This is a genomic window from Pseudomonas entomophila (genome assembly GCF_029193575.1).
In the GTDB taxonomy this organism is placed as follows: Bacteria; Pseudomonadota; Gammaproteobacteria; order Pseudomonadales; family Pseudomonadaceae; genus Aquipseudomonas; species Aquipseudomonas entomophila_G.
Genome location: NZ_JARGCS010000056.1, coordinates 564,295 through 620,181, shown reverse-complemented (window position 1 = coordinate 620,181; position 55,887 = coordinate 564,295). Strand labels below are relative to the sequence as shown.

51 protein-coding genes (2 of these 51 cut by a window edge) are annotated in these 55,887 nt (G+C 67.2%); 32 read left to right on the top strand and 19 right to left on the bottom strand.

Annotated features, from left to right (window positions below; translation table 11 throughout):
* The coding region annotated (locus tag P0Y43_RS26565; RefSeq protein ID WP_275640217.1) for a retention module-containing protein crosses the window boundary (this coding region is incomplete at its 3' end): on the bottom strand, positions 1–1,436 show 1,436 of its 4,236 nt. 2,800 nt of the annotated region lie to the left of the window's left edge.
* A 663-nt stretch (positions 1,437–2,099) separates the two neighbouring features.
* Between P0Y43_RS26565 and P0Y43_RS26560 the strand changes: the two genes are divergently transcribed.
* From P0Y43_RS26560 to P0Y43_RS26490, 15 genes are all read left to right on the top strand, one after another.
* Positions 2,100–4,256 (top strand): type I secretion system permease/ATPase, encoded by a 2,157-nt coding sequence (locus tag P0Y43_RS26560; protein ID WP_275640216.1) that lies wholly within the window; start codon positions 2,100–2,102, stop codon positions 4,254–4,256.
* Positions 4,246–5,622, top strand: coding sequence for an HlyD family type I secretion periplasmic adaptor subunit (locus tag P0Y43_RS26555; protein ID WP_275640215.1), 1,377 nt, complete (start codon positions 4,246–4,248; stop codon positions 5,620–5,622). The genes P0Y43_RS26560 and P0Y43_RS26555 overlap by 11 nt, the downstream gene beginning before the upstream one ends.
* Before the next feature lie 419 nt (positions 5,623–6,041).
* Positions 6,042–7,172 carry a cellulose biosynthesis protein BcsQ gene (gene bcsQ, locus P0Y43_RS26550; protein ID WP_275640214.1) on the top strand — a complete coding sequence of 377 codons (1,131 nt, stop codon included), beginning with the start codon at positions 6,042–6,044 and terminating at the stop codon, positions 7,170–7,172.
* A 39-nt stretch (positions 7,173–7,211) separates the two neighbouring features.
* Positions 7,212–9,338 (top strand): UDP-forming cellulose synthase catalytic subunit, encoded by a 2,127-nt coding sequence (gene bcsA, locus P0Y43_RS26545; protein WP_275640213.1) that lies wholly within the window; start codon positions 7,212–7,214, stop codon positions 9,336–9,338.
* Positions 9,335–11,563: a cellulose biosynthesis cyclic di-GMP-binding regulatory protein BcsB gene (bcsB, locus tag P0Y43_RS26540; protein ID WP_275640212.1), complete on the top strand. Its 2,229-nt coding sequence runs from the start codon at positions 9,335–9,337 to the stop codon at positions 11,561–11,563. Before bcsA ends, bcsB begins: the two co-directional genes overlap by 4 nt.
* Positions 11,564–11,566: 3 nt before the next feature.
* Positions 11,567–12,745 carry a cellulose synthase complex periplasmic endoglucanase BcsZ gene (gene bcsZ, locus P0Y43_RS26535; RefSeq protein ID WP_275640211.1) on the top strand — a complete coding sequence of 393 codons (1,179 nt, stop codon included), beginning with the start codon at positions 11,567–11,569 and terminating at the stop codon, positions 12,743–12,745.
* Positions 12,724–16,512 carry a cellulose biosynthesis protein BcsC gene (locus P0Y43_RS26530; protein WP_275640210.1) on the top strand — a complete coding sequence of 1,263 codons (3,789 nt, stop codon included), beginning with the start codon at positions 12,724–12,726 and terminating at the stop codon, positions 16,510–16,512. The genes bcsZ and P0Y43_RS26530 overlap by 22 nt, the downstream gene beginning before the upstream one ends.
* 21 nt (positions 16,513–16,533) lie before the next feature.
* A complete protein-coding gene (locus P0Y43_RS26525; RefSeq protein ID WP_275640209.1) occupies positions 16,534–17,193 on the top strand; it encodes an SGNH/GDSL hydrolase family protein in 660 nt (219 codons plus the stop codon).
* Positions 17,193–17,849 (top strand): alginate O-acetyltransferase AlgF, encoded by a 657-nt coding sequence (locus P0Y43_RS26520; protein ID WP_275640208.1) that lies wholly within the window; start codon positions 17,193–17,195, stop codon positions 17,847–17,849. The genes P0Y43_RS26525 and P0Y43_RS26520 overlap by 1 nt, the downstream gene beginning before the upstream one ends.
* A 9-nt stretch (positions 17,850–17,858) precedes the next feature.
* Positions 17,859–19,274 (top strand): MBOAT family O-acyltransferase, encoded by a 1,416-nt coding sequence (locus tag P0Y43_RS26515; protein WP_275640207.1) that lies wholly within the window; start codon positions 17,859–17,861, stop codon positions 19,272–19,274.
* Between the two features lie 9 nt (positions 19,275–19,283).
* Positions 19,284–20,420 carry an alginate O-acetyltransferase AlgX-related protein gene (locus P0Y43_RS26510; protein ID WP_275640206.1) on the top strand — a complete coding sequence of 379 codons (1,137 nt, stop codon included), beginning with the start codon at positions 19,284–19,286 and terminating at the stop codon, positions 20,418–20,420.
* Positions 20,421–20,696: 276 nt separating this feature from the next.
* Positions 20,697–21,596, top strand: coding sequence for a TauD/TfdA dioxygenase family protein (locus P0Y43_RS26505; RefSeq protein WP_275640205.1), 900 nt, complete (start codon positions 20,697–20,699; stop codon positions 21,594–21,596).
* An 18-nt stretch (positions 21,597–21,614) separates the two neighbouring features.
* Positions 21,615–22,634: an ABC transporter substrate-binding protein gene (locus P0Y43_RS26500; protein WP_275640204.1), complete on the top strand. Its 1,020-nt coding sequence runs from the start codon at positions 21,615–21,617 to the stop codon at positions 22,632–22,634.
* Between the two features lie 6 nt (positions 22,635–22,640).
* Positions 22,641–23,504, top strand: a complete 864-nt coding sequence (locus tag P0Y43_RS26495; RefSeq protein WP_275640203.1) for an ABC transporter ATP-binding protein — start codon at positions 22,641–22,643, stop codon at positions 23,502–23,504.
* A 12-nt stretch (positions 23,505–23,516) separates the two neighbouring features.
* On the top strand, positions 23,517–24,380 hold the full coding sequence (locus tag P0Y43_RS26490; RefSeq protein WP_275640202.1) for an ABC transporter permease: 864 nt from the start codon (positions 23,517–23,519) through the stop codon (positions 24,378–24,380).
* A gap of 52 nt (positions 24,381–24,432) precedes the next feature.
* Here the strand turns inward: P0Y43_RS26490 and P0Y43_RS26485 are convergent, their stop codons facing one another.
* A complete protein-coding gene (locus P0Y43_RS26485) occupies positions 24,433–24,987 on the bottom strand; it encodes a WYL domain-containing protein (RefSeq protein ID WP_275640201.1) in 555 nt (184 codons plus the stop codon).
* A 206-nt stretch (positions 24,988–25,193) separates the two neighbouring features.
* On the opposite strand from P0Y43_RS26485, the gene P0Y43_RS26480 reads away from it, so the two are divergent.
* The 6 genes from P0Y43_RS26480 to P0Y43_RS26455 all read left to right on the top strand — a co-directional run bounded on the left by P0Y43_RS26480 (position 25,194) and on the right by P0Y43_RS26455 (position 31,180).
* A complete protein-coding gene (locus P0Y43_RS26480; protein ID WP_275640200.1) occupies positions 25,194–26,006 on the top strand; it encodes a tetratricopeptide repeat protein in 813 nt (270 codons plus the stop codon).
* A 153-nt stretch (positions 26,007–26,159) separates the two neighbouring features.
* Entirely contained in the window at positions 26,160–26,597 is a 438-nt protein-coding gene (locus P0Y43_RS26475; RefSeq protein WP_275640199.1) for a MarR family winged helix-turn-helix transcriptional regulator, read from the top strand.
* On the top strand, positions 26,594–28,681 hold the full coding sequence (locus P0Y43_RS26470; protein WP_275640198.1) for an FUSC family protein: 2,088 nt from the start codon (positions 26,594–26,596) through the stop codon (positions 28,679–28,681). The genes P0Y43_RS26475 and P0Y43_RS26470 overlap by 4 nt, the downstream gene beginning before the upstream one ends.
* Positions 28,678–28,890 (top strand): DUF1656 domain-containing protein, encoded by a 213-nt coding sequence (locus P0Y43_RS26465; RefSeq protein WP_054902446.1) that lies wholly within the window; start codon positions 28,678–28,680, stop codon positions 28,888–28,890. The genes P0Y43_RS26470 and P0Y43_RS26465 overlap by 4 nt, the downstream gene beginning before the upstream one ends.
* Positions 28,887–29,762, top strand: coding sequence for an efflux RND transporter periplasmic adaptor subunit (locus P0Y43_RS26460; RefSeq protein ID WP_275640197.1), 876 nt, complete (start codon positions 28,887–28,889; stop codon positions 29,760–29,762). Before P0Y43_RS26465 ends, P0Y43_RS26460 begins: the two co-directional genes overlap by 4 nt.
* Positions 29,759–31,180, top strand: coding sequence for an efflux transporter outer membrane subunit (locus P0Y43_RS26455; RefSeq protein WP_275640196.1), 1,422 nt, complete (start codon positions 29,759–29,761; stop codon positions 31,178–31,180). Before P0Y43_RS26460 ends, P0Y43_RS26455 begins: the two co-directional genes overlap by 4 nt.
* Positions 31,181–31,215: 35 nt before the next feature.
* Here P0Y43_RS26455 and P0Y43_RS26450 read toward each other — a convergent pair whose 3' ends face one another.
* The 7 genes from P0Y43_RS26450 to P0Y43_RS26420 form a co-directional block, all read right to left on the bottom strand.
* On the bottom strand, positions 31,216–33,003 hold the full coding sequence (locus tag P0Y43_RS26450; RefSeq protein WP_275640195.1) for a monovalent cation:proton antiporter-2 (CPA2) family protein: 1,788 nt from the start codon (positions 33,001–33,003) through the stop codon (positions 31,216–31,218).
* Positions 33,004–33,107: 104 nt separating this feature from the next.
* A complete protein-coding gene (locus tag P0Y43_RS26445; RefSeq protein ID WP_275640194.1) occupies positions 33,108–34,124 on the bottom strand; it encodes an alpha/beta hydrolase in 1,017 nt (338 codons plus the stop codon).
* Positions 34,125–34,155: 31 nt separating this feature from the next.
* Complete coding sequence (locus P0Y43_RS26440; protein ID WP_275640193.1) at positions 34,156–34,413, bottom strand: DUF2790 domain-containing protein; 258 nt, start codon at positions 34,411–34,413, stop codon at positions 34,156–34,158.
* Between the two features lie 171 nt (positions 34,414–34,584).
* A complete protein-coding gene (locus P0Y43_RS26435; RefSeq protein ID WP_275640192.1) occupies positions 34,585–36,072 on the bottom strand; it encodes a YifB family Mg chelatase-like AAA ATPase in 1,488 nt (495 codons plus the stop codon).
* Between the two features lie 95 nt (positions 36,073–36,167).
* The gene (locus P0Y43_RS26430; protein ID WP_275640191.1) at positions 36,168–36,350 is read right to left on the bottom strand and encodes a biotin/lipoyl-binding protein; all 183 of its coding nucleotides are present in this window, start codon (positions 36,348–36,350) and stop codon (positions 36,168–36,170) included.
* 134 nt (positions 36,351–36,484) lie between these two features.
* A complete protein-coding gene (locus P0Y43_RS26425) occupies positions 36,485–36,913 on the bottom strand; it encodes a TOBE domain-containing protein (protein ID WP_275640190.1) in 429 nt (142 codons plus the stop codon).
* An 18-nt stretch (positions 36,914–36,931) separates the two neighbouring features.
* Positions 36,932–37,201 (bottom strand): accessory factor UbiK family protein, encoded by a 270-nt coding sequence (locus tag P0Y43_RS26420; protein WP_275640189.1) that lies wholly within the window; start codon positions 37,199–37,201, stop codon positions 36,932–36,934.
* Between the two features lie 420 nt (positions 37,202–37,621).
* Between P0Y43_RS26420 and glnK the strand changes: the two genes are divergently transcribed.
* The 3 genes from glnK (at position 37,622) to sutA (ending at position 40,150) form a co-directional block, all read left to right on the top strand.
* Positions 37,622–37,960, top strand: coding sequence for a P-II family nitrogen regulator (gene glnK, locus P0Y43_RS26415; RefSeq protein WP_002555808.1), 339 nt, complete (start codon positions 37,622–37,624; stop codon positions 37,958–37,960).
* 44 nt (positions 37,961–38,004) lie between these two features.
* On the top strand, positions 38,005–39,339 hold the full coding sequence (locus P0Y43_RS26410) for an ammonium transporter (protein WP_275640188.1): 1,335 nt from the start codon (positions 38,005–38,007) through the stop codon (positions 39,337–39,339).
* A 481-nt stretch (positions 39,340–39,820) separates the two neighbouring features.
* Positions 39,821–40,150: a transcriptional regulator SutA gene (gene sutA, locus P0Y43_RS26405; protein ID WP_275640187.1), complete on the top strand. Its 330-nt coding sequence runs from the start codon at positions 39,821–39,823 to the stop codon at positions 40,148–40,150.
* A gap of 153 nt (positions 40,151–40,303) precedes the next feature.
* Here the strand turns inward: sutA and P0Y43_RS26400 are convergent, their stop codons facing one another.
* Genes P0Y43_RS26400 through lptM form a run of 6 tightly spaced genes read right to left on the bottom strand, consistent with a single transcriptional unit; the run spans position 40,304 to position 44,917 of the window.
* Positions 40,304–40,999, bottom strand: a complete 696-nt coding sequence (locus P0Y43_RS26400) for an HAD family hydrolase (protein ID WP_275640186.1) — start codon at positions 40,997–40,999, stop codon at positions 40,304–40,306.
* On the bottom strand, positions 40,996–41,895 hold the full coding sequence (gene xerC, locus P0Y43_RS26395; protein WP_275640185.1) for a tyrosine recombinase XerC: 900 nt from the start codon (positions 41,893–41,895) through the stop codon (positions 40,996–40,998). The genes P0Y43_RS26400 and xerC overlap by 4 nt, the downstream gene beginning before the upstream one ends.
* A complete protein-coding gene (locus P0Y43_RS26390; protein ID WP_275640184.1) occupies positions 41,895–42,602 on the bottom strand; it encodes a DUF484 family protein in 708 nt (235 codons plus the stop codon). The genes xerC and P0Y43_RS26390 overlap by 1 nt, the downstream gene beginning before the upstream one ends.
* Positions 42,603–42,615: 13 nt before the next feature.
* A complete protein-coding gene (dapF, locus tag P0Y43_RS26385) occupies positions 42,616–43,446 on the bottom strand; it encodes a diaminopimelate epimerase (RefSeq protein ID WP_275640183.1) in 831 nt (276 codons plus the stop codon).
* Between the two features lie 4 nt (positions 43,447–43,450).
* The gene (gene lysA / locus P0Y43_RS26380) at positions 43,451–44,698 is read right to left on the bottom strand and encodes a diaminopimelate decarboxylase (protein WP_275640182.1); all 1,248 of its coding nucleotides are present in this window, start codon (positions 44,696–44,698) and stop codon (positions 43,451–43,453) included.
* A 9-nt stretch (positions 44,699–44,707) separates the two neighbouring features.
* Positions 44,708–44,917 carry an LPS translocon maturation chaperone LptM gene (lptM, locus tag P0Y43_RS26375; protein ID WP_275640181.1) on the bottom strand — a complete coding sequence of 70 codons (210 nt, stop codon included), beginning with the start codon at positions 44,915–44,917 and terminating at the stop codon, positions 44,708–44,710.
* 310 nt (positions 44,918–45,227) lie between these two features.
* On the opposite strand from lptM, the gene cyaY reads away from it, so the two are divergent.
* The 3 genes from cyaY to rnk all read left to right on the top strand — a co-directional run bounded on the left by cyaY (position 45,228) and on the right by rnk (position 46,323).
* A complete protein-coding gene (gene cyaY / locus P0Y43_RS26370; RefSeq protein ID WP_275640180.1) occupies positions 45,228–45,560 on the top strand; it encodes an iron donor protein CyaY in 333 nt (110 codons plus the stop codon).
* 1 nt (position 45,561) lies between these two features.
* A complete protein-coding gene (locus P0Y43_RS26365) occupies positions 45,562–45,783 on the top strand; it encodes a DUF1289 domain-containing protein (protein ID WP_275640179.1) in 222 nt (73 codons plus the stop codon).
* A gap of 129 nt (positions 45,784–45,912) precedes the next feature.
* On the top strand, positions 45,913–46,323 hold the full coding sequence (gene rnk, locus P0Y43_RS26360) for a nucleoside diphosphate kinase regulator (protein ID WP_275640178.1): 411 nt from the start codon (positions 45,913–45,915) through the stop codon (positions 46,321–46,323).
* Positions 46,324–46,452: 129 nt separating this feature from the next.
* Here the strand turns inward: rnk and P0Y43_RS26355 are convergent, their stop codons facing one another.
* The 3 genes from P0Y43_RS26355 to P0Y43_RS26345 all read right to left on the bottom strand — a co-directional run bounded on the left by P0Y43_RS26355 (position 46,453) and on the right by P0Y43_RS26345 (position 50,133).
* Entirely contained in the window at positions 46,453–49,317 is a 2,865-nt protein-coding gene (locus P0Y43_RS26355; protein WP_275640177.1) for a class I adenylate cyclase, read from the bottom strand.
* A gap of 216 nt (positions 49,318–49,533) precedes the next feature.
* Complete coding sequence (locus P0Y43_RS26350; RefSeq protein WP_275640176.1) at positions 49,534–49,779, bottom strand: TIGR02647 family protein; 246 nt, start codon at positions 49,777–49,779, stop codon at positions 49,534–49,536.
* A gap of 45 nt (positions 49,780–49,824) precedes the next feature.
* Entirely contained in the window at positions 49,825–50,133 is a 309-nt protein-coding gene (locus P0Y43_RS26345; RefSeq protein ID WP_275640175.1) for a hypothetical protein, read from the bottom strand.
* 146 nt (positions 50,134–50,279) lie between these two features.
* Here P0Y43_RS26345 and P0Y43_RS26340 point away from each other — a divergent pair, with 146 nt between their 5' ends.
* Positions 50,280–50,942, top strand: coding sequence for a glutathione S-transferase family protein (locus tag P0Y43_RS26340; RefSeq protein ID WP_275640174.1), 663 nt, complete (start codon positions 50,280–50,282; stop codon positions 50,940–50,942).
* Between the two features lie 117 nt (positions 50,943–51,059).
* Here P0Y43_RS26340 and argH read toward each other — a convergent pair whose 3' ends face one another.
* Positions 51,060–52,454 (bottom strand): argininosuccinate lyase, encoded by a 1,395-nt coding sequence (gene argH, locus P0Y43_RS26335; RefSeq protein ID WP_275640173.1) that lies wholly within the window; start codon positions 52,452–52,454, stop codon positions 51,060–51,062.
* Positions 52,455–52,763: 309 nt separating this feature from the next.
* Between argH and P0Y43_RS26330 the strand changes: the two genes are divergently transcribed.
* From P0Y43_RS26330 to P0Y43_RS26315, 4 genes are all read left to right on the top strand, one after another.
* Positions 52,764–53,501: a LytR/AlgR family response regulator transcription factor gene (locus P0Y43_RS26330; protein ID WP_275640172.1), complete on the top strand. Its 738-nt coding sequence runs from the start codon at positions 52,764–52,766 to the stop codon at positions 53,499–53,501.
* 81 nt (positions 53,502–53,582) lie between these two features.
* A complete protein-coding gene (gene hemC, locus P0Y43_RS26325; RefSeq protein WP_275640171.1) occupies positions 53,583–54,524 on the top strand; it encodes a hydroxymethylbilane synthase in 942 nt (313 codons plus the stop codon).
* The gene (locus tag P0Y43_RS26320; protein WP_275640170.1) at positions 54,521–55,288 is read left to right on the top strand and encodes a uroporphyrinogen-III synthase; all 768 of its coding nucleotides are present in this window, start codon (positions 54,521–54,523) and stop codon (positions 55,286–55,288) included. The genes hemC and P0Y43_RS26320 overlap by 4 nt, the downstream gene beginning before the upstream one ends.
* Before the next feature lie 43 nt (positions 55,289–55,331).
* A protein-coding gene (locus P0Y43_RS26315; RefSeq protein WP_275640169.1) for a uroporphyrinogen-III C-methyltransferase crosses the window boundary here: on the top strand, positions 55,332–55,887 show its beginning. 560 nt of this gene lie beyond the right edge of the window; the window shows 556 of its 1,116 coding nt (coding positions 1–556); the start codon lies at positions 55,332–55,334; its stop codon lies beyond the right edge, outside the window.

Sequence of the window (55,887 nt, the reverse complement as noted above, 5' to 3'; positions counted from 1 at the left end):
TCGCTGGTGGTGTCGCTGATCTGTACGGTGGCCGCGCCGCCCAGGACCAGATGCTCGAAGGCCTCGCCCTCGACCGACGCGTCGGTCACCCCGACGGTGACCTGCCTGGGGTCCTTGAACACGTCGTCGCCCTGAGCGGGCAGGCTGTAGGTGACCTGCGTCTGGCCTGCGGCAATGGTGACCTGGTCGCCGTTGCTCAGGGTGACGGTGAGGTCATGGTCGAGTTTCTGGCTGACGGCGACGGTGAAGGTGGGCTGCTGGGCCTCGCTGACGTCGCCATTGCTGATGATGCTGACGGTAACGGTGTCGATGCTGTCGCTGATCAGGGTGGCTGCGGGCGACGGGTTTGTGACCAGATGTTCGAAGTTGCCGCCCGTTGCCCCCGTGATCGTCGTGGTTACGCTGCTGCCGTTTTGGTAGACGTCATTCGCCGGCGTTTGGAAATCGATGCTGCCGGACGTCTTTCCCGCGTCGACGGTAACGGTCTGTCCGTTCGACAGGGTCACGGTCACCGGCGTCTGCGCGGGGTTGGTGAGGGTCACGGTGTAGGTGATGACCCCGCCCTCGGTCACACTCGGGGTCGCGGTGAGGCTCGCGGTGGTGGTATCGACCGTGTCGGTGATCTGCGTCACTGCCGGCGCCGGGTTCGGGGTGATGATCAGCCCGTTGCCGCCGGTGGTGCCGGTGATGGTGGTGGAGACCTGCCCACCCTCCACGTACACCGTGTCATTGGCGGGAATCGTGACATTCACGCTGCCGCTGGTTTGTCCGGCGGGAATGACGATCACCGCGCCATTGGACAAGGTGATGGTGAGGTCGCTCAGCGGTGCTTGGCCCAGCGTCGCGGTATAGACGATCACCCCGCCCGCTTCGCTTATCGATGGCGTCGCGCTCAGGCTCAGACCAGTGTTCACCGGCGCCGCGTCGTTGTTCGCGCTCGCATCGTTGCTGGCATCCAGCCCGCCCACCTCGCGGTTGGCCAGGCTGATGGCGAAGCTCAGTGGGTCGGTCGGGAAGCCCACGGTCGGGTCGACACGGCCAGCGGTTTCCTCCAGCAGCACGAAACTGTGACCACCACCGGCGTTGCCGCCACCTGCAGCGGCCAGGCCAGCGGCTGGGGCCTCCAGGGTGGTGGTCGGGTCGGCGCCGGCGGCGATCGCCTGTTGCAGCTCCTGCACCGATGGCGCGGCCTGGGCGGTCGCCTGGTTCAGGTCGGCGCTGCTTTCGGGCGCATCGGCGCTCCACTGGGTGTCGCGCCCCAGGTCGAGCAGACGCCCGTCGGCCAGTTCCAGGGTGACCGCACCCCCCGCCCCGGTCAGCACCTGTTCACCGGCGAACAGCCGATCCCCTTCGATGAGTACCCGCCGGATCCCCTCCGGCGATAGGGCGATGACCTGGCCAACAACGCTTTTGACGATGGCTACGACAGTGCTCATGAGGATCTCCGGTAAACCCGATCGATTGCTTCCGTGCTCCCGCCGCGGTGATTGGCCGTGCAGGTGGAGTGTTCGAAGTCAGTTGGAATGCCAACTTGCAAGTGTTGGCCGCCCGTCTCCGCCGACTTTGGCTGGTGTGCGTCACGAATCACCGGGACGCACCTCACCCAATGTCACATCGGGAGTTACGCAGTTGCCAATTCTTACTTTCGTATTAGTCAGGGCTATATATGAATGATTCCCTGAAAGATGCCACGGTAATATCACGGCAATTACCCGTGACATCTTGGGCGACGGCTCAAGCATGGCGGCTGGGTGGAATTCGCAACAACGCCTTGCATCGGCACGGCGAAGGTTTAGTCTTGGCAGGTGTTGCAAGGGAAATAACAGCCGACTGATGGCACTTTGTTATAGCCTGCTCCTCAACGAGTGTGCGAAAGAGCATGAAACCTTCCGCCCTCGCTGTCGTCTGGTTGAGAAACAAGAGCAAGTCCAAGTTTGCTCGGTAGTGAAGTGACACGGCCATGGCGCCCTGAGCGTCGTAACGATGGGTGATGGCTTATTGCCAAAGCATTGCCCCTCAAGGCCGGCCAGCAGGTGGCGCCTACCCGGTAAAGGGCGCGCTCACCCGTCCATCTACTGCAAGGATGAAGAGAGCGCCGCGTGGAATCTGAAGTCAGTCGAGTTCAACTCAGTCACGACCCCCGCAGTCAGCATGACGATCCTTTGCTGGACAGCCTGCTGACCCTGTGCGTCCTGCACCAGAAGCCCGCCAGCCGGGCCATGCTCACCACCGGCCTGCCTTTGCCGGCCCAGCGCCTGAGCCCCGAGCTGTTGCCGCGCGCCGCCGCCCGCGCCGGCCTGCAAGGGCGCCTGTTGCAGCGCCGACTGGAGCAGATCCCGAGCATCGCCATGCCGGCCATGCTGCTGCTCAAGGAAGGCCGCAGCGCCGTGCTGCTGGGCTGGGAAAACGCCGACACCGCGCGCCTGCTGCTCAGCGAGAGCGATGGTGGCGAGGTGATGGTCAGCCGCGAGTCGCTGCTCAGCGACTACAGCGGCAAGGTGTTCTTCGCCCAGCCGCAGCACAAGTTCGACGTCAACCACGGCAACCTCATCCCGCGCGCGCGCTCCTGGTTCCGCGACACCCTGATGCGCAGCAAATGGCTGTACATCGATGCCATCGCCGCCAGCCTGGTGATCAACCTGATCGCCCTGGCCGCGCCGCTGTTCGTGATGAACGTGTACGACCGCGTGGTGCCCAACCAGGCCACCGCCACCCTCTGGGTGCTCGCCGTGGGCATCGCCGGCGCCTATGCCTTCGACCTGATCCTCAAGAGCCTGCGCAGCCTGTGCCTGGACCTGGCGGGCAAGAAGACCGACCTGATCATCTCGGCGACGCTGTTCGAACGTATCGTCGGCATGTCGATGAAATACCGCCCGGCACGGGTCGGCAGCTTTGCCCAGAACATCCACGAGTTCCAGGGGCTGCGCGACTTCCTCGCCTCGCTGACCCTCACCAGCCTGATCGACCTGCCTTTCACCCTGTTGATCCTCATGGTCATCGCCATCATCGGCGGCCACCTGGTGTGGATCCCGATCATCGCCTTCCCCCTGGCCCTGGGCATCGGCTACGCGCTGCAAAAGCCGCTGATGTCGACCATGGAGCGCACCATGGCGCTGGCCTCCGAGCGCCAGTCGAGCCTGATCGAGACCCTCGCCGGCCTCGACGCGGTCAAGGTCAACAATGCCGAGAGCGAGCGCCAGTACATGTGGGAGCAGACCCTCGGCACCCTCAGCCGCCTGGAACTGCGGGTCAAGGTGCTGTCGGGCCTGGCCATGAACATCACCCTGCTGATCCAGCAACTGGCCGGGGTGGCGATGATCTGCGTCGGCGTGTACCTGATCATCGATGGCAATCTGAGCATGGGCGGGTTGGTGGCCTGCTACATGCTCAGTGGCCGCGCCCTCGGCCCGCTCGGCCAGCTCAACGGGCTGCTGGCGCGCTACCAGCAGGCCAAGGTGACCATGACCGCCACCGACCAGATGATGGAGCTGCCCCAGGAGCGCAACTTCGAGGAGCGTCCGCTCAGCCGCCAGGTGCTGCAGGGTGCGGTCGAGTTCCGCAGCGTCGACTTCACCTACCCGAACCAGCAGAACCTCGCCCTCAGGGGCATCAACCTGAGCATCAAGCCGGGTGAGAAGGTTGGCATCATCGGCCGCAGCGGCTCCGGCAAGAGCTCGCTGGCCAAGCTGATCGTCGGCCTGTACGAGGCCGATGGCGGCTCGTTGCTGGTCGATGGCGTGGACATCCGCCAGATCGACGTCAGCGAGCTGCGCCACAACATCGGCTACGTGCCCCAGGACATCCAGCTGTTGGCCGGCACCCTGCGCGACAACCTGGTCAGCGGCGCGCGCTACATCGAGGACGAGATGATCCTCCAAGCCGCCGAGCTGGCCGGTGTGCACGAATTCGCCCGGCTGCACCCGGACGGCTACGAGCTGCAGGTCGGCGAGCGTGGGCAGAACCTCTCCGGCGGGCAGCGGCAGAACGTCGCGCTGGGCCGCGCGCTGTTGCTCAACCCGCAGATCCTGCTGCTCGACGAGCCCACCAGCGCCATGGACAACACCGGCGAGGAGCGCTTGAAGCAGCGCTTGCAGGCGATCATCGAAAACAAGACCGTGCTGCTGGTCACCCACCGCGCCTCGCTGCTGTCGCTGGTCGACCGGCTGATCGTCATCGACCGTGGGCAGATCGTCGCGGATGGCCCGAAGGCCGCCGTCATGGAAGCGCTGAAGAAGGGGCAGATCAGTGTTGCATAAGCTTGATGTGGGCCGCTTCAAGGACAACCTGCGCCGCTACTTCAAGGGCTCCGAATCGCTCAGCGGGCAGCCGTTGCCGGAGGTCAACAAGGCGCTGATCGAGGATGCCCCGCGCATCGTGCGTCTGACCATCTGGGGCGTCATCGCGTTCTTCCTGTTTCTGATCGTCTGGGCCAGCGTCGCGCCCATCGACGAGGTCACCCGCGGCGAGGGCAAGGCCATCCCGTCGTCCAAAGTGCAGAAGATCCAGAACCTCGAGGGCGGCATCGTCGCGCAGATCTTCGCCAAGGAAGGGGAGATCGTTGAAGTCGGCCAGCCGCTGCTGCGCCTGGACGAAACGCGCTTCGCCTCCAACGTCGGTGAAACCGAGGCCGAGCGCCTGGCCATGGCCCTGCGCGTCGAGCGCCTGAGCGCTGAGGTCGAGGGGCGCCCATTGACGATCGACGAAGCGCTGCGCAAGGCCGCGCCCAGCCAGGCGGCCAGCGAAGAGTCGCTGTACCTGAGCCGGCGCCAGCAACTGCAGGATGAGATCGGTGGCCTGGAGCAGCAACTGGTGCAGCGCCAGCAGGAGCTGCGCGAGTTCAACGCCAAGCGCGCCCAGTACGCCAACAGTCTGCAGTTGCTCCGCCAGGAGATCGCCATGTCCGAGCCGCTGGTGGGCAAGGGCGCGATTTCCCAGGTGGAAATCCTGCGCCTGCGCCGTGCCGAGGTGGAGAACCGTGGCCAGATGGACGCCACCGCCCTGGCCATTCCCCGTGCCGAGGCGGCGATCAAGGAAATCCAGAGCAAGGTCGAGGAAACCCGCGGCAAGTTCCGCAGCGAGGCGCTGACCCAGCTCAACGAGGCGCGTACCGAGCTGAGCAAGGCCACCGCCACCAGCAAAGCGCTGGACGACCGGGTCAACCGCACCCTGGTCACCTCGCCGGTGCGGGGCATCGTCAAGCAGTTGCTGGTCAATACCATCGGCGGGGTGATCCAGCCGGGCAGCGACATCATCGAGATCGTGCCGCTGGACGACACCCTGGTGATCGAGGCGAAGATCCTGCCCAAGGACATTGCCTTCCTGCACCCAGGGCAGGAGGCCACGGTGAAGTTCACCGCCTACGACTACACCATCTATGGCGGGCTCAAGGCCAAGCTGGAGCAGATCGGCGCCGACACCGTCACCGACGAGGACAAGAAGACCACCTACTACCTGATCAAGCTGCGCACGGAAAAGAGCCACCTGGGTACCGACGAGAAGCCGCTGCTGATCATTCCGGGCATGGTGGCGACGGTGGATATCCTCACCGGCAAGAAAACCATCATGAGCTACCTGCTCAAGCCGATCTTCAAGGCGCGCTCGGAGGCACTGCGCGAGCGTTGAGGGCTGGTTTCGTCCCTTAGGGCCCTAATCGCGGGTTTGCCCCGCGACAGTCCGGCACCCTCAACACACATCCTGAGCCCTCCCTCCCGCCGGGCGGCCGTTCCCTATGGCCCGTTTTTTGCCTAAAATTTGACCAGTGTTACCCGCCATCATCGTTATGAAACCGTAAAGGTTAATCAGCGATTGGCCGATACATCGTTGCGCGCAGGGAATGCTCGAAGGGATGCGCCTGGCAGAGAAATGTCCTTTGTAGAGTCCATTGTCATCGATCACGAGTTTGGATATGTCACCTTGACATCGCTCGTCAAGAGCGTTGTAAAATTGACGTGTCTGGATGGCACTCTACAAAATGATGGAATATTGACGCTTTTCTCCGCCCAAAAACGCCTGAACTTTGACTAACCTACAGTGCTTAGAATATGAGTGCCTCGAACGATATCCGTAGTTTGTTCAAGCAGTTTGGCGGTCATCCGGAGCAGTACCAGGAATTCAGGAAAGACGACTCTGGCCGTGGTTCGGTGCAGCGTTGGCCCCTGTTTTCCGGCCCTGCGGCGGTAGAGCCGCAGGTCAGCATGCTGGCCCCCGAGCCCGAGCCTGAGCCCGTTGTGGCGCAGGAAAGCGTCGCCGCGTCCAAGGCCCCCGAAGCCTCGACCTCCGATTGGTCGCCGGCTGGCCTGCGCAACCTGTTGGCCAAGCTCGCTCAGCCTGAAACCCCCGAGCCGGTGCGCGAAGAAGCCCCTCAGCCGCAAGCGCGGCCCGACCTCTCGCACCTGCGCGTCATCACTGTCGTTTCCGCCAAGGGCGGCGTCGGCAAGACCACCATGGCCGCCAACCTCGCCACTGCGCTGCGCAAGGCCGGGCACCCGGTGATCGCCATCGACCTCGACCCGCAGAACGCGCTTTACCATCACTTCCTGCCTGCCGACGAACAGCCGGTGGATGCCGAGCGCGGGGTCGCCCACCAGGGCGACGACTGGCAGGTCATCGGCATGGCCAGCAGCGACGGCGTGTACGTGCTGCCCTACGGCCAGGTCGATGAAGACAGCCGCCTGGGCTTCGAGCGCACCTTGCGCAACGACCCGCTGTGGCTGGCGCGCCAGCTCGAGGCCTTGCAGATCAACGAGGGTGCGGTCGTGGTGATCGACACCCCGCCCGGCCCCTCGGCCTACCTGCGCCAGGCGCTGGCAGTGGCCAACCTGGCTCTGGTGGTCAGCCTGGCCGACGCGGCGTCCTACACCTCGTTGCCGCAGATCGAGGCGCTGGTCGAGACCTACACCGCCGGGCGCAAGGATTTCGTCGGTGCCTCGTACCTGATCAACCAGGTCGACTATTCGCGTCAGTTGAACAAGGACATCACCCAGATCCTGCGTGGCCTGCTCGGCCCGAAGATGATCGGCGTGGTGCACCGCGACCAGTCGATCAGCGAAGCCCTGGCCTACAACCGCAATGTTCTGGGCTACGACCCGAACGGACGCGGCTGCCAAGACATCCTCGAATGCGCCCAGGCGCTGACCGAGCGTCTGGCGACCCTCGCAGTCGACGAGCAGTAACCCGTGCGTCTTGCGGGCCTGCGCAAGGCAGGTGAGGGCGTGCGTGCGCACAAGGGCTGGAGCCTGCTGCTGGGGCTGCTGGCCCTGACGATGCTGATGGTGGTGGTCATCGTGCCGTTCGAGCTCGAAGACCAACTGCTGTTCAGCGTCGTCTGCATGGGCGCCACCCTGGTGCTGCGCAAACGCGCCCACCGCCTGGCCGTGCTGGCGATGATCGTGATGTCGTCGATCGCCTCGCTGCGCTACCTGTATTGGCGTTTGACCTCGTCGCTGGGCTTCGAGAGCCCGCTGGACATGTTCTTCGGCTACGGCCTGGTGGCTGCCGAGCTGTATGCCCTGCTGGTGCTGTTGCTTGGCTACATGCAGACCGCCTGGCCACTGCAACGCAAGCCGCACCCGCTGCCGCCCGACGCCACGCTGTGGCCGTCGGTGGACGTGTACATCCCCACCTACAACGAACCGCTGGAAATCATCCGCCGCACCACCCTGGCGGCGCTGGCGATCGACTGGCCGCACGAAAAGCTCAACGTCTATGTCCTCGACGACGGCCGTCGTGAGGAGTTCCGTGACTTCTGCGCCACCGCCGGGGTGGGCTACATCACCCGTAACGACAACAAGCACGCCAAGGCCGGCAACCTCAACAACGCCCTGCGCCAGACCAGCGGCGACTACATCGCCATCTTCGACGCCGACCACGTGCCCACCCGCTCGTTCCTCCAGGTGTGCATGGGCTGGTTCCTCAAGGACCCGAAGCTGTCGCTGCTGCAAACCCCGCACTTCTTCTTCTCGCCCGACCCGTTCGAGAAGAACCTCGAGACCTTCCGCGCCGTGCCCAACGAGGGCGAGTTGTTCTACGGCCTGATCCAGGACGGCAACGACCTGTGGAACGCCACCTTCTTCTGCGGCTCGTGCGCGGTGATCAAGCGCGGCCCGCTGGAGGAAGTCGGCGGCATCGCCGTCGAGACCGTGACCGAAGATGCCCACACGGCGCTCAAGCTCAACCGCCGTGGCTACAACACCGCCTACCTGCCGCTGCCCCAGGCCGCGGGCCTGGCCACCGAAAGCCTGTCGGGCCACATCGGCCAGCGCATTCGCTGGGCGCGGGGCATGGCGCAGATCTTCCGCACCGACAACCCGCTGCTGGGCAAGGGCCTGGCCCTCGGCCAACGGCTGTGCTACCTCAACGCCATGCTGCACTTCTTCTATGGCCTGCCGCGCCTGGTGTTCCTCACCGCGCCACTGGCCTACCTGGTGTTCGAGGCCCAGGTGTTCCAGGCGCCGGCCCTGCTGATCATGGCTTACGCGCTGCCGCACATCATGATCGCCAGCGTGACCAACTCGACCATCCAGGGGCGCTTCCGCCACTCGTTCTGGAACGAGGTCTACGAGACCGTGCTGGCTTGGTACATCATGCGCCCGGTGATGCTGGCGATGATCAACCCCAAGTCCGGCGGCTTCAACGTGACCGCCAAGGGCGGCATGATCGAAGAAGGCTACTTCGACTGGAAGCTGGCACGCCCCTACATCGCTGTGCTGCTGCTCAACCTCGCGGGCGCCGCCATTGGCCTGTACAAGCTCGGCTTCAACCCTGACGTCAGCGGCACCACCATCCTGATCAACCTCGGCTGGACGGTGTACAACATCATCATCAGCGCCGCTGCCGTGGCGGTGGCCAGTGAAACCCGACAGATCCGCGCCGAGCCGCGCGTGTACGCCAAGCTGCCGGCCACCGTCAGCCTGGCCGACGGCAAGACCGTCGCCTGCACCACCAACGACTTCTCCCAGCGCGGCGTCGGCCTGACCTTGCCCGAGGGCGCGGTGGTCGCCAAGGGCGAGCGGGTGCAGATCTCGCTGTTCCTCGACGAACAGGAATGCGTGCTGCCCGCCCAGGTGGTGTTCAGCCGTGGCACCGTGCTCGGCCTGACCTTCCTCGAGCTGGACCTGCACCAACAATTCGAACTTACCCGCCTGACCTTCGCGCGCGCCGACACCTGGGCCAACGCCTGGGGGCAGGGCGCCGACACGCCGCTGTCGGCCTTGGCGGAAGTCTCACGCATCGGCTGGCGCGGAGTGCGCCAGCTCGCTCGGGCAAGTGTGGTGGTCGCGGCGCAGCGTGTGCGCCCGGCTGCCGCCTCGCCTGGCACCGAACCCCAGAGGACTCCATGACCCCGACCTTCCTGCGCGTCTTCGCCGTGCCGCTGTCCCTGCTGCTGCTTGCCGCTTCGCCGACGCACGCCCAAGAGCAGGCGCCGGAAGGCGGCGTGGCCGGTCAAAGCGCCACGCTCAAGCAACTGGGCGCGAGCTACACCCTGAACCTGCGCGGCATCGAGGGCAGCGACAGCGTCAACTTCGACGTGCGCACCGACCGCGTGGTGACCGGCGCCAAGCTGAACCTGGAGTACAGCTACTCGCCTGCGTTGATCCCCGACATGTCGCAACTCAACGTGCTGATCAACGACCAGGTCGCCGCGAGCATCCCGCTGCCCAAGGAAGCCGCGGGCGCCCCGCAGAAGCAGGTGGTGGAGATCCCGCCTTACCTGATCACCGACTTCAACCGCCTGACCCTGCAGTTGATCGGCCACTACACCATGCAGTGCGAAGACCCGCAGCATTCCAGCCTGTGGGCCAAGGTCAGCAACGCCAGCCAGCTCGACCTGCAACTGACGCCGCTGCAACTGCCCAACGACCTGGCGCTGCTGCCCACGCCGTTCTTCGACCGTCGCGACGCGCGCGTGCTGGAGCTGCCGTTCGTGTTCGCCGACACCCCGGGCACCAGCGACCTCGAAGCCGCGGGCGCGGTGGCCTCGTGGTTCGGCGGCCTGGCCAGCTACCGGGGCGCGCGCTTCCCGGTGCTGCTGGGCCAACTGCCGGCGCAGGGCAACGCCATCGTGTTGATCAGCGGCCAGCAAGCCCCGGCGGGCCTGGGTGCGCAAGCGAGCAACAAGCCGACGCTGCGCATCGTCACCAACCCCAACGACCCCAATGGCAAGCTGCTGCTGATCGCGGGCGCCGATGCCCAACAACTCAAGCAGGCGGCGCTCGCGCTGGTCAGCGGCAGCCAAGTGATGAAAGGCGAGCAGGCCAGCATCAACGGCGTTACCCAGCTACGCCCGCGAAAGCCCTATGACGCGCCGAACTGGCTGCCGAGCGATCGCCCGGTCAAGCTCGGTGAGTTGCTCGAGGCCAAGCGCCTGAGCGTCTCCGGCTATGACCCAGGCACCATCAGCCTGCCCATGCGTCTGCCGCCGGACCTCTTCACCTGGCGTGAGAAGGGCGTGCCGCTGAACCTCAAGTACCGCTACACGCCGCAGCCGGTGTCGACCAACTCGTCGCTGCTGGTCAGCATCAGCGGCCGCTTCATCAAGTCGCTGCCGCTGCCGTCGCAGGAAGCGCTCAAGGGCGACCAGTCGCTGATCGCCCGCCTCAAGCAGGACGAAAGCCTGCTGCGCGAGGCCCAGATCACCGTGCCACTGGCCAGCTTCCCGCTGCAATCGGCCTTGCAGCTGCGCTTCATGTACGACTACATCAAGCAGGGCGAATGCCGCGACATCATCATCGACAACATGCGCGGTGCCATCGAGCCGGATTCGACCCTCGACCTCAGCGACTACCGCCACTTCATCGCCATGCCCAACCTGGGCGTGTTCCGTGACAGCGGCTTCCCCTTCACGCGCCTGGCCGACCTGTCCGAAACCGCCGTGGTGATGCCCGACGGCTATGGCGCCGAAGAAGTCTCCGCGCTGCTCGACGTGCTCGGCCGCTTTGGCGACTCCACAGGCCTGCCCGCCACCGGCGTGCGCGTGGTCGCTGCGGGCGACGACGCCGCCCTGCGTGGCAAGGACCTGCTGGTGATCGCCTCCGGCGCCAACCAGCCGCTGCTGCAACGCTGGGAAAGCCACCTGCCGGTGAGCCTGAGCGGCAATTCGCAGTTCGAGCTGTCGGACCTGGTGTACCGCGTGCGTGACTGGGTCAGCGGCGACGACCGCGTCGACCAGCGTCCTTCGCGCAGCAGCCTGGCCCTGGAGACCGGTGCGGTGAGCAACTACCTCACCGGCTTCGAGTCGCCGCTGGACAGCGGCCGCAGCGTGGTGGTGCTGGCCGCCGGCAGCCCGCAGGGGCTGGCCGAGGTCACCACCGCCCTGGGCGCCACCCTGGAAGACCAGGGCTCGATCCAGGGCAGCCTGGCGGTGGTCAACGGTACCCGTGTCACCTCGCTGGTGGCCGAGGAGCAGTACTACATCGGCGACCTGGGCTGGGTGCGCTACCTGCAGTGGTGGATGTCGCGCCACTTGGGCGGCACCGTGTTGCTGACCGCCGCCGGCGTGGCCCTGGCCAGCCTGCTGCTGTTCCTCAGCCTGCGTGCCCGTGCCCGCGATCGGTTGAAGGACTGAGCCATGACCCGCCTCCTGTCCCGCGCCCTGCTGGCCTTGCTGCTGCTCACCGGGTTGCCCGTGCAGGCGGCCTGCGAGGCGCCGTGGGCGCTGTGGCAGACCTTCGCCCAGCGCTGGGTGCAGGAGGACGGGCGGGTGCTGGAGTCGAGCCTCAAGCCCAACCACAGCACCTCCGAGGGGCAGTCCTACGCGCTGTTCTTCGCCCTGGTGGGCAATGACCGCGCGCGTTTCGAGCGCATCTGGCGCTGGAGCCGCGAGAACCTGGCCGGCAACGACCCCGGCAAGATGCTGCCCGGCTGGCTCTGGGGCCAGGGCGCTGATGGCCAGTGGCAGGTGCGGGACGCCAACGCTGCCTCCGACGCCGACCTGTGGTTCGCCTACGCCTTGCTCGAAGCCGACCGCCTGTGGAAAGTGCCCGCCTACCGCGCCGACGCCTTGGCCCTGCTGGGCCAGGTCAAGGCGCGCGAAGTCGCCGAACTGCCGGGCCTGGGCGCGACCCTGCTGCCCGGCCCGGTGGGCTTCGCCCAGCCCGACCATTTGTGGCGCCTGAACCCCAGCTACGTGCCGCTGCCGGTGCTGCGCCGACTGGCCAAGGCCGACCCCAAAGGGCCCTGGGCACAGGTGCTGCAAAGCAGCGTGAAGCTGCTGCGCGAAGGCGGCGCCAACGGCTTTGCCGCCGACTGGGTCGGCTACCGCGCGACCTCCGACAAGACCGGCGTGTTCACCCGTGACGCCACCAGCGGCGACCTCGGCAGCTACGACGCCATTCGCGTGTACCTGTGGGCCGGCATGACCGACCCGAAAGACCCGCATGCCGCCGCCATCCTCGCCGCCCTTGGCGGCATGAGCGCGCCGACCGCCTCCAGCGGCGTGCCGCCGGAGAAAGTCGCCGTGGCCAGCGGCGCCGTCGAAGGCAGCGGGCCGTTCGGTTTCTCTGCCGCCCTGGTGCCGTACTTCCGTGCCCTCAACCAGCCGTGGCTGGCCGACCTGCAGGAGCGCCGCGCCCGCCGCGAGCTGGATGCCGCCCTGCAAGCGCCGCGCGATGCCAAGGCGCCCCCGGTTTATTACAACTACATGCTCAGCCTGTTCGGCCTGGGGTGGAGCGAGCAACGCTACCGCTTCGCCGCCGACGGCCAATTGAAGCTTTCCTGGGAGTCCGAATGTTCCGCAAAAGCCCCCTGACCCTGGGTCTGCTGGCCGTCCTCGTGCAGGGCGCTGCGCTCGCCGAGAGCAGCGACCCCAAGCGCCTGCTGGTGGAGCAGGGCCTGTATTGGCAGGCCGAAGACAAGCCCAAGCGCGCCGCCGAGGTGTGGAACAAGCTGCTGCTGCTCGACGCCAGCAGTCCCGAGGCGCTGTACGGCCTGGGCCTGATCGCGGTGAAGGACAAGCAACTGGCCAAGGCCGGCGAATACCTCAACCGTCTGCAAGCACTGTCGCCCGCGCCGCAGCAGGCCGCGCTGCTGGCCCAGGACATCCGCCTGGGCGACCCGGCCAATGCCAAGCTGCTGGAGCAGGCGCGCCTGGCCGTCGACAACAACGACCGCCCGCGCGCCGACCAGCTGTTCCGCCAGGCCCTGGGCAACAAGCCGGGCCACGGCCTGGTGGGGCGCGAGTTCTACAACAACCTGGGCTTCCTCGACGGCCAATGGCCTGAGGCCCGCGCCGGTTTCGAGCGCCTGTTGCAGGAGCGCCCGGACGACCCCTACGTGTCGCTGTTCCTGGCCAAGCACCTGGTGCGCCGCGAAGACACCCGCGAGGAAGGCGTGCGCGCCCTTGAGCGCCTGGCCAAGCGCGAGGACATCGGCGGCGACGCCGACGAGACCTGGCGCCTGGCGCTGACCTGGCTGGGGGCGCCGAACAAGCGCCAGCAGCCGCTGTTCGAGTCGTTCCTCAAGGCGCACCCGGACGACACCGAGATCCGCGCCCTGCTGGCCAAGGGTGGCAGCCAGGCCGATGCCGGTGCCACCGTGTGGCGTCGCGACCCGCAGCTCGACCGTGGCTTGAAGGCCTTGGAACGCGGCGACCAGGCCACGGCCGAGCGCGAGCTGAGCGCCCGCCTGAAAACCGCCCCCAACGACGCCGATGCCTTGGGGGGCCTCGGTGTGCTGCGCCAGCAGCAGAACCGCCTGGAAGACGCCGAGGTGCTGTTGGCCCGCGCGGTCAAGGCCGGTGGCAAGGGCTGGCAGAAGCCGCTCGAGGACGTGCGCTACTGGTCGTTGCTGCAACGCGCCCGCGACAGCCTGGTCAAGGGCCGCGACGCCGACGCCCGCGCGCAGTTGCAGGAAGCCCTGCGCATCAAGCCCCAGGCGCCCGAGGCCAGCGCCGCGCTGGCCGACGTGCTGGCCGCGCGTGGCGACAATGCCGGCGCCGAGACGCTGTACCGGCAAGTGTTGCAACGCAACCCGAACAACGCCCAGGCCCGCCGTGGCCTGGCCGCCACCTTGGCGCGCCAGGGCAAGCAGGAGCAGGCGCTGCGCGAAGTGCAGCAACTGCCGGCGGACGAACAGTCCAAGCTCGGCGGCGTCGGCCAGATGCGCGCCGACCTGGCCATGCAGCAGGCGCGCCTGGCCGAGCAGCGCGGCGACAGCGCCGGCCAGCGCGCGGCGCTGGAAGAGGCGCTGCGCAACGACCCCAACAACACGTGGGCGCGCTTCGGCCTGGCCCGCCTGTACCTCGACCTCGGCGCCAGCGCCGAGGCCCGCAGCCTGATGGACGGGCAGTTGCAGGCGCACCCCAACGACCCCGACGCGCTGTATACCTCGGCGCTGTTCTCGATGCAGCAGGGCGAGTGGGGCAAGGCCCGCGAACTGCTGTCGAGCATCCCGCCGCAGTCGCGCAACGCCGAGGTCAACAAGCTGCTTGGCGACCTGGAGTTCCGCCAGCGCCTGCAAGAGATCGACGCCCTGAACAAGCGCGGCAGCTACCAGGAGGCGCGGGTGTTCCTCTCGCGCCTGGAGCCGCTGACCCAGGGCAACCCCGAGCGCCAATCGCAACTGGCCTCCGCCTATGCCGACGCCAAGGACCCGCAACGCGCGCTGACCCTGCTGCGCGGCACCATGGCCGGCAGCGCGCGGGTCGAGCCGGGGCTGATGCTGCGCTATGCCGGCGTGCTGTTGCAGGCCGGCCAGACCGCTGAGGTCGACGGTATCCTGCGCGACCTGCAAGGCCAGGCCCTGGACCCCGAGCAGCGCCGCCAGTACGACGACCTGCTGTTCCTCCAGCGCGTGCGCAAGGCCGATACCCAGCGCGAGCAGGGCGACCTTGCCGCCGCCTACGACACCCTCGCCCCGGCTCTGGCCCTGCGCCCGCAAGACCCGCTGGCCGGCGCCGCCCTGGCGCGCATGTACGCCGCCAACGGCGACACCGGCAAGGCGCTGGAGATCTACCGCCCGCTGGTGCAACGCAACCCCGGTGACGCACGCCTGCTGGTGGGCGCCGCCGACGTCGCCGCGCAGCAGCGTGACGACGGCTACGCCAGCCAGTTGCTGGAGCAGGCGTTGAAGGCCGCGCCGGACGACCCGGACGTGCTCAGTGTCGCCGCGCGCATCTATCGCTTCCAGGGCCGCACGGAGAAGGCCGCCGAGCTGCTGGGCCGTATCGTGCGCCAGGAAGACCGCCAGCAGTCCAACAGCGCCTTCGCCGCGGCCGCCCCGGCCAGCGCGCCGGGCAACCCCTTCGCCAAGCGCGCCAGCACCGCCAGCGTGGCGGCCGCCGCACCCGTCAACCCGTTCGCCGCCTCGGCCGCTGGCGGCAAGCCCGACCCGCGCGCGGGCATGAGCGAAGCCGCCAAGGCCCTCAGCGACGTGTTGCAGGAGCGCAGCGCCTACGTCGCCCAGGGGCTGGAGTTCACCGGCAACGACAGTGAGTCGGGCCTGGGCCGCATGGCCAACGTGCAGGCGCCGTTCGAGGCGAGCATGCCGGTCGGCGACAGCCGCGTGGCGCTGCGGGTCACGCCGGTTTCGCTGAATGCCGGCAGCCCCGGCAGCGAGCCCTCCAGCCGCTTCGGCGCCGGCCCCCTGGCCCCGGCGGGCAGCGCCAGCCCCGGTTCGCAGAAGGCCGACGGCGTCGGCGTGGCCGTGGCCTTCGAGAACAAGGCCGAGGGCGTCAAGGCCGATATCGGCACCACACCCCAGGGCTTCCTCTACAGCACCATGGTCGGCGGCGTGTCGGTCGAGCGGCCGGTTGCCGGCAACCCTGACCTGCACTGGGGCGCCAAGCTGTCGCGGCGCGCGGTCACCGACAGCGTGCTGTCGTTCGCCGGCGCCGAAGACAAACGCACCGGGCAGAAGTGGGGTGGCGTCACTGCCAACGGCGGGCGCCTGGAGCTGGGCTACGATGACCGTCAGGCGGGCGCCTACGTGTATGGCTCGCTGCACAGCCTGCGCGGCCACCATGTCGAGACCAACACCCGCGCCGAGCTTGGCAGCGGCGTGTACTGGTACCTGCAGAACACCGACGACACCCAGCTCACCGCCGGCCTCAGCTTCATGGCCATGGGCTACGAGAAGAACCTGGGCTACTACACCTATGGCCACGGCGGCTACTTCAGCCCGCAGAGCTTCTTCGCCCTCGGTGTGCCGGTCAGCTGGGCGCGCCGTTTCGATCGCCTGACCGTGTCGGTCAAGGGCTCGGTCGGGGTGCAGTTCATTGGCCAGGATTCGGCCGACTACTTCCCCGGCGACTCGACCCTGCAAGCCGCGGCCAGCGCCGCCCTGGGCCGCGAGGCCGAGTACGAGAGCGACAGCAAGACCGGCATCGGCTACAGCCTGGCGGGTGCCGCCGAATACCAGCTTGGACGCAACTTCATCCTCGGCGGCCATGTTGGCCTGAACAACGCCCAGGACTACCGCGAATGGAATGGCGGAATGTACGTGCGCTACTTGTTCGAGGACCAGTACCGCCCCATGGCCCTGCCGGTCAGCCCCTACCGGTCCCCCTATTCCAACTGATTCCATTTCGGGAGTTTCACCATGCCTGCTTCTGCAATTGCCGGCCTCTCCATGCTGGTGCTCGGCGAAAGCCACATGAGCCTGGCCGACCACCTGACCGAGCCACTCAATGCCGCGATCGTCGCCAAGGGCGGGCATGCCTATTCGATCGGCGCCTGCGGTGCCAGCGCCGCCGACTGGCTGGTGACCAAGAAGGTCGATTGCGGCGCCGAGCTCAAGGACACCGGCAAGATCCAGATCAAGGGCCGCGAAGCCACCACCACGCCGATCAAGGAGCTGATCGCCAAGCACAAGCCCGACGTGGTGGTGCTGGTGATCGGCGACACCATGGCCAGCTACGACAAGCCCGCCTTCCCCAAGGCCTGGGCCTGGCAAAGCGTCACTGGCCTGACCAAGGCCATCGCCGAGACCGGCACCCAGTGCGTGTGGGTCGGCCCGGCCTGGGGCAAGGTCGGCGGCATGTACAAGAAGAACGACCAGCGCACCCAGCTGATGTCGCAGTTCCTCGCCGCCAATGTGGCGCCGTGCACCTACGTCGACTCGCTGACGATGTCCAAGCCTGGCCAGTGGGTGACCACCGACGGCCAGCACTTCACCATCGCCGGCTACAAGGCTTGGGCCAGCGGCATCGTCGAGGCCATGGACAAACTGCCGGCCGGCAGCCTCAAGGGAGCCAAGTGATGCGCCGCCTGGTGGGCGGCCTGGCCGCGCTGTTGTGCCTGGGCGGCGCCCAGGCCGCGGAGATCCCGCTGTACCCGACCGGCCCGAGCGAAGACGCCGCGTTCCTGCGCTTCTTCAACGCCGGCGCCGCCGAGCTGCGCCTGAGTGCCGGCAACGGCGCCGGCCTGTCGCTGCCTGCCGGCAGCGCGTCGGACTTCCTCACCGTGCCCGCCGGCAAGCCGATCGAAGGCCAGCTGGCGCTGGCCGGCCAGCAGCAGGCGCTGAAGGTCAGCGTCGCGCCCGGCGAGTTCGCCACCGTGGTCGGCCTGCCCGAGGCCAAGGGCCTGCGCCTGGTGACCGTGCGCGAGCAGCCCGACGACTTCAACGCGCTGAAGGCCTCGCTGGCGTTCTACAGCCTCGACCCCAGCTGCGCCCAACCGGGCCTGGCCTCGGCCGGCAAGAACGTGGCGATCTTCAAGGACGTGGCCGACGGCACCGCGCAGCGGCGCTCGATCAACCCGCTGAAGCTTTCGGTGCAGCTGACCTGCGCCGGCGCCCCGAGCGGCGCAGCGCTGGACCTCGGCCAACTGGCCGCCGGCCAGCGCTACACCGTGTTCCTCGCGCCCAGCGCCCAAGGCCCGCGCCTGTTCCAGGCCCGTGACAACCTCGCCAACTGACGGACGACCATGGTCTTCGCCTCGCTCGAGTTTCTGGTGCTGTTCCTGCCGGCGTTCATGCTGGTGTATGCGTTGGTGCGGCCCGGGGGGCGCAACCACGTCCTGCTGATCGGCAGCTGGTTGTTCTATGGCTGGCTGAGCCCGGCGTTCCTGCTGCTGCACGTGGTGCTCACGGTGCTTGGCTGGGTCGGCGGGCTGTTGCTGGCGCGCACCGCGGACACCTCGCGGCGGCGCCTGCGACTGCTGGCCGCGCTGATCGTGGTCAACACCCTGGTGCTGTGCTGGTACAAGTACGCCAACATCCTCGCCGCCACCTTCAACGAGCTGCTCACCGCCCATGGCGCGATGCCGTTCGAATGGCAAAAGGTGGCGCTGCCGGCGGGCCTGTCGTTCATCGTGCTGCAGGTGATCTCCTACCTGGTGGACGTGCACCGCAAGGTGGTGCCGGTGGAGCGCAGCTTCGCCAACTTCGCCACCTACCTGGCGATGTTCGGTCACTCCATCGCCGGGCCGATCATTCGCTATGACTGGGTGCGCGCCGAGCTCAACAAACGCTACTTCAACCCGCTGAACTTCGCCCTCGGGGCGCGGCGCTTCATGATCGGCATGAGCATGAAGGTGCTGGTGGCCGACAGCCTGTCGCCGCTGGTGGGCGTGGCCTTCGGCCAGGCGCAGCCGTCCTTCGTCGATGCCTGGGTGGGGTGCCTGGCGTACTCGCTGCAGCTGTTCTTCGACTTCGCCGGCTACAGCGCCATGGCCATCGGCCTGGGGTTGATGCTGGGCTTTCACTTCCCGGAGAACTTCAACCACCCGTACTGGGCGCGCAACATCCAGGACTTCTGGCGGCGCTGGCACATCTCGCTGTCGAGCTGGCTGCGCGACTACCTGTACATCGGCCTGGGCGGCAACCGCCACGGCGTGTGGAAGACCTACCGCAACCTGTTCCTGATCATGGCCATCGGCGGCCTGTGGCACGGCGGCGACAGCTGGAACTACCTGCTCTGGGGCGCCGCCCACGGCATCGCCCTGTGTATCGACCGGGCCTGGAGCCGCGCCGGCTTGCCGGACTTGCCGGCGTGGTTGGCGCACAGCGTGACGCTGTTGTTCGTGTGCCTGGCCTGGACGCTATTCCGCGCGCCGGACTTCGCCACCGCGCTGGAGATGTATGCCGGCCAGTTCGGCCTGCATGGCTTCGCCCTGGGCGACGCGCTGGCCGCGACCCTGCGCCCGGCCCACGGCATCGCTGCGGCGCTGGGCGTGGCGTGCCTGCTGTTGCCGCTGTGCAAGCCCTGGGCCGAGGCGCGCTTCGGCGAGGTGTGGGTGTTTCGCGCGGTGGGCGCGCTGTGGCCGGTGCTGGGTTTTGCCCTGTCGTTCGCGCTGATCGCCAGCCGCGAGACCGTGCCGTTTCTCTACTTCCAGTTCTAGGGGCCGAGCATGCCGAAGATAGACCCGTCCCTGGCCCCCGTGCCGCCGAGCCCGATGATGATCCGCCTGAGCCCGCTGGCGGGCTTGGCGATGTTCGGCTTCATGCTGTTGGGGCTGACCACCTGCCTGTGGGCGATGCTCACCGGCAAGGTCGACCTGTGGCCCGAGCACCTGGGCTGGGAGGGCGTGCGCGATGGCGAGATCACCCACCATATCGCCCGCGAGCTGTCGCACGTGTCGGTGGCCAAGCATGCCGCGGACCTGGAGCGTGGCTTCAGCTGGCTGACCCTTGGCGACACCGGGCCACGGGTGCGCAGCGGTTGCCCGGGCTGGTTGTTCCTGGCCGACGAGACCCGCATCCACCCGCATGCCGAGGCCAATGCCGAAGCCCGTGCGCGCAAGGTGGTCGCCGTGCGCGATTGGCTGGCGGCGTGGAATATCCGCTTGGTGGTGCTGCTGGTGCCGGACAAGAGCCGTATCGCCGTCGCTAAGCTGTGCGGCATGACCCGCGCCCCGGCCCTGGCCGAGCGCTTGGCGCACTGGAAGGCGCGGTTGCAACAGGCGGGTATCGCCACTGCCGACCCGACGGCGGCGATGCAGGCCATTGGCAGCGCGAGCTTCCTGCGCACCGACACGCACTGGAGCGAGCGGGGCGCCGAGGCGGCGGCCAAGGCGGCGGCCGAGCAGGTGCGCGCCACCGGCGTGACACCGAGCCCGGCGCAGCACCTGGTGCGCAGCGTGCCGCCCGAGGCGCGGCGCGCGGGTGACCTGGTGCGGCTGGCGGGGCTGGACTGGTTGCCGGAGCGCTTGCAGCCGCCGGGCGAACGGGTGGCGCCGTCGCATTTCGAGGTGACCCAGGACGCGGCGGCAGGGAGTGAGGATGATTTGTTCGGTGATAGCCAACTGCCGAATGTCGCGCTGATCGGCACCTCGTTCTCGCGCAACTCCAACTTCGCGCCGTTCCTCGAACAGGCGCTGAGGGCGGCGGTTGGCAACTTCGCCAAGGATGGGGGCGAGTTCTCCGGCGCGGCGCGCGAGTATTTCGCCAGCGAGGCATTCAAGCAGACCCCGGCGCAGGTGGTGGTCTGGGAAATTAACGAGCGGGACTTGCAGAAGCCGTTCACTGACGATTTGCCGTTGCCCTGAGGGCCCTGTCGCGGGCAAGCGCGCTCCTGCAGACGTGGGGTAGCTGTAGGGGCGGGCTTGCCCCGCGATGAGGCCGGAACAGGCAGCGCCCCCCTTCATATGGTTATTCCCTAACAGTATTTAAATTATTTTTCTTATGCCTTTATAGTCACTTCCACTGCGTACCTGCCGACCAATCGGCGCGCCGCACGACTCGAACCCACACGGGTAAACCCCGTGCGTTTCTGAATCGATGCGCGCCCCTTTTGACCGTCGCGCACTGCGTGGGAGTGAACCATGTCCGCCGCCTCGAACGCCTTGTCGTCCATCGACAGCGCCCAGCCGCAACCCTTCGAAATCCGCCCATTCGCCGGTGCCGTCGGCGCCGAGATCGTCGGCCTCGACCTGGCCCAACCGGTCAACGCCGAAGATTTCCGCACCCTCCACCGCGCCCACCTCGACCACCACGTCCTGGTGTTCCGCGACCAACGCATCACCCCTGAACAACACATCGCCTTCAGCCGCCGCTTCGGCGAGTTGCAGATCCACGTGCTCAAGCAGTTCCTGCTCGAAGGCCACCCCGAGATCCTGATCGTTTCCAACATCATCGAAGATGGTCGCAACGTTGGCCTGGGCGATGCCGGCAAGTTCTGGCACTCGGACCTGTCGTACAAGGCGCTTCCCAGCCTCGGCTCGATGCTGCATGCCCAGGAACTGCCCAGCGAGGGCGGCGACACCCTGTTCGCCGACATGCACAAGGCCTGGGACGCCGTCCCTGACGCGCTGCGCAAGATCGTCGAGGGCCGCAGCGCCGCGCACTCCTACACGGCCCGTTATTCGGAAACCAAGTTCGAAGGCAACTGGCGCCCGACCCTGACCGCCGAGCAACTGGCCCAGGTCAACGAGGTCATCCACCCGGTGGTGCGCACGCACCCGGAGAACGGCCGCAAGGCGCTGTTCGTCAGCGAGGGCTTCACCACCCGCATCGTCGGCCTGCCCGATGACGAAAGCCGCGACGTCCTGCAACAGCTGTACGCCCTGAGCGTGCTCGGACAGAACATCTACCGCCACCAGTGGCAGCCCCACGACCTGGTGTTCTGGGACAACCGCTCGCTGATCCACCTGGCCGCCGGCTGCCCCGCGCACCTGCGCCGCAAACTCTACCGAACCACCATCCAGGGCGATGCCCCGTTCTGACGACTGAGGAACCTCATCATGCGTAAATCCATCAGCCGCCTGGCGGCCAGCATCGGCCTGGGCGCCAGCCTGATCGTCGGCAGCCTCGCCGCGCCCGCCGTGGCCCAGGCCGAAGGGCAGATCCGCATCGCCGAGCAGTTCGGCATCGTCTACCTGCTGCTCAACGTGGTGCGCGACCAGCAACTGATCGAGAAGCACGGCAAGGCGCAGGGCATCGACATCCAGGTCGATTGGGCGCAGCTCTCTGGCGGCGCGGCGATCAACGACGCGCTGTTGTCCGGCTCGGTGGATATCGCCGGTGCCGGCGTCGGCCCGCTGCTCACCGTCTGGGACCGCACCAAGGGCCGCCAGAACGTCAAGGCCGTGGCCTCGCTGGGCAACTTCCCGTACTACCTGGTCAGCAGCAACCCGAACGTTAAGACCATCGCCGACATCAGCGAGAAAGACCGCATCGCCGTGCCCGCGGTGGGCGTCTCGGTGCAGTCGCGCTTCCTGCAATACGCCGCTGCCAAGCAGTGGGGCGACAAGGAATACGCCCGCCTCGACAAGTACACCCTGGCCGTGCCGCACCCCGACGCCACCGCCGCGCTGCTGGCCGGCGGCACCGAGCTGAACGGGCACTTCTCCAACCCGCCGTTCCAGGACCAGGCCCTGGCCAACAAGAACGTGCACGTGGTGCTCAACAGCTACGACCTGCTCGGCCCCAACTCGCCGACGCTGCTGTTCGCCACCGAGAAATTCCGCAACGACAACCCCAAGACCTACAAGGCCTTCGTCGATGCGCTGGCCGAAGCCGCCGACTTCGCGCAGAAGGACAAGGCCGCCGCGGCCGATACCTACATCCGCGTGACCAAGGCCAAGATCGACCGCGACGCGCTGATCCGCATCATCGACAACCCGCAGTACGAATTCAGCGTCACGCCGAAGAACACCTACCCGCTGGCCGAGTTCCTCTACCGGGTGGGCGCGATCAAGAACAAGCCGGCGTCATGGAAGGACTACTTCTTCCAGGACGAACGCCCGCTGCAAGGGAGCTGACCGCCGATGACCGCCCCATTGCCAGGCCACACGGCCAGCAACCTGAGCCGTGTCGCCACGCCACCGCTGCTGAAGGTGGACAACCTCAGCCTCGAATACCGCACCGCGCAGCGCGTGGTGCGGGCCACCCATCAGGTCGGCTTCGAAGTCGACCACGCCGACCGTTTCGTGCTGCTTGGGCCTTCGGGCTGTGGCAAGTCGACCTTGCTCAAGGCCGTGGCCGGGTTCATCGAGCCTCGCGAAGGACAGATCCTGTTGCAGGGCCAGCCGGTCAAAGGCCCTGGCCCTGACCGTATCGTGGTGTTCCAGGAGTTCGACCAACTGCCGCCGTGGAAGACGGTGAAGCAGAACGTGATGTTCCCGTTGCTGGTGTCGGGCCAGCTCAAGCGTGCCGAGGCCGAGGAGCGCGCCTTGCACTACTTGGAAAAGGTCGGCCTGGCAGCGTTCGCCGACGCCTATCCGCATACCCTCTCGGGCGGCATGAAGGCGCGCGTGGCGATCGCCCGCGCCCTGGCCACGCAGCCGAAGATCCTGCTGATGGACGAGCCCTTCGCCGCACTGGACGCCCTGACCCGGCGCAAGATGCAGGAAGAGTTGCTGCTGCTGTGGGAGGAGGTGCGCTTCACCTTGCTGTTCGTCACCCACTCCATCGAGGAGGCGCTGGTGGTGGGCAACCGCATCCTGCTGCTGTCGCCGCACCCGGGCCGGGTGCGCGCCGAGGTGCACAGCCACCAGTACGACCTGGGCAGCCTCGGCGGCGCCGACTTCCAGGCCAGCGCCCGGCGCATCCACCGCCTGCTGTTCGATGAAGCCGGCGAGCCCGAGCAGGCCGTCGACCTGGGCTTCAACGACATCCGCATCGCCTACTGACAGGAGCCCCCCATGACCACCACACCTGTACGGCAGGAATACGAAGTGCAGCTCGAACCGCTGCCGGGCATCCCCGTGGAGCGCGAGCTGCCGCTGGCCCAGCGCCTATGGCAGCAGGGCTGGCTGCGCAAGGCGCTGATCCTGGTGCTGCTCGCCGCGGCCTGGGAGGCGGTGGCCCGCTACACCGGCAACGACCTGCTGCTGCCGAGCTTCCTGCAAACCGCCAGCGCCCTGTGGGACGGCCTGCTCAGCGGCGAGCTGCCGGCCAAGGTCGGGGTGTCGCTGGTGGTGCTGCTCAAGGGCTACGTGCTGGGCATCGTCCTGGCCTTCGCCCTGACCAGCCTGGCGGTGTCCACCCAGGTGGGCCGCGATCTGCTCGGCACGCTGACCTCGATGTTCAACCCGCTGCCGGCCATCGCCCTGCTGCCGTTGGCGTTGCTGTGGTTCGGGCTGGGCGACAACAGCCTGATCTTCGTGCTGGTGCACTCGGTGCTGTGGGCGCTGGCGCTGAACACCTATGCGGGCTTTCTCGGCGTGTCCGAAACCCTGCGCATGGCGGGGCGCAACTATGGCCTGCGCGGGCTGCGCCTGGTGCTGCATATCCTGGTGCCGGCGGCGTTGCCGTCGATTCTCTCGGGGCTGAAGATCGGCTGGGCGTTCGCCTGGCGCACGCTGATCGCCGCCGAGCTGGTGTTCGGCGCCAGCAGCGGCAAGGGTGGGTTGGGTTGGTACATCTTCCAGAACCGCAACGAGCTGTACACCGACAAGGTGTTCGCCGGGTTGGCGGTGGTGATCCTGATCGGCTTGCTGGTGGAGGGGTTGGTATTCAATACCCTGGAGCGGGTGACCGTGCGGCGCTGGGGGATGCAGCGCTAATCTGCCGCGGCCCTATCGCGGAGCAAGCCCGCGATAGGGCCGCGGCGGACACCTACCGATACCGGGCCGCGGCATTGCCCAGTATCCGCCCGATCTCCTCGCGCAACCCCAGCGGCAGCTCCACCACCACGCCATCCCCTTGCCCCAGCACCCACCCGCGCAACGGCCCGCCATCGCTGACCGTCGCCCGCAACCGGTGCCCGTGCTCCAGCGCCGTGAGCTGCATGTCCGCCGTCAGCGGCGCCTCGCGCAACTGACGCGCCAGGCCATCGCTGACCCACGCCTGCAACTCAACCCCGTCATCTGGCCCCGGCGGCAAGGTGTCCCCGCGCAAGTACCCCTGCAGGTCGAAATTCCCGCGCAACTCGCCCACGGCACCGGCCGACCAGTGCCAGCCGAACGGGATGCTCTTGTCGTTGCGCTCCAGCGGAAAGAGCAGCGACAGCTCGTTGAGGTCGCGCTCGACCGTACGCTTGCTGACGTGGAAGCCGACATCGCGCAACCGCCACACCAACTCGGCGCTGGTGACGCCTGGCGAACGGCTGGGGAGCTGGCGCAACAGCGCCCACTGACGGCTGAGGGTGGCGCGGGTGGTGGCGAACGGCAAAAGGTAACGTCCTTGTCTAGGCTTGCCGCAATAGCATGGCGCTAGAGGCGTTGCGTGGCAATTAGCCATATGGCGCAAAGATCAGGGAAGACAGCCGGGGTTGCCTTGAATCGAATCGTCCGCGACAGGTTTTGTCGTGTCATCGCGCAGAATCACGCCTCATCACAGTCGAGGTCGGAACTGTGGGCCGTTCAATGAGGATGAACATGTCTGCTGCCAGCAATATCCATTCGTTGCTCGCGCGCCTGCTGCCCGAGCGCATCGTGCCGGCGCCGGCCCAGCCTGGGCGGCGGCATCGGCTGTTCGCCGGCGTCGGCATGCCCAGCCAGCATGCGCTGCCGGGCGAGCGCTTCGGCCTGGTCGAGCGCCTGGACGAAGCGGCCGACTTGCAGGCGCTGTACCTCGAGTTGCGGCGCCAGGCCCTGGACGGCAACGTCGCGGCGCTCAACGACCTCGGCTGGGTATGGCTCAACGGCAAGTACTGGCGTGCGGACACCGCCCTGGCCGGTCACCTGCTGCGCATGGCGGCCATGCAGGGCCATGCGGCGGCGTGGTTCAACCTCGGGCAGCAGCACTATTTCGGCAAGGGTGTGGACGTGTCCTACCGCAACGCCGCCGAGTGCTACCAGCGTGCGTTCGAGTGCGGCATGCCGCACGCGGCGGCGGCGCTGGGCGACCTCTACGAGGAGGAGGTGTGCGAGGGCGAGCATGAGTGGCACGTGGACCTGGCCGAAGCCTACCGCTGGTTCCTGCGCGGCGCCCAGGGCAGCGAGGCGCGTTGTCGCTTCGAGGTGGGTTACCGGTTGCTGCACGGGGTGAACGTCGAGGCTGACCTCAAGACGGCGCTGTACTGGCTGGAACTGGCGGCGGCGGCGGGGGTGATGCAGGCGGCCGAGGAGTTGGCGGTGCATTTCAGCAGCCGCGATGGGGCGCGCTATCTGGCGTGGCGCGACCAGGCCATTGGCTTGGGCAGCACCTTGGCGTTGACCATGAAACTGGAAGATCAGATCCAGCCCTGAAGGTGATGCCGGTGGCCCTATCGCTTGCCCCGCGATAGGGCCCGCATGAACAACCTTTCATCCACACGCTTCATCGCTCCCGGTTGACGACGGGGGTGGGGCAAGGCGTATATTGATAGTTAGCAAACTATGAATATGCCCGATACCCCTCACATGTCCCTCGACGCACTGCACCTGAAAATCAGCAGCGGCATGGTCGTCGCCGCCCGTCACTGGCGGCGCATCTGCCATGCGGCCCTGACCGGCTACGGCATCTCCGAGGCCTGCGCGGTGCCGTTGCTGATGATCGTGCGCCTGGGCGATGGCGTGCACCAGGTCGCCGTGGCCCAGGCCGCCGGGCTGGAAAGCCCGTCGCTGGTGCGCCTGCTCGACCAGCTGTGCAAGGCCGGCCTGGTGTGCCGCAGCGAAGACCCGCTCGACCGACGCGCCAAGGCCCTGAACCTGACCCCCGCTGGCCGTACCCTGGCCGAATCCATCGAAGGCGAACTGGTGCGCCTGCGCCGCGAGGTGCTGCACGGCATCGACGAGGCCGATCTGGAAGCCACCCTGCGGGTGATCCGCGCCTTCGAAGAGGCGGGCGCGTCGGCATGAACGGGTTCTTCTCCTCGGTGCCGCCGGCCCGCGACTGGTTCTATGGCGTGCGCACCTTCGCCGCGTCGATGATCGCCCTGTACATCGCCCTGCTCATGCAACTGCCGCGCCCTTACTGGGCGATGGCCACGGTGTACATCGTCTCCAGCCCGTTCGTCGGCCCGACCAGTTCCAAAGCCCTGTACCGCGCCCTCGGCACCCTGCTCGGCGCGGGTGGGGCGATCTTCCTGGTGCCGCCGCTGGTGCAGTCGCCATTGCTCTTGAGTGTGGCCATCGCCCTGTGGACCGGCACCCTGCTGTTCCTCTCGCTGAACCTGCGCACGGCCAACAACTATGTGTTGATGCTGGCCGGCTACACCCTGCCGATGATCGCCCTGGCGGTGGTCGACAACCCCCTGGCGGTGTTCGACGTGGCGTCCTCCCGCGCCCAGGAAATCTGCCTGGGCATCGTCTGCGCGGCGGTGGTCGGGGCGGTCTTCTGGCCGCGCCGGCTGGCGCCGGTGGTGGTCGGCGCCACTGGCAACTGGTTCGCCGAGGCGATCCGCTACAGCGACACCTACCTGGCCCGCGAGGCCTCCGGCGACAAGGTCGGCGGCCTGCGCGGCTCGATGGTCACGACCTTCAACAGCCTGGAGCTGATGATCGGCCAGCTCGGCCACGAAGGCGCCGGCCCGCATACGCGCAAGAACGCCCGCGAACTGCGCGGGCGGATGATCCACCTGCTGCCGGTGATCGATGCCCTGGACGATGCCCTGGTCGCGCTGGAGGGCCGCGCGCCGGCCCAGTTCGCCCAGGTGCAGCCGCTGCTGGAGGCCGCCCGCGAGTGGCTCAAGGGCACCGCCGAAGGTGCATCCGAAGCCCGCTGGAACGCCCTGCGCGAACGCATCGAACAACGGCGGCCGAGCGCCGAAGCCCTCGACCAGCGCCCGCAGTTGCTGCTGTCCAACGCCCTCTACCGCCTCACCGAATGGGTCGACCTGTGGCAGGACTGCTGCACCCTGCAGCACGCCCTGCGCCTGGACGACGCCACGCCTTGGCGCGCGGTCTACCGCCACTGGCGCCTGGGCCGCCTGACACCCTTCTTCGACCGTGGCCTGATGCTCTACTCGGTGTTCTCCACCGTCACCGCGATCATCGTCGCCTGCGGCCTGTGGATCGGCTTGGGCTGGAACGACGGCGCCAGCGCGGTGATCCTCGCCGCCGTGGCCTGCAGCTTCTTCGCCGCGATGGACGACCCGGCGCCGCAGATCTACCGGTTCTTCTTCTGGACGCTGATGTCGGTGATCTTCTCCAGCGTCTACCTGTTCCTGGTACTGCCCAACCTGCACGACTTCGCCATGCTGGTGCTGGCCTTCGCCGTGCCGTTCATCTGCGTCGGCACCCTCACCGTGCAGCCGCGCTTCTACCTCGGCACTTTGCTGACGATCGTCAACACCTCGACCTTCATCAGCATCCAGGGCGCCTACGACGCCGACTTCTTCACCTTCCTCAACGCCAACCTGGCCGGCCCCGTGGGGCTGCTGTTCGCCTTCATCTGGACCTTGCTGATGCGCCCGTTCGGCGTCGAGCTGGCGGCCAAGCGCATGACCCGCTTCGCCTGGCGCGACATCGTCGAGATGACCGAGCCGGCCAGCCTGGCCGAGCAGCGCCAGGTCGGCGTGCAGATGCTCGACCGCCTGATGCAGCACCTGCCGCGCCTGTCGCAGACCGGTCAGGACAGCGGTGTGGCCCTGCGCGATTTGCGCGTGGGCCTGAACCTGCTCGACCTGCTGGCTTACCTGCCGCGTGTTGGTGCGCAGCCGCGCGAGCGCCTGCGCACGGTGCTCGAAGAGGTCGGCGCGCACTACGCCGCGTGCCTGCGCGCCGGCGAGCGCCTGCATGCACCGGCGGCGCTGTTGCGCAACATGGAGCGCGCGCGCCAGGCGCTGGTGCTGGATGAGCTGAACGACCGGGGCGATGCCCGGGTGCATCTGCTGCACGCGCTGAGCGGCTTGCGCCTGGCGTTGCTGCCGGGCGTGGAAGTGATGCTCGAACCCGCCGAACAACCGCAACTGCCTCCGGGCATCGATGGAGCGCCGCTGTGATCGGTGAACTGGATATCAGCGGGGTGTTCCTGCCCACGCTGCTGGTGATGATGTTCTGCACCTACCTGTTGTTCCTGGGCGTGCACGCCGTGCTGGTGCGCCTGCATTTCTACCGCCTGGTCTGGCACCGGGCGTTGTTCAACGTTGCCCTCTACGCCGTGCTGCTTGGCGCGGTGGACCACTTTTGCCGAAGCCTGATGCTGCCATGAAAAAACCGTTGTTGACCTTGGGCCGCGTGGTCCTGACCTTGCTGGTGGTGACCTTCGCGGCCGTGCTCGTGTGGCAGATGGTCGTGTACTACCTGTTCGCCCCGTGGACCCGCGACGGCCACATCCGCGCCGATGTGATCCAGATCGCCCCGGACGTCTCCGGGCTGATCGAGCAGGTCGAGGTGCGCGACAACCAGCCGATCAAGCGCGGCGACGTGCTGTTCACCATCGACCAGCAGCGCTTCGGCCTGGCCTTGCGCCAGGCCCAGGCGACCCTTGCCGAGCGCCAGGAAACCCTGGCCCAGGCGGCCCGCGAGGCGCGGCGCAACAAGCAGTTGGGCAACCTGGTGGCGGCCGAGCAACTGGAAGAGAGCCAGTCCCGCGAAGCCCGTGCCCGCTCGGCGGTGAGCGAGGCCCAGGTGGCGGTGGATACCGCCCAGCTCAACCTCGATCGCTCGGTGATCCGCAGCCCGGTGGACGGCTACCTCAACGACCGCGCCCCGCGCGCCCACGAGTTCGTCAGCGCCGGGCGGCCGGTGCTGTCGGTGGTCGACAGCGCCTCGTACCACGTCGATGGCTACTTCGAGGAAACCAAGCTTGGCGGCATCCACATCGGCGACGCCGTGGACATCCGCGTGATGGGCGACGACACCCGCCTGCGTGGCCATGTCGAGAGTTTGTCCGCCGGCATCGAGGACCGCGACCGGGTCAGCGGCGCCAACCTGCTGCCCAACGTCAACCCGGCGTTCAGCTGGGTGCGCCTGGCCCAGCGCATCCCCGTGCGCATCGCCTTCGACGAGGTGCCGGCGGACTTTCGCATGATCGCCGGGCGCACCGCGACGGTGTCGATCATCGAGGGCCCGCGGCCATGAAACGCCTGGTGTTGGTGGGGCTGGCGCTGTCGCTTGGCGCCTGCGCGATGGTCGGGCCGGACTACGAAGTGCCCAAGGACGCGGCAATCCAGCGCGGCGACCTCAACGGCCCGCTGCGCCAGGATGCTGGCAGCGTGGTGTCGGCGCCGGTGCCGCAAGACTGGTGGCAGCTGTACCAGGACCCGCGCCTGAACGCGCTGGTGCGCCAGGCCCTGGCCGCCAATAGTGAGCTGCGCGTGGCCGCCGCCAACATTGCCAAGGCCCGCGCCCAGGTCGAGGTGGCCGATGCGCAGGGCGGTTTCGACGCCGGTGCCAAGGCCGGCGCCCAGCGCTTGCAGGAATCCGGCGAAGCCTTCCTGCTGCCGGAGAAAGTACCGGTGGCCAATATCGGCGAGGCGATCCTCAGCGCCTCGTACCAGTTCGACCTGTGGGGTACCTTCAAGCGCGGCACCGAGGCCGCCCAGGCCAACGCCGACGCGGTGCAGGCCGCTGCCGACACCGCGCGCATCACCCTGGTGGCCGACGTGGTCAAGGCCTACACCCAGGTGTGCTCGGCCAACGAGGAGTACCACATCGCCCGCGCGTCGCTGGGTTTGCAGGAGCAGAGCGTCACGTTGACCCAGCGCCTGCGCGACGCTGGCCGTGGCGACGACACCCAGGTGACGCGCACGCAGACCCAGTTCAAATCCCTGCGCGCCGAGCTGCCGCGCTTCCAGGCCGAGCGCGAGGCGGGCCTGTACACCCTCGCCGCGCTGCTGGCCACGCCGGTCGAGCAGTTGCCCGCTGGCACCGCCGAGTGCGCCGAGCTGCCGCATCTGGCGCAGTTGATTCCGGTCGGCGACGGTGCCGCCCTGCTCAAGCGCCGCCCGGACGTGCGCCAGGCCGAGCGCCAGCTGGCCGCCGCCACCGCGACCATCGGTGTGGCCACCGGCGCGCTGTACCCGAACGTCAGCTTCGGGGCCCAGGTCGGCACCATCGGTATTCTTGAGAACCTGGGCGAGCCGTCCACCAATCGCTGGGGCTTCGGCCCGCTGGTGAGTTGGAGCATGCCCACCAACGGCACGCGCGCGCGCATCCGCGAGGCCGAGGCCTCGACCCAGGCGGCGCTGGCGCATTTCGACGGGGTGGTGCTGAACGCCATTCGCGAGACGCAGACCCGCCTGGCGCAGTACAGCGCGTTACTGGAGCGGCGCGACGCGCTGGCCGAAGCGGAGCGCTCGGCGAAGGCGTCGGCCGAGCAGACGCACCGGCGTTATCAGGTGGGGCGTGAGTCGTTCCTGGCCGATTTGCAGGCCACGCGCACCTACACCGACATGCGTGCGCAGTTGGCGGCGGCGAATACCCAAGTGGCCATGGGGCAGATCGGGGTGTTCCTGGCGTTGGGGGGCGGGTGGAAGGCGGCGGCGGTGAAACCGTGAGACCGTGGGGCCTCGGTTGACGCCATCGCCCCTCGTCAATCCTGATCCGACTCGAACAACCGCGCCAGCTCCACCCGCGCCTCCTTGGCCGTCTGCATCACCTTGGCCCGGTCATCGCGCACCAACCCCTGGGCCTCCAGCACCTGCTGGTCATGCTCGCTGAACCGGCGGATGCGGTCCGCCGCCTGCGCCTCGCTCAGCCCCAACCCAATCAACGTCAGCCGGCTCATTTCCAGGCTCGAATGGAACGTCTCGCGGATCGGCTCGGCGCCGGCATCCAGCAGATTGTGCGCATGCTGGCGGTTGCGCGCGCGGGCGAGCACCTTCAGGTGCGGGTACTGCTGCTTGACCCGCTCGGCGAGGCGGGTCGCGGCCTCGGGGTCGTCGCTGGTGATGACGAAATACTCCGCTTCGCCGACCTTGGCCGCCTGCAGCACCTCCGGCCGCAGCGGGTCGCCGTAGAACACCGGGGCCTGCTCGAAGCTGCGGGTCATCTCGATGGCGTCCACCGAGGTGTCCAGGGCAATGAACGGCACCTTCTGCGCGCGCAGGATACGCGCGACGATCTGGCCCATGCGGCCTATGCCAATGATCACCACGCGCGGCGTTTCGGCGTCGATGGTGCGGTATTGCTCCGGCACCTCGCGGGCCACCGCCGGGCGCTTGGCCAGGCGTGTGCAGGTCAGCACCAGAAGGGGCGTCAGGGCCATCGACAAGGTGATGGTCATCAGCAGCAGGTCGTAGGTGAAGGCGTCGAACAGGCCCTGGTCCTTGCCCAGCTTGAACACCACGAAGGCGAACTCGCCGCCCGCGGCCAGCACCAGGCCCAGGCGCAGGGCGCTGAGGCGGTTGAGCCCACCGGCCGCACGGCCCACCAGCATCAGCAGCGGCAGCTTCACCGCCACCAGCAGCAGGGTCAGGCCCAGCAACAGCCCCGGTGCTTCCAGCAGCAGGCGCAGGTTGGCACCCATGCCGACGCTGATGAAGAACAACCCCAGCAGCAGGCCTTTGAACGGCTCGATCTGCGACTCCAGTTCGTGGCGGTATTCGGAGTCCGCCAGCAGCAGGCCGGCGAGGAACGCACCCAGGGCCATGGAGATGCCGGCCTCTTCCATCAGCCAGGCGGTGCCGATCACCACGAGCAGCGCGGTGGCGGTGGACACCTCCGGCAGGCCGGTGCGGGCGACGATGCGAAACAGCGGGCGCAGCAGGTAGCGGCCGCCGACGATGACGATGGCGATGCTGGCGAACACCCGCAGGCCATGTTCGAGGCTGTCGCCGTGGCTGGTGTCCGGTCCACCCGCCGCCAGCAGCGGCACCAGGGCGATCAGGGGGATCGCGGCGATGTCCTGGAACAGCAGGATGGCGAACGCCAGGCGCCCATGCGGGGCGTTGAGCTGCTTGTTCTCGGCCAGGCTCTGCAGGCCCAGGGCGGTGGACGACAGCGCCAGGCCCAGGCCGAGCACCAGCGCCGCCGGAAGGGCCTGGGCGAAGCCGAACACGGCGATGGCGCCGATCACCGCGCCGGTCAGCAGCACCTGGGCCAGGCCCACGCCGAACACGGCTTTGCGCATCAGCCACAGGCGCCGGGGCGAGAGCTCCAGGCCGATGATGAACAGCAGCAGGACCACGCCCAGCTCGGAGATGTGCGCCACGCTCTGGGTGTCGCGCACCAGGCCCAGGGCTTGTGGGCCGATGGCCACGCCGGCCAGCAGGTAGCCGATCACCGCGCCCAGTTGCAGGCGTTTGGCGAGGGGAACGGCGACGACGGCGGCGAGCAGGAAGATCACCGCGGTTTGCAGGAGGCTGCCTTCGTGTGGCATCGGGGGGCTCCGTGGGGGCGTAGGTCCGGCATTCTCGTTCCCAAGGCCCGTGGGAAACAACTGTGGGAGCGGGCGAGCCCGCTCCACAGGAGGTGGTGTCGTCCTTACTTGAGGTGCAGTTTCAGGGCCTGGGCGGCCTGGTCCATCGCGCTGCGGGTGCCAGGCACCTGGCCTAGCACGTTGAGCAGGCCGAAGTCGTGGATCATGCCGTTGTAGCGCACGGCGGTCACCGGCACCCCGGCGGCGTCCAGCTTGCGGGCGTAGGCTTCGCCTTCGTCGCGCAGCACGTCCATCTCGGCGGTTTGCACCAACGCTGGCGGCAGGCCTTTCAACTGCTCCAGCGTGGCGCGCAGGGGCGAGGCGTGGATGTCGTCGCGCTGCCGGGCGTCGGTGGTGTAGTTGTCCCAGAACCACTGCATCATGTTGCGCGTCAGGAAATGCCCCTCGGCGAACTGGTTGTAGGAGCCGTTGTTGAAGTTGGCGTCGGTCACCGGCCACAGCAGCGCCTGGAAGCGCAGCTTCGGCGTGCCGGCCTCCTTGGCCTTGATCGCCACCACCGCGGCCATGTTGCCGCCGACGCTGTTGCCGGCCACCGCCAAGCGGCTGCCATCGACGCCGATCTCCTTGCCATGCTCGGCGACCCAGCGGGTGGCGGCGTAGGCCTGGTTGATCGCCGTGGGGTACTTGGCCTCAGGCGAGGGGGTGTAGTCGACGTAGACCGCCGCGGCGCCGGAGCCAACCACCAGGTCGTGGATCAAACGCTCGTGGGTTGGGTAGTCGCCCAGCACCCAGCCACCGCCGTGGAAGAACATGAACACCGGCAGGTCACCCTTCGCGCCTTCCGGGCGCACCACGCGGATCTCCAGCGACTGGCCGTCGACCTGGAGGGTGCGGCGCTCGACGCGGATACCGGAGAGGTCCACCTTCACGCTGGCCTGGGCGCCGGTGAGCACGGTGCGGGCATCCTTGGGCGAGAGGGTCTCCAGTGGCTTGCCGCCCCCGGCCGCCAGGGCCTCGAGGAAGCCTTGGGTGGTGTGTTCCACGCCGGGGCTGCCGGCGGCGAAGGCGCTGTTGACGGCAAGGGCCAGCAGGCCGGCGGTCAGGGTGCGGGACAGTTTCATGGTTCAAGCTCCTCTGCGGTCGGGCCGGTGATCAGTTTTGGTTGGCGGCGGTGGTGTTCGGGCGGATGTAGCTGACTTTCTGCACCTGGCCGCTGCTGTCGCGGTAGGTCAGGGTGGCGGTACTGGCGTGGCCTTTGGCGCCGGCAGGGGCATCGACGGCGATCACTTGGGCGATGTCCAGGTTCATGCCGTAGCGGTAGGGGGTGGCTTCGGTGGTCTGGGCGAAGGCGGTGACGCTGGTGCCGACGGTCAGGGTGGCGATGGCGAAGAGGGTGCGAAGGGTGGTCATGATCGTTCTCCAGGGTATTGGGTGTGGGGATCAGCGACTGCTTGCTGCTTGAGGTTTATATTGCGCGATAATATTTAGTGCACAAAATATATTTCAGCTATCGTTGGGATTGAAGGGGTGTATTGGGGATGTGGGGTGGCCATCGTGGGTCGATAGGGCCGGCCGCGCCCCTCAGGACCCTGGCCGGTACTGCAATGCCTCGGCCAGGTGTGCCCGCTCGATGCGCTCGGCCCGTGCCAGATCGGCCAACGTGCGCGCCACCTTCAGCAACCGATGCGCTGCCCGCAGCGATAGGTTCAGGCGTTCGCACGCGGCTTCCAGCCAGGTTTGGTCCACCGCCTCCAGCGCGCAATGCGCGCGCAAGCCCTTCAGGTCGAGAAAGGCATTGGCGCACCCCTGGCGGCGCTGCTGCACCTCACGCGCCTGCGCCACCTGGCAGGCCACGTTGGCGCTGGTCTCGCCGCTGGGCTGGTGGTTGAGCAAGGTGCTTTCCCGGGCCACGGTCAGGTGCAGGTCGATGCGGTCGAGCAAAGGCCCGGACAGTTTGTTGCGGTAGCGCTGGATCTGCTCGGTGGCGCAACGGCAGCGCCCGCTCGGGTCGCCCAGGTAGCCGCACGGGCAAGGGTTCATCGCCGCCACCAGCTGGAAACGCGCCGGAAAGCGCACCTTGTCCTTGGCCCGCGCCACCACGATCTCCCCGGACTCCAACGGCTCGCGCAGCACCTCCAGCACGCGCCGCTCGAACTCCGGCAACTCGTCGAGAAACAGCACCCCGTGGTGCGCCAGGGTGATCTCGCCGGGTTGCGGACGGCTGCCACCGCCCACCAATGCAGGGCCCGAAGCCGAGTGGTGAGGGTGGCGGAAGGGCCGCTGCGGCCAACTGCTGAGCGGTGTGTGGCCGGTGATCGACTGAATCGCCGCCACCTCCAGCGCCTCGCGTTCGTCCAGCGGCGGCAGCAGCCCGGGCAGGCGGCTGGCGAGCAGGGTCTTGCCGGTGCCGGGCGGGCCGGTGAACAGCAGGTTGTGCGCCCCGGCGGCGGCCACCAGCAACGCGCGCTTGGCCGCCAGCTGGCCCTGCACCTCGCTGAGGTCAGGGTACGGTCGGTGCTTGAGCAGCAGGCCATTGGCCGCGTAGGGCGGCAGCGGCACCTGGCCGTTCAGGTGGGCCACCAGCTCCAGCAAGTGGCCCACCGCATACACCACCAGCCCACTGGCGAGGCTGGCCTCCTCGGCGTTCTCGCGTGGCACCACCAGCGCCCGCCCCGCGTCCCGTGCCGCCAGCGCGGCAGGCAGCACGCCCTGCACCGGGCGCAGGCTGCCGGACAACGCCAGCTCGCCCAGGCACTCCAGCTCGGCCAGCGGCGCCACCGGCACCTGACCGTTGGCGGCGAGGATGCCCAGGGCGATGGCCAGGTCGTAGCGCCCGCCATCCTTGGGCAGGTCGGCGGGGGCGAGGTTCTGGGTGATGCGCCGGGCCGGGTAGTCCAGGCCGGAAGTGACGATGGCGCTGCGCACCCGGTCCTTGCTCTCCTTCACCGTGGTCTCCGGCAGGCCGACCAGGGTGAGGTTGGGCAGGCCGTTGGCCAGGTGGGTTTCGACGCTGACGGCGGGGGCTTGCACGCCCACCTGGGCGCGGCTGTGGACAAGGGCGAGGGACATGGACACTCCGTGGTCGCTTGCAAGGGCCGCGTCCTGCGGCCTTGCAAGGATAGAAGCGTCAGGCGCAGGCGCGCGGGGAAGAGTGCGTCGGGGTTTTACCGGCGGCTACGACGCAGGCACCTCCACCCACCCCGCGCCTGGCCTTGCGTGACGCGCTGCCCCTCATGCACCCGCACCTCGGCGAGCAGGCCGTCGAACGGTGCGGCCAGGGTCACCTGCTCGACCGCCTGGAGGCGCCCGACCCGCCCCAGGCGTTGCTCCTGCAGGCGCGGCTCCACGCGGACCCAGCCTGGCTGCGCGGTGTCGTCGCTTGGGCCAGAGCAGCCATCGAGAGGAGGAATTGATAGCGTGGGTGTTGCTGATGGCCCTATGGCGATCCGACTTGCCCCGCCATAGGGCCGACTCCGTCGCCTCAGGGCCGCGCGCCGAGGAGGATGTGCGACGCCTTGATCAGCGCCGTGGCCTTCACGCCCGGGGCCAGGCCCAGCTCCTGCACGGCCTCGCGGGTGACGATGGCGAACACCTCGGTGCCACCGGCCAGCTTCAGCACCACCTCGGCATTCACCGCGCCGTCGCCCACGCGCACCACTTCACCTTGCAGCGCGTTGCGCGCCGACAGGCGATAACCGTCGGCATCGGTCATCAGCACCACCCAGGGCGCCTTGACCAGCGCCACGGCCTGCTTGCCGACGTTGATGTTCAGGTTGTGCAGGCTGGTCATGGTGACCACCGCCACCAGCTTCTCGCCACCGCCCAGGGTCAGCTCGACCTCGGCATTCACGGCGCCCGGCTGGACGGCGCTGACGGTACCTTCGAAAACGTTACGTGCACTGACTTTCATAGGGAACACTCCGTGTCGCTATTGTTGTTCGGGGTCTGCCGGTGCCAGCCGCGCTTCCAGCGCGGCCACTTGCTGCTCCAGGGCTTCCAGGCGGGCGCGGGTGCGCGCTAGGACCACCATCTGGCTGTCGAATTCGTCCCGGCTGACCAGGTCCAGCTTGCTGAAGGCACCTTGCATCAGCACTTTGAACTGGCTTTCGAGTTCGGCGCGCGGCTGCGCAGTGTCGCCGCTGAACAGGCGCGAGGCCTGGTCGCTCAGGGCATCGAGAAAGGCTTTTGGCGCGAGCATGGGTCGGCGGGTCCTTGAGTCGTGAAAGGAGCGCAGTGTAGCACGCTGCATCATGGGGCCTCGGCGGGGTCAGGGCTGCACGCTTTTTGAGCAAGGTCGGGGTGCGTCATGCACCGAAGTTGTGCATGTTTCCATTGATGGCGACTGGCCAAACCGCAACTGCTCGCGCAACTGCTTGTTTTCCGGTGCTTTGCGCGACCTGGCAAGGTTTCTGCAAAGACCTGCCCGAGCCATGCACTGATGCAGTCCCTTGAGACCAGGCAGTGCGCGGGCCGAGCCGTAAGGTCCTTCGCCACCGCCCCGATGTGCGCGGGCGAGGGGGAATGGAACCGACGACGCGTTACAAAGCCAGGCGCTGCGCTTAGACTTGAGACGGGTTTGTTTTCCTGGGGCAAGTCCACCAAATCGGGAGAGAGTTTCATGAAGCTAGTCACTGCCATCATCAAGCCGTTCAAGCTGGACGACGTGCGCGAGTCGCTGTCGGAAATCGGCGTGCAGGGCATCACCGTGACCGAGGTCAAGGGCTTCGGCCGTCAGAAAGGCCACACCGAGCTGTATCGCGGCGCCGAGTACGTCGTCGACTTCCTGCCCAAGGTCAAGATCGACGTCGCCATCGACGACAAGGACCTCGACCGTGTGATCGAAGCCATCACCAAGGCCGCCAACACCGGCAAGATCGGTGACGGCAAGATCTTCGTGGTCAATCTGGAGCAGGCGATCCGCATCCGTACCGGCGAAACCGATACCGACGCGATCTAAGTAACAACAGCCTCACCAAACCCAACGCCCCAGGAGAAAACAACATGACTCTGCGTAAGATCGCAGGGCTAGGAGCCCTTTTGTCCCTCGTAATGCCGGGCCTGGCCCTGGCAGAGGAGGCTGCTGCCCCGGTACTGAACTCCGGCGATACCGCCTGGATGCTCACCGCCACGGCATTGGTACTGTTCATGACCATCCCGGGCCTGGCCCTGTTCTACGGTGGCATGGTGCGGTCCAAGAACCTGCTCTCGGTGATGATGCAGTGCTTCGCCATCACCGGCCTGATCAGCATCCTGTGGGTGATCTACGGCTACAGCCTGGCCTTCGATACCACCGGTATGGAAAAGGGCGTACTCAACTTCAATTCCTTCATCGGCGGCTTCTCCAAGGCCTTCCTCAGCGGCGTCACGCCGTCGGGCCTGACCTCGGCCACCGCGCTGTTCCCTGAAGCGGTGTTCATCACCTTCCAGATGACCTTCGCCATCATCACCCCGGCGCTGATCGTCGGCGCCTTCGCCGAGCGCATGAAGTTCTCCGCCATGCTGATCTTCATGGGCGTGTGGTTCACCCTGGTCTATGCGCCGATCGCGCACATGGTCTGGAGCGGTGACGGCGCGCTGATGTGGGACTGGGGCGTACTGGACTTCGCGGGCGGCACCGTGGTGCACATCAACGCCGGTGTCGCGGGCCTGGTGGCCTGCCTGGTACTGGGCAAGCGCAAAGGCTATCCGACCACCCCGATGGCCCCGCACAACCTGGGCTACACCCTGGTGGGCGCGGCCATGCTGTGGATTGGCTGGTTCGGCTTCAACGCCGGCTCCGCCGCCGCCGCCAACGGCACCGCCGGCATGGCCATGCTGGTGACCCAGATCGCCACCGCCGCCGCGGCGCTGGGCTGGATGTTCGCCGAGTGGATCAGCCACGGCAAACCGAGCGCCCTGGGCATCGCTTCCGGCGTGGTCGCGGGCCTGGTGGCCATCACCCCGGCCGCTGGCACCGTGGGCCCGATGGGCGCCTTGGTGATTGGCCTGGTGGCGGGTGTGATCTGCTACTTCTGCGCCACCAGCCTCAAGCGCAAGCTGGGCTATGACGACTCGCTGGACGCCTTCGGCGTGCACGGTATCGGCGGTATCGTCGGCGCGCTGCTGACCGGCGTGTTCGCAGCCCCTGCGCTGGGCGGCTTCGGCACCGTCGAAGACATCGGCGCGCAGTTCTGGGTACAAGCCAAAGGCGTGATCTTCACCGTTGGTTACACCGCCATCGTCACCTACGTGATCCTCAAGGTGCTGGATGGCGTGATGGGCCTGCGGGTCACCGAAGAAGAAGAGTCGGTCGGCCTCGACCTGGCTCAGCACAACGAGCGCGGCTACAACCTGTAACCGCCACGCGGTAAAAAACTTGCCCAGCTCATGCTGGGCATTTTTTTGCCTTGGCGAAAGTGCATGAAGATTTCCCACGCTGTGTGCAAAAGCCTTTTTTCCGGCTGTTTTCCGAGGGGCAAACGGTTAATCCGGCACGTTCGCGCCTTGTGCAAAAAACTTACACGGCACCGGGTGTTTCTGGTGCTTTGCTTTTTCCGCAAGCGCGCTAGAATGCGCGCCGAAGGGTGTTTGACGAGCTGTCCACACACTTCGCTGCCCTTTGCTAGGCTTGCCAATAGCGCATGGCCAGCAAGGTAGCCAAAAGATTTCGTCAGGCCCTGCCAGGAGCAAGGGCCTGCTGGGTGAAGGGCTCCCATCAGGGGTCGGACACCCAAGGCAGTGGCCAACCCACGGCCAGTTGAATTTTCACCGGTGGCCGCCGGTCTACGGCAGCACTGGTCTATAACTAACCTGCTTTTCGCAAGTCATGAGGTAGAACATGAGCGACGACGATCTGGAAAATGACGACCTCGAGGTAGGCGACGAAGACGAGGGCGATGAGGGCATGGAGGCTGCGGCCGACGACGGCGCCGAAGACGCTGGCGACGACGACAGCAGCCCCGCACCTGCGGCCAAGGGCAAGTCCAAGGCGGCGGTTTCGGTAGACGAGATGCCGAGCATGGAAGCCAAGCAGAAAGAGCGTGACGCTCTGGCGCGGGCCATGGAAGAGTTCCTGGCGCGTGGCGGCAAGGTTCAAGAGGTCGAGGCGAACGTGGTCGCCGACCCACCCAAGAAGCCGGACAACAAGTACGGCAGCCGCCCGATCTGAGTGGTTGAGATGCAAGAAAGCCCGCCGTCGCTGCGGGCTTTTTTGTGGGTGGGGTTTGGGTGTTCCTGCGGGCCTCATCGCGGGGCAAGCCCGCGCCTACCGGTACAGCGCCGATCTCATGGGCGGGGTAGATTCATGGGCCGCGAGTGGGTGTCAGCGCCAGCGCGCCAGCACGTCGGGCAACTGCGACAGCCGCTGGATCTCGGCATCCGGCGCCTGCTCGCCGGCCCAGGCCTTGCCCTGGGGGTTGAACCAGATCGCGCGCAGCCCGGCGCGCTGGGCGCCGGCGATGTCGTCGCCGGGGTGGTCGCCGATGTGCACGGCGGCGCCAGCCTCGACCTCGCCTTGGCGCAGGGCTTCGAGGAACGGCGCCGGGTCCGGCTTGCCAATGCCCAGGTCCTCGGCACACAGGGCGAAGCGGAAGTAGTCGGCCAGGCCCAGGCGGCGCACGTCGGCATTGCCGTTGGTGACCACGCCCAGCACGTAGTGATGACGCAGGATCTCCAGCACCGGCTGCACCTCGGGGAACACCTCCACCTGGTGGCGGGCATGCAGGAACACTTCGAACCCTTCGTTGGCCAGCGCCTGCGCGTGCTGCTCGCTGTAGCCGACGTCTTCCAATGCATGGAACAACACGCGGCGGCGCAGGGCGCTGATGCGGTGCTTGAGGCCCGGTTCGGCCTGCACCAGGCGCTCACGGATCGCGTACAGGTGCTCGACCGGCACCCCGCCCAGGCTCGGCGCGTTGGCCGCGAGCCAGTCGCGCAGGACGGTCTCGGCGCTGGCGATCACCGGCGCGGTGTCCCACAGGGTGTCGTCCAGGTCGAAGGTGATCAGCTTGATGCTCATGAGTCTGTGCCTTTGCTGCGTTTGGCCCGGGGGTGGGCGCTGTCGTACACCGCGGCCAGGTGCTGGAAATCCAGGTGGGTGTAGATCTGCGTGGTGCTGATGTCGGCATGGCCAAGCATCTCCTGCACCGCGCGCAGGTCCTGGGACGATTCCAGCAGGTGGCTGGCGAAGGAATGGCGAAGCATGTGCGGGTGCAGGTGCTGGCCCAGCTCGCGTTCGCCGGCGACCTTGACCCGCATCTGGATGGCTCGCGGGCCAAGGCGCGTGCCCTGGCGGCTGACGAACACCGCGCTGTCGCGCGGGGCGCTGATGCCACGGACTTTCAGCCAGGCCAGCAACGCCTCGCGGGCCTTGCGGCCGACGGGCAATACGCGGGTCTTGCTGCCCTTGCCGTGCACCTGCACCAGCCCGCCCGTGAGGTCGAGCTGTTCCAGGTCGAGGTGGGTCAGCTCCGACAGGCGCAGGCCCGAGGAGTAGAACAGTTCGAGGATGGCCTGGTCGCGCAGGGCGATGAAGTCGTCGTCGACCCCGCCATCGAGCAACTGCAAGGCGCGGTCGGTGTCCAGCACCTTGGGCAGGCGGCGTTCGCCCTTGGGCGGGCTCAGGCCATTGGCCGGGTCGTGTTGGCACAGGCCTTCGCGATTGAGGTAGCGGTACAGGCCGCGCACCGCTGAGAGCAGGCGTGCCAGGCTGCGTGAGGACTGGCCATGATGGTGCTGACGCGCCACCAGTTGGCGCAGTTGCGGCACGTGCAGAGCCGTCCAGCCGGCAATGCCCTGGGCGTTGCAGAATTCGATGACCTTTTCCAGGTCGCGGCGGTAGGCCAGCAGGGTGTGCTCGGACACCTGGCGCTCGTTGCGCAGGTGCGCGCAATAAGCCTCCAGCTGGCGCTCCATCAGCGCACCGGGCGCAGCGGCTGGGTCAGGCGCGGGACCACGCGGCCAAGCACTTCAGCGATATAGCCGAGGAAGAGGGTGCCCACGCTGCTTTTATAGTGCTGCGGGTCGCGGCTGCCGATGGCCAGAACGCCATGCAGGCCCTGGTGCTCCAGCGAGGCGACGGCACTGGAGCCGACGTCCTTGTGTTCATCGCCGAACAGGAACATCAGCTCGTGCTCGCGCAGGTTGCCGCTGACCGTCTTGCCACCACCCAGCAGCCCGCCGATCGCTTGTTGCGCCTCGCTGCTGCTGACCCAGCGCCCCACCGGGGCGGCGTTGTCGCCGAACAGGATGAGGCTGACGAAGGGCACCTGGAATTCCCGGCGCAAGCTGTCTTCGACCGCCATCACCACGTCTTCCAGGGTGCTGGCGTCGAGCAGGTCGAGGATCAGCCGGCGGGTCTTGTCGAACAGCCGGTCGTTGTCGCGGGCCACGTCCATCAGTTGCGACAGGCGGTGGCGCATCTCGATGTTGCGGTCGCGCAGCAGCTTGAGCTGGCGCTCCACCAGCGACACGCTGTCGCCGCGCTGGTGGGGGATGCGTTGCTCGACCAGTAGATCGTCGTGCTCGGCGAAGAAGGTCGGGTGGGCGCGCAAGTAGGCCACCACCGACTCGGCGTCGAGGTCGGTGGCGGGCAGCGGTTGGGCCTTTGGCTGATCGGTCATGGCGGTTACTCGCTTAGAGACGAACCTGTCCTTCGTACACGCGGACGGCGGGGCCGGTCATCAGCACCGGCTTGCCGGGGCCGCCCCATTCGATGCTCAGGCGGCCACCGGGCAGGTCGATGGACACCGGGGAGTCCATCCAGCCCTGACTGATGGCGGCCACGGCGGCGGCGCAGGCGCCGGTGCCGCAGGCCTGGGTCTCGCCAGCACCACGCTCCCAGACGCGCAGGTAGGCGCGGTGGCGGTCGACGACCTGGATGAAGCCGGCGTTGACCCGCTGCGGGAAGCGCGGGTGGTGCTCGATCTTCGGGCCCAGTTGGTGCACCGGGGCCGTGCGCACGTCGTCGACGCGCAGCACCGAATGCGGGTTGCCCATGGACACTGCGGCGATCGCGTGGACCTGGCCGTCGACTTCCAGCGGGTAGCTCAGGGCCTGCTCGTCGGCGACGAAGGGAATCTCGGCCGGGATGAAGCGCGGCGGGCCCATGTCGACGCACACCTGGCCGTCGTTCTGCACGTCCAGCTCGATGATGCCGCCCTTGGTCTCGACGCGGATGCGCTTCTTCGCGGTCAGGCGCTTGTCCAGCACGAAGCGCGCGAAGCAGCGCGCGCCGTTGCCGCACTGCTCGACCTCGGAACCGTCGGCGTTGAAGATGCGGTAGCGGAAGTCCACTTCCGGGTTGTTCGGCGCCTCGACGATCAGCAACTGGTCGAAGCCGATGCCGGTGTGGCGGTCGCCCCATTGCTTGGCATGCTTGGGCTGGATGTGCGCGTGCTGGCTGACCAGGTCGAGGACCATGAAGTCGTTGCCCAGCCCGTGCATCTTGGTGAAACGCAGCAGCATGGGTTCACTCCGGCAGCAGGCTTTCGCCGGCGAACAGTTCGGCAATGGTCTCGCGGCGGCGCACTTCGAAGGCCTGGTCGCCGTCGACCAGCACTTCGGCGCAACGGCCACGGGTGTTGTAGTTCGAGCTCATGACAAAACCATAGGCGCCCGCGGACTGCACGGCCAGCAGGTCGCCTTCGGCCAGGTTCAGTTCGCGCTCCTTGGCCAGGAAGTCGCCGGTCTCGCAGATCGGCCCGACCAGGTCGTAGGCACGGCCCTGGCCTGCGCGCGGCTGCACGGCGCTGACGCCCATCCAGGCCTGGTAAAGCGCCGGGCGGATCAGGTCGTTCATCGCCGCGTCGATGATGGCGAAGTCCTTGTGTTCGGTGTGCTTGAGGTATTCCACGCGGGTCAGCAGCACGCCGGCGTTGGCCACGATGTAGCGGCCCGGCTCGAACACCAGCGCCAGGTCACGGCTGCCGACGCGTTCGCGGATGGCCTTGATGTAGTCGGCCACGACCGGCGGCTGTTCGTCGCGGTAGCGCACGCCGACGCCACCACCGAGGTCCAGGTGACGCAGGTGGATGCCGCATTCGGCGAGGCGGTCGACCAGGGCCAGCAGGCGGTCGAGGGCGTCGAGGAAGGGCTCGACGGTGGTCAGCTGCGAGCCGATGTGGCAGTCGACGCCGACCACATCCAGGTTCGGCAGGTGCGCGGCGCGCACGTAGAGGTCTTCGGCGTCGGTGATGGCGATGCCGAACTTGTTCTCTTTCAGGCCAGTGGAGATGTAGGGGTGGGTGCCGGCGTCGACGTCCGGGTTCACCCGCAGCGAGACCGGGGCTTGCACGCCCATCTCGGCGGCCACCTGCTGCAGGCGCTCGAGTTCGTCGGCGGACTCGACGTTGAAGCAGTGCACGCCCACTTCGAGGGCGCGGCGCATGTCTTCACGGGTCTTGCCGACACCGGAGAACACCACGCGGTCGGCGCGCCCGCCGGCCGCCAGCACGCGCTCCAGCTCACCGCCGGAGACGATGTCGAAGCCCGCGCCCAGGCGTGCCAGGACGTTCAACACGCCGAGGTTGGAGTTGGCCTTGACGGCGAAGCACACCAGGCCTTGGGTGCCTTCGAGGGCATCGGCGTAGCTGCGGTACTGGGCTTCGATGTGGGCGCGCGAGTACACGTAGGTAGGGGTGCCGAAACGTTCGGCGATGGCCGGCAGGGCCACGCCTTCCGCGAACAGCTGGCCGTCGCGGTAGTTGAATGCGTCCATTGGATTTCCTTACTGCGCTGGCGACGGCTCGGGCTGCTCTTGTTCCGACGCCTGCGGCTGGGCGGGCTTGGCCGGTTGAGCGTGCTGGTGCGACGACTTGCGCGGGCCTTTGCCGTCCTTGCCGTCTTCGGGCAGGTACAGGGGGCCTTTCTGACCGCAGGCCGAAACGAGGCAGGCCACCGCGACCAGCGCCGCGAGGGAGGAAATCAGGCGCTTCATTGGGGGAAATCCTTTGAAATATGCAGTATTGCGCCCGAGTATACCGAGCGACCGGCGGATTGCCTATGCGAGGGACGGGCCGCCGGGCGGGGCGCGAAAGGCTAGTCTGTAGTGTTCGTGCCGACCCTATCGCGGGGCGAGCCCGCTTCCACAGCCATACCGCTGCCCTGGAGGTAGAACGCTGCACCGGTGGCAGCGGGCGTGCCCTGCGATTGGGCTGAAATGGACGGACGCTAATCTTTGCATTCGGCGCCAACCGCCCGTATCGTGCGCGGCTTGCATGTGTGCAGCCATTTTCGAGGTACCTGCTATGAGTTTGAGCGAAGCGCGTTTCCATGACCTGGTCGATGCCACCCAACAGGCCATCGAAGACCTGTTCGATGAGAGCGACCTGGACCTGGACATGGAAAACTCCGCCGGCGTGCTGACCGTCAAGTTCGAAAACGGCAGCCAATTGATCTTCAGCCGCCAGGAGCCCCTGCGCCAGCTGTGGTTGGCCGACCGCTCGGGTGGTTTCCACTTCGACTACGACGAAGAAAGCGGCAAGTGGGTGTGCGAGAAGAGCGAAGAATTGCTGGGCGAGATGCTCGAGCGCATTGTCTGGGAGCGGGCCGGCGAGAAGCTGGACTTCGACGAGATCTGAGATGAGCGAGCAGACCCGGCCACCCAAGCCGCTGTACAGCAACGTCAGCCCGGCGGTGCCATCGCCGTGCATCAGCGTGTGCCGGCTGGACGAGCGCCGGGTGTGCACCGGCTGTTTCCGCCATGTCGAGCACATCCGCGAGTGGCGTGCCGCCGACGACGAACGGCGCCGGCAGATTTGCCGTGAGGCCCAGGCGCTGCGGGCGTTGACGCCACAGGCTTGAGTATTTGCCCGGCTGTGTTAGTGTCGGGCCTGTGCCGGCGCTGCCGGAAGCATTCGCAAACCCCGCCCTTGGGCGGGGTTTTGCTTTATCGACGGCCGGAAAATCGCCTGAAAGGAGTCTGACTGGATCATGAGCACCAAGCCTTCCCTCATCCTCACCCGCCTGGACGTGCAGCGCCTGGAGCGCTTGCTCGACAGCCTCGACGAGAGCACGCCGGGCGTGCTTGCCCTGCAGGACGAGCTCGACCGCGCCGAGCAGGTGGTGGGCCACGAGGACGTACCGGCGGGTGTGGTGACCATGAACTCACGGGTGCACTGCCGTGAGGAGGCCAGTGGCAAGGACTACCACCTGACGCTGGTGTACCCGAAGGACGCCGGGCCTGAAGGCTGCGTGTCGATCCTCGCGCCGATCGGTTGCGCGTTGCTGGGGCTGTCGGTGGGTGACCAGATCGACTGGCCGGCGCCGGGTGGCAAGACGCTCAAGCTCAAGCTGCTGGATGTGGAGTACCAGCCAGAAGCGGCGGGTGACTACGACCTCTGATCCCATCGGGGTGGTGGGAGGGTTGCGCAGGCCTCATCGCGGGGCAAGCCCGCTCTACAGGTTCACCGCTGGCCCTAAGAACTGCGGGTGCCTGTAGGAGCCAGCGGGCTTGCCCCGCGAAGACGCTGGTCAGGGCTCCAGGGTCGCCTGCAACTGCTCCAGACCATCGTTCAACGCCTGCTCCAGCTCGCGCTTGTAGCGCAGGTACAGCACCGTCGAGCCCTGCTCGTCCTCCAGCAGCTCGGACAGGTCCAGGTCGGTGATGTAGCAACGGTAGCTCCCCGCGCCTCGGCGCTGGCGCAGGATCTGCCGGGCCACCACCGCATACAGCTGGTCGCCATGCTCCAGCTCGGAAAACTCCTGCTGGTCGCAATACAGGGTCACGTGCACCCCATCGCCGGTGCCGGCCTGCAGAATCGCCTGCACTTCGTAGTACGGCTGATCGCCATCGACCAGCGGCACGGGGCGTTGCTCCAGGGCGCGCGCCTTGCCTTGGCCATTGGGCAATAGCTGGTAATAAAGAATCTCCAGCGACGCCTGCTGCAGGCTGTCCAGCGGCAGCTGCGCGTCCCGGCGCACCACCACCGATCGCAGGAAACGCTGCAACGGCAGCAGCAAGTGGGTCTCGTCGTGCAGCGGCAGGCGCTGCTGCCACAGGGCGTTGTGCTCGTCCAGCACGTACAGGTCGGCCCAGCCATCGAGCAGGCGGTAGAACACCTGGATGCAACGCGGTCGGCCCTGCTCCAGCAGCAGCGACAGGTCGTGGTCCTGCAGGGCGTTGCCGTCCAGGTGCAGCGGGCTGTACTGGCTGCGTTCCTCGCTCAGGTAGGCGAGCACTGCGTCGTGGTCGTCGAGGGTGGCCAGGGCGACCTGGCCTGGCAGCAACTCCAGCACATGGGTGTATTGCGCCACCTGTAGCAGGTAGCGGTGGTTCAAGCCCTGGTCGAGCAGCAACTGCACCGTGTCGAAGATCTCCTCCACCCGTTGGGCGATGGCCTGGGCGCGGTTGTGGCAGAAGCAGCGCACCCGCACCCGCGGGCGATGGTTACGCTGGCCGAGGCTGTTGAGGAAGTCGCGCACGCAGCGCAGGAGCGCGTGCTCGCCGTCGTAGCGCTGCACCAGCACTTCGTTCCAGCTGTTGAGGGTGACCTGGTCGAGGGTCAGCACCAGGTTTTCGCGCACCCCGGCGTAGCTCAGCGAGTCGGTGCGTTCGGTGGTCATCAGGATGTTCAGGTCGCGGTGGTGGCGCAACGGGTCGACGCCGACGTTGACCAGCAACAGCACCTCGTCGGCCACGCTCGGTTGCAGCAGGCGGATCTCGCTGACCGTCTCCAGCGGCAAGGGAATGCTCTGTTGCAGGCTGCCCAGCAGGTTGAACAGCTCGAACTCGCTCAGGTCGCTGACCCCCGGGTGCAGGGCCAGGCGCGTGCTGCTGTCGATCACGCCGTTGCGGTGGGCCCAGGTCAGCAGTTCGAGCAACTCACGGCAGCGCTTGATCGGGCTGAAGTGCTCCCATTCGTGGACGCCCAGGTTGCCGTTGTACAGGCCCCAATGGTGGGTGCCCGGCTCCTTGCGATTGGGCGACTGCACCAGGGTCAGGGTGTCTTCGGCCATGTCCGGGGCGATACCGGGGTTGATCACCTCGATCTTGCCGGCGCGGCGCTCGAAGGCCGCGTACAGGCGCCGGCCAAGCACGTTGAGGTCGCGCTGGTCGGCGCGGCTGCTGGCGTTCTGGTTGCGGGCGAATTGGCCGAGAAAGCGGTAGCTGTGGTTGAGCTCGGCCACCAGTTCACGACGCTCCAGGGCGACCTGGCGCACTTTCCACTGGCTGCGGCTGTCGAGCAGCGCCAACTGGCGCTCGTCCCAGCCCCACTCGGCGGTCAGCCGTGCCAGCAGGTCGCGCTGCCAGCCGCCGCTGCGGGCGCGGTTCAGGCCGCTGAGCTTCTTGTTCACCTTCAGGTACAGGCTGCGCCGCACCAGTTCCAGGCGGGCGGTTTCGCCGCGGCCTTGCAGGTACTGTTCGATGCGCCGGTACACCATCACGTAGGGGTCGAGCTCGTCGAGGTCCAGGCGGTTGGCGAACACCGCGCGCTTGTACTCCAGGCTCAGGCAGCGCACCTGGGGGTGCTCGCTGGCATAGGCCTCGGTGAGCAGCAGCTTGAGCAGCGACTTGTACGGCGAGTCGATGCCCTTGAACAGTTGCCACAGGCCGGCGCCAATGAACTCGCCGGGCGGAATGTGCGCCAGGTGGCCGAGGTCGAGGTCGTCGGCGGCGCGAATGAAGCGCTTGGACAGCAAGGTCTGGGTGTACGCCTGGTAGTTGTGCTCCTCGTACACCGGCACCAGCCACCACAGCGGTGTGCGCCCGGCCAGCCAGATCGCGGTGCGGTAGAACTCGTCGAGCAGCAGGTAGTGCTGGGTGGTGCCGCAGTCGTCGGAGCTGAGCTGGCTGTCGCGCTCACCCTGCACGAAGCCCTGCGGTTCGATCAGGAAGCAATGCGCCTCGGCGCCCTGGCTGGCGGCCCAGGTTTCGAGCAGTTGGCACTTGCGGCGCAGTTCGGCCAGGGCCTCCTCGCTCAGGCCTGGGGCGTGGCAGACCCACAGGTCCATGTCGCTCTGCTCGGCCTGGGCCAGGGTGCCCAGGCTGCCCATCAGGAACAGGCCACGGATCGGCCGTGGCGCGTTGCCGTGGCGGGCCTTGTAGGTGAACGAGCGGGTCAGGCGCTGGGCCTCGGCGAGCAATTCGGCGTCCGGTTCGAAGTTGGACACCCCGGCCGGGGTGCTGCCGGAGACGTAGCCGGGCAGCAGCGGATGGTTGACATGGAAGAACAGCGGCAGCAGGGTCAGCACCTGCTGCTGGCGGCTGGACAGCCCCTCCATCGCCCGCGCCAGACGCCCCTGGTTGAGCTGCATGAATCGCCCGCGCAGGGTCGCCAGCACCTTGCGGTCGATGCCTTCGTCCAGGTCGGGGCGGATTTCGTGGGGATGGGGCATCGCGCACTCGGGGGCAGGTCAGGGGAGCATGGGCGAGTTTATCCTGAGTGGTGGGAGCGGATAAGAGGGGAATGGCATTTTGACGCCATTTTTCCAGCGGGGCGGTTTCACTGCGGGCCAAGCCCGCTGCCACAGGCACGCCGCGGATCTCAGGGGCGGCGCAGTACCTGTGGCGGCGGGCTTGCCCCGCGATGAAAACGGCGTGGCCCGAAAGCCTTACGCGGTCTCGGTATTCCTGAGGATGGTCAACAACTGTTGCACACTCTGCGCGGCATCCAGCCCCAGGCTGGTCAGGTAGCCGCCGTCGGGCTGGTCGGTCAGTTGCTTTTCATGCAGGCGCTTGGCCGCGGCGATCAAGGCGGGTGAGGCGTTGCTGTGGACCTTGATGCCTTCCTGGTGGCTGTCGAGGTTGAACAGCGCGAGCACTTCCAGTTCGGCAACGAATTCGGGGGTGAAGGACATGGGCGACTCCTGACTTCCAGACAAGGATGGAAGTCAGCAGTGTAGTCACGCTTCGGCGTCGTCGCCTTGATTTGCCTCAGGTGGCAATTCCGGCAGGGCGCGCAGGGCAGTTTCGTACCATTCGCCGTTGAACGGGCGGTCCTCGTCGAGCATCGCGTCGATCTCGATGGCCAACACATGGGCCATCAGGTTGAGGATGTCTTCGCGTTCGTAGCCAACCAGGGTCAGCTTGTTGAAGATGGCCTTGGCGGCCGGCGGCTCGCCGCTCTCTATCTGGTTTTCGATGGCCTGGGTCAGGGTCGCCTCGACGAAGGCTTCTTCCTCGTTGGCATCGATGTCGTCGTGTTCGCTCATGGCGCAGCTCCAGTGATGGGATGCACAGTGTGCCACGCCGTCGTCGGCAATGCCCGGTCATCGACGCCGCCCATGACACTGGCGATGGGCCGGCCAGGCGGCTATAACAGCCGGGCCATCCCCACACGGCCTGGAGGCTGTAACCCATGCTCAAGCTTCACGGATTCTCGGTCAGCAATTACTACAACATGGTCAAGCTGGCCTTGCTGGAGAAGGGCGTGCCCTTCGAGGAAGTGCCGTTCTTCGCCGGGCAGACCCCGCAGGCGTTGGCCATCAGCCCGCGCGGCAAGGTGCCGGCGCTGGAGACCGAGGCGGGCCAGTACCTGAGCGAGACCGGGGTGATCCTCGAATACCTCGAAGAGACCCAGGCCGGCAAGCCGCTGCTGCCGACCGACCCCTACGAGCGCGCCAAGGTGCGCGAGTTGCTCAAGGAGGTCGAGCTGTACATCGAGCTGCCGGCGCGCACCTGCTACGCCGAAGCGTTCTTTGGCACGGCGGTGGAGCCCCTGGTGAAGGAAAGGGCGCGCAGCGAGTTGCTGGCGGGCTTTGCCGCGATCAAGCGCAATGGGTGTTTCGCACCCTATATCGCGGGTGGGCAACTGACCATCGCCGACCTGATGTTCTGCTTCTCGGTCGACCTGGCCTGTGCCGTGGGCAAGAAAGTATTGAACCTGGACTTGCTGGCGGACTTCCCGCAGGCGAAGGCATTGCTGGAGCTGCTGGGGGAGAGCGAGCACATGCGGCGGATCGTGGCCGATAAAGAGGCGCAGATGCCGATGTTCATGGAGATGATGCGTAACAAGCGGTGATCGGAGGGGGCCGCTGCGCGGCCCATCGCGGCACAAGACCGCTCCCTCAGGGTCAGAGGTGTCCTGTGTGGGAGCGGCCTGGTGCCGCGATTCGAGGGCAAAGCCCTCGCCAGGTGCTTAGCGCGAAGCCAGCAGCGCCTGGCCGCGTGCCACGGCCGCGCGCACCTGCGCCGGGGCGGTGCCGCCGATGTGGTTGCGGGCGTTGACCGAGCCTTCCAGGGTCAGCACGGCGAACACGTCCTGCTCGATCTGGTCGCTGAACTGGCGCAGTTCGTCCAGGCTCATCTCGGCCAGGTCCTTGCCGGTGTCGACGCCATATTTCACCGCGTGGCCGACGATTTCGTGGCAGTCACGGAACGGCAGGCCGCGGCGCACCAGGTAGTCGGCAAGGTCGGTGGCGGTGGAGAAGCCGCGCAGCGCCGCCTCGCGCATGATGGCGTGGCGTGGCTTGATCGCCGGGATCATGTCGGCGAAGGCGCGCAGCGAGTCGCGCAGGGTATCGGCGGCGTCGAACAGCGGCTCCTTGTCTTCCTGGTTGTCCTTGTTGTAGGCCAGCGGCTGGCCCTTCATCAGGGTCAGCAGGCCGGTCAGGGCGCCGAACACGCGGCCGCTCTTGCCACGCACCAGCTCCGGGACGTCCGGGTTCTTCTTCTGCGGCATGATCGAGCTGCCGGTGCAGAAGCGGTCGGGCAGGTCGATGAACTGGAACTGCGCGCTGGTCCACAGCACCAGCTCTTCGGAGAAACGCGACAGGTGCATCATCGCCAGGCTCGCGGCGGCGCAGAATTCGATGGCGAAGTCACGGTCCGAGACGCCGTCCAGGGAGTTGCCGGCCACGGCTTCGAAACCCAGCAGCTTGCAGGTCAGTTCGCGGTCGATCGGATAGGTGGTGCCGGCCAGCGCGGCGCTGCCCAGGGGCATGCGGTTGGTGCGCTTGCGGCAGTCTACCAGGCGCTCGTAGTCGCGGCTGAGCATCTCGAACCAGGCCAGCAGGTGGTGGCCGAAGGTCACCGGCTGGGCGGTTTGCAGGTGGGTGAAACCGGGCATGATGGTCTCGGCTTCACGCTCGGCTTGCTCCAGCAGGCCCTTTTGCAGGCGGGTGATCTCGCCGAGGATCAGGTCGATCTCGTCACGCAGCCACAGGCGGATGTCGGTGGCCACCTGGTCGTTGCGGCTGCGACCGGTGTGCAGCTTCTTGCCGGTGATGCCGATGCGGTCGGTCAGGCGTGCCTCGATGTTCATGTGCACGTCTTCGAGGTCGACACGCCAGTCGAAGCTACCGGCCTCGATCTCGCCCTGGATGGTCTTCAGGCCATCGACGATGGTGTCGCGCTCGGCATCGCTGAGCACGCCGACCTGCGCCAGCATGGTGGCGTGGGCGATCGAACCCATGATGTCGTGGCGGTACAGGCGCTTGTCGAAATCGACCGAGGCGGTGAAGCGGGCGACGAAGGCGTCGACGGGCTCACTGAAGCGGCCGCCCCAGGACTGATTGGTCTTGTCGGTGCTCATGGATTCACTCGTAGCTGGCGTGAACGAAAAAGTGGCGCCGATCATAGCAGGGTTGGCGCCGCCGCCGCAGGGCGCCGGTCGCCAGAAACCGTCGAAAATCAATCGGGCGCGGCGTGCACGAGGATATTCAACGATTGAACGGCGTTGTTCCATGGACCGTCTACAGTTGGACAAAGGGCTGGCAGCGAATCTGCCAGCCCAGTGAATCTTTGGCCTTCGCATGGGTCTGTAGGCTGACCGCGATAACGGTCGACATACACTTGTCTACGCCCCTCCCGTGCGAGACTCACTCAGGAATCCAGCGCCATTATGAATGTCCTGATCGTTGACGACGAACCGCAAGCCCGCGAACGCCTGAGCCGGCTGCTCGGCGAGCTGGAGGGCTACACCGTGCTGGAGCCCAGCGCCACCAACGGCGACGAGGCCCTGGCCCTGATCGAAAGCCTGAAGCCGGACGTGGTCCTGCTCGATACCCACATGGTGGGCCTGGATGGTCTGCAGGTGGCGGCGCGCCTGTGCGAGCGCGAGGCGCCGCCGGCGGTGGTGTTCTGCATCGAGGACGATGAACAGCAGAAATTCAAGGACAGCTCGCTGAGCCACGTGGCCTGGCCAATCCAACCCCAGGCCCTGCGTGACGCCCTGCGCAAGGCGGAAAAGCCCAGCCGCAGCCTGCTGGCGGAGCTGACCCGCCCGGCCAGCGACAGTGGCGGGCCGCGCAGCCATATCAGCGCGCGAACGCGCAAGGGCATCGAACTGATCCCCTTGCCCCAGGTCATCTATTTCATTGCCGACCACAAGTACGTGACCCTGCGCCATGAGGCGGGCGAGGTGCTGCTCGATGAGCCGCTGAAGGCGTTGGAGGACGAGTTCGGCGAGCGCTTCGTGCGCATCCACCGCAACGCGCTGGTTGCCCGTGAGCGCATCGAGCGCTTGCAGCGCACGCCGCTGGGGCATTTCCAGTTGTTCCTCAAGGGGCTGGATGGGGATGCGCTGACGGTCAGCCGGCGGCATGTGGCGGGGGTGAGGAAGATGATGCAGGCCCTGTGACGGGCCTGCATGACCCAGGTCTGCTGGTAAGGGGGAGGTAGCTGTTATCATCGACGGCATTTCTCTGCCCTGGGGCGTTCCATGTCCACTCGTGAAATCCGCATTGCCACCCGTAAAAGTGCCCTGGCCCTGTGGCAGGCCGACTATGTGAAGGCCCGCTTGGAGCATGCGCACCCCGGCCTGGTGGTGACCCTGGTGCCGATGGTCAGCCGTGGTGACAAACTGCTCGATGCGCCATTGGCGAAGATCGGCGGCAAGGGCCTGTTCGTCAAGGAACTGGAAACCGCCTTGCTGGACAATGAAGCCGACATTGCCGTGCATTCGATGAAGGACGTGCCCATGGACTTCCCCGAAGGCCTGGGCCTGTACTGCATCTGCGAGCGCGAAGACCCGCGCGACGCCTTCGTTTCCAACCGCTTCGCCAGCCTCGACGCACTGCCCGCCGGCAGCATCGTCGGCACTTCCAGCCTGCGCCGCCAGGCCCAGTTGCTGGCGCGTCGCCCGGACCTGGAAATCCGCTTCCTGCGCGGTAACGTCAACACGCGCCTGGCCAAGCTCGACGCGGGCGAATACGACGCCATCATTCTTGCCGCCGCCGGCTTGATCCGCCTTGGCTTCGAAGACCGCATCACCTCTTCCATCAGTGTCGAAGACAGCCTTCCGGCCGGCGGCCAGGGCGCGGTGGGCATCGAGTGCCGCAGTGCGGACCTTGAGATCCAGGCCCTGCTGGCACCCCTGAATCACCTCGATACCGCCGACCGCGTGATGGCCGAGCGTGCCCTGAACAAGCACCTCAACGGTGGCTGCCAAGTGCCGATCGCGTGTTATGCCGTGCTCGAAGGCGAGCAACTGTGGCTGCGCGGCCTGGTGGGCCAGCCCAATGGCGGCACCTTGCTGGTGGCCGAGGCGCGAGCGCCGCGTGGCAGCGCTGAAGCGCTGGGCGTTCAGGTCGCGCAAGACCTGCTCGGCCAGGGCGCCGAGGCGATTCTCAAGGCTGTCTATGGCGAGGCCGGCCACCCGTGAGCGGCTGGCGCCTGCTGCTGACTCGCCCCGAAGAGGAGTGCGCGGTGCTGGCGCACAGCCTCGCTGCAGTGGGTATCGCCAGCAGCAGCCTGCCGTTGCTGGCGATCGAACCGCTGGCCCTGGACGCCGCCGGGCAGGCGCGATTGGCCGGTTTGGCCGGGTACCAGGCGATCATCGTGGTGAGCAAGCCAGCGGCGCGCTTGCTGCTCGCGCGGCTGGCCGAAGCGGGCCTCACGCCACCGCCCCGCGGCTGGTTCACGGTGGGCGCGGCGACGGCGGGCGTTCTTCAGGCCGCGCATCTGGATACGACTTTCCCTACAGAAGGCGATGATAGCGAGGCCTTGCTTGAGCTATCTGTCCTGCGCGAGGCTATCGCCTTTCCTACAGCGCGCGTCTTGATCGTCCGGGGGATGGGAGGGCGCGAACTGCTTGCCGAGCGTCTCGCGGAGCAAGGTGCTAGTGTCGATTATCTGGAACTGTATCGCCGTGGCCTGCCGGATTACCCGGCCGGCACCCTGAGGCGTCGGGTCGAAGGGGAACGCCTCAATGGCCTGGTGGTCAGCAGTGGGCAGGGTTTCGAACACCTGCGGCGGCTGGCCGGCGCGGATTGGCCGCGCCTGGCGGGGCTGACGCTGTTCGCGCCCAGCCCGCGGGTCGCCGAAATGGCCAGGGCGGCAGGCGCCCGACAGGTTGTGGATTGCCGTGGCGCCAGTGCCGCGGCCTTGCTGGCAGCCGTGCAGCGTAGCGCTGCACCTGCCTCCTAAGGCGCTAAGCTGATTGCGGCGCCCCCATGCAAAGGATGGATACGTGAGCGAAACTGTCTTGTCCAACAACGAACGATCCGTGGCAGGCGAAACGCCGGAACCGGGTGCTACCCAGGCGCTTCCCGCGCAACCTCCGAAACGCGCTGGCAACGGCCTGGCCCTGCTGGCGTTGCTGATCGGCGCCGCCGGGGTGGCGATCGGCGGCTGGGGGGCCTGGCAGGTGCGCCAGTTGCAAGGCAACGAACAGGGCCAAGGCGAGCACCTGGATGCGCTGAACCAGCGCGCCGAAGCCTTGCAACAGCGTCAGCAGCAGTTCGGCACGCAACTGGCCAGCCTGCCCGCAGCCAGTGAACTGGAAGACCGCCGCCGCCTGGTGGCCCAGTTGCAGAGCGACCAGCAACGCCTGAGCCAGCGACTGGAGACCGTGCTGGGCGAGAGCCGCAAGGAATGGCGCCTGGCCGAAGCCGAGCACTTGCTGCGCTTGGCCACCTTGCGCCTGTCGGCGTTGCAGGACATCAACAGCGCCAAGGCCTTGGTCGAAGGCGCCGACGAGATCCTTCGCGAGCAGAGCGACCCTGGCGCCTTCGCCGCGCGCGAGC

What these genes read in the sequence shown, in the direction of transcription:
- bcsQ (WP_275640214.1), top strand. Translation starts at nt 6,042, where the DNA reads ATGAGTGCCTCGAACGATATCCGTAGTTTGTTCAAGCAGTTTGGCGGT.
- bcsB (WP_275640212.1), top strand. Translation starts at nt 9,335, where the DNA reads ATGACCCCGACCTTCCTGCGCGTCTTCGCCGTGCCGCTGTCCCTGCTG.
- bcsZ (WP_275640211.1), top strand. Translation starts at nt 11,567, where the DNA reads ATGACCCGCCTCCTGTCCCGCGCCCTGCTGGCCTTGCTGCTGCTCACC.
- P0Y43_RS26530 (WP_275640210.1), top strand. Translation starts at nt 12,724, where the DNA reads ATGTTCCGCAAAAGCCCCCTGACCCTGGGTCTGCTGGCCGTCCTCGTG.
- P0Y43_RS26525 (WP_275640209.1), top strand. Translation starts at nt 16,534, where the DNA reads ATGCCTGCTTCTGCAATTGCCGGCCTCTCCATGCTGGTGCTCGGCGAA.
- P0Y43_RS26520 (WP_275640208.1), top strand. Translation starts at nt 17,193, where the DNA reads ATGCGCCGCCTGGTGGGCGGCCTGGCCGCGCTGTTGTGCCTGGGCGGC.
- P0Y43_RS26515 (WP_275640207.1), top strand. Translation starts at nt 17,859, where the DNA reads ATGGTCTTCGCCTCGCTCGAGTTTCTGGTGCTGTTCCTGCCGGCGTTC.
- P0Y43_RS26510 (WP_275640206.1), top strand. Translation starts at nt 19,284, where the DNA reads ATGCCGAAGATAGACCCGTCCCTGGCCCCCGTGCCGCCGAGCCCGATG.
- P0Y43_RS26505 (WP_275640205.1), top strand. Translation starts at nt 20,697, where the DNA reads ATGTCCGCCGCCTCGAACGCCTTGTCGTCCATCGACAGCGCCCAGCCG.
- P0Y43_RS26500 (WP_275640204.1), top strand. Translation starts at nt 21,615, where the DNA reads ATGCGTAAATCCATCAGCCGCCTGGCGGCCAGCATCGGCCTGGGCGCC.
- P0Y43_RS26495 (WP_275640203.1), top strand. Translation starts at nt 22,641, where the DNA reads ATGACCGCCCCATTGCCAGGCCACACGGCCAGCAACCTGAGCCGTGTC.
- P0Y43_RS26490 (WP_275640202.1), top strand. Translation starts at nt 23,517, where the DNA reads ATGACCACCACACCTGTACGGCAGGAATACGAAGTGCAGCTCGAACCG.
- P0Y43_RS26480 (WP_275640200.1), top strand. Translation starts at nt 25,194, where the DNA reads ATGTCTGCTGCCAGCAATATCCATTCGTTGCTCGCGCGCCTGCTGCCC.
- P0Y43_RS26475 (WP_275640199.1), top strand. Translation starts at nt 26,160, where the DNA reads ATGTCCCTCGACGCACTGCACCTGAAAATCAGCAGCGGCATGGTCGTC.
- P0Y43_RS26470 (WP_275640198.1), top strand. Translation starts at nt 26,594, where the DNA reads ATGAACGGGTTCTTCTCCTCGGTGCCGCCGGCCCGCGACTGGTTCTAT.
- P0Y43_RS26460 (WP_275640197.1), top strand. Translation starts at nt 28,887, where the DNA reads ATGAAAAAACCGTTGTTGACCTTGGGCCGCGTGGTCCTGACCTTGCTG.
- P0Y43_RS26455 (WP_275640196.1), top strand. Translation starts at nt 29,759, where the DNA reads ATGAAACGCCTGGTGTTGGTGGGGCTGGCGCTGTCGCTTGGCGCCTGC.
- P0Y43_RS26450 (WP_275640195.1), bottom strand. Translation starts at nt 33,003, where the DNA reads ATGCCACACGAAGGCAGCCTCCTGCAAACCGCGGTGATCTTCCTGCTC.
- P0Y43_RS26445 (WP_275640194.1), bottom strand. Translation starts at nt 34,124, where the DNA reads ATGAAACTGTCCCGCACCCTGACCGCCGGCCTGCTGGCCCTTGCCGTC.
- P0Y43_RS26440 (WP_275640193.1), bottom strand. Translation starts at nt 34,413, where the DNA reads ATGACCACCCTTCGCACCCTCTTCGCCATCGCCACCCTGACCGTCGGC.
- P0Y43_RS26435 (WP_275640192.1), bottom strand. Translation starts at nt 36,072, where the DNA reads ATGTCCCTCGCCCTTGTCCACAGCCGCGCCCAGGTGGGCGTGCAAGCC.
- P0Y43_RS26425 (WP_275640190.1), bottom strand. Translation starts at nt 36,913, where the DNA reads ATGAAAGTCAGTGCACGTAACGTTTTCGAAGGTACCGTCAGCGCCGTC.
- P0Y43_RS26420 (WP_275640189.1), bottom strand. Translation starts at nt 37,201, where the DNA reads ATGCTCGCGCCAAAAGCCTTTCTCGATGCCCTGAGCGACCAGGCCTCG.
- glnK (WP_002555808.1), top strand. Translation starts at nt 37,622, where the DNA reads ATGAAGCTAGTCACTGCCATCATCAAGCCGTTCAAGCTGGACGACGTG.
- P0Y43_RS26410 (WP_275640188.1), top strand. Translation starts at nt 38,005, where the DNA reads ATGACTCTGCGTAAGATCGCAGGGCTAGGAGCCCTTTTGTCCCTCGTA.
- sutA (WP_275640187.1), top strand. Translation starts at nt 39,821, where the DNA reads ATGAGCGACGACGATCTGGAAAATGACGACCTCGAGGTAGGCGACGAA.
- P0Y43_RS26400 (WP_275640186.1), bottom strand. Translation starts at nt 40,999, where the DNA reads ATGAGCATCAAGCTGATCACCTTCGACCTGGACGACACCCTGTGGGAC.
- xerC (WP_275640185.1), bottom strand. Translation starts at nt 41,895, where the DNA reads ATGGAGCGCCAGCTGGAGGCTTATTGCGCGCACCTGCGCAACGAGCGC.
- P0Y43_RS26390 (WP_275640184.1), bottom strand. Translation starts at nt 42,602, where the DNA reads ATGACCGATCAGCCAAAGGCCCAACCGCTGCCCGCCACCGACCTCGAC.
- dapF (WP_275640183.1), bottom strand. Translation starts at nt 43,446, where the DNA reads ATGCTGCTGCGTTTCACCAAGATGCACGGGCTGGGCAACGACTTCATG.
- lysA (WP_275640182.1), bottom strand. Translation starts at nt 44,698, where the DNA reads ATGGACGCATTCAACTACCGCGACGGCCAGCTGTTCGCGGAAGGCGTG.
- lptM (WP_275640181.1), bottom strand. Translation starts at nt 44,917, where the DNA reads ATGAAGCGCCTGATTTCCTCCCTCGCGGCGCTGGTCGCGGTGGCCTGC.
- cyaY (WP_275640180.1), top strand. Translation starts at nt 45,228, where the DNA reads ATGAGTTTGAGCGAAGCGCGTTTCCATGACCTGGTCGATGCCACCCAA.
- P0Y43_RS26365 (WP_275640179.1), top strand. Translation starts at nt 45,562, where the DNA reads ATGAGCGAGCAGACCCGGCCACCCAAGCCGCTGTACAGCAACGTCAGC.
- rnk (WP_275640178.1), top strand. Translation starts at nt 45,913, where the DNA reads ATGAGCACCAAGCCTTCCCTCATCCTCACCCGCCTGGACGTGCAGCGC.
- P0Y43_RS26355 (WP_275640177.1), bottom strand. Translation starts at nt 49,317, where the DNA reads ATGCCCCATCCCCACGAAATCCGCCCCGACCTGGACGAAGGCATCGAC.
- P0Y43_RS26350 (WP_275640176.1), bottom strand. Translation starts at nt 49,779, where the DNA reads ATGTCCTTCACCCCCGAATTCGTTGCCGAACTGGAAGTGCTCGCGCTG.
- P0Y43_RS26345 (WP_275640175.1), bottom strand. Translation starts at nt 50,133, where the DNA reads ATGAGCGAACACGACGACATCGATGCCAACGAGGAAGAAGCCTTCGTC.
- P0Y43_RS26340 (WP_275640174.1), top strand. Translation starts at nt 50,280, where the DNA reads ATGCTCAAGCTTCACGGATTCTCGGTCAGCAATTACTACAACATGGTC.
- argH (WP_275640173.1), bottom strand. Translation starts at nt 52,454, where the DNA reads ATGAGCACCGACAAGACCAATCAGTCCTGGGGCGGCCGCTTCAGTGAG.
- P0Y43_RS26330 (WP_275640172.1), top strand. Translation starts at nt 52,764, where the DNA reads ATGAATGTCCTGATCGTTGACGACGAACCGCAAGCCCGCGAACGCCTG.
- hemC (WP_275640171.1), top strand. Translation starts at nt 53,583, where the DNA reads ATGTCCACTCGTGAAATCCGCATTGCCACCCGTAAAAGTGCCCTGGCC.